The following is a 57,671-nucleotide window of genomic DNA, read 5'->3' as shown; positions in this document are numbered from 1 at the left end:
AAACAAACATTGGTGTAGATGTAGGTTTATTAAATAGTAGAATATCAATGTCTTTAGATTATTATAACATTGCAACTAAAGATGTTCTTATGTTTGATAATAGTATTCCTTGGTATTTTGGATATTTAAATGATCAAATTATTACAAACGTTGGAGAGATTAATAATAAAGGGTTTGAAATTTCTATAAACTCTAGAAATATTGTAAAAGATGATTTCAGTTGGTCTACAGACTTAGTATTCTCTAAGAATAAAAATACAGTAGAAACTTTAATTAATGGTGCTGATTATTTCGGTGATGGTGCGCCTAGTTATTTCAGTGTGGATAACAACTATTTATTGAGAGAAGGTGAAGAAGTAGGGTTATTTTATGGCTATGATTATGCTGGTGTTTATCAAGGTGGTGATTTGCCAGCTGGTACAGCTATGTTGCCAGATGGTGAAGCTGGTGATCCATTATTTTTAGATTTAGATGGTAATGGAGATATAAATAATGATGACAGAAAAGTAATTGGTAATCCTAATCCAGATTTTACCTGGGGTATTACAAATAGCTTTAAATACAAAAACTTTGATTTAAATATCTTCTTTCAAGGGTCTCAAGGTGGCGATATTTTTAACATGACTAACGTTCAGTTAAATAATGGAGATGCTAACACAACTTATGATTATTTTGATAATGCATGGACACCTTCAAACACCAATACAGATGAACCTCGTGTAGGAAATAATAGCTTTAGAGAAATTTCTTCTCGTTTTGTGGAAGATGGTAGTTATGTGAGATTAAAAAATCTTGCTGTAGGATATACGTTTCCAGCAGAGGTTATTGAAGATTTAGGTATAGAAAACTTAAGGTTATCTGTAAGTGCTCAGAACTTACTAACCTTTACAAGCTACTCTGGTTTAGATCCTGAGGTTAATTATTATGGAGCTTCTGGTAATAATAACACATCAAGCAACACTGTTAGAGGATTTGATTTTGGAAATTATCCAACTGTAAGATCATTTAGTTTTAGTCTTAGTGCGAAGTTTTAATCGTATGTCGAAGAAAAAGAACAGTTTAAATTAAAAAGAAAAAATTATGAATACTTATAAAATATTATTGTTATTGATGGGATTGTCAATAATGGGATGCTCTGATTTAGAAGAAGAGCCAGTTGGATTATTATCTCCAGATGGATTCTTTTCTACAACTCAAGATATCCAAACAGCAGTTGATGGTGCACTAACCCACGCCATTAATGAAGAGATTTGGGGAAGAAAATTGTCCATGTCATTACTATTGCGTTCAGATATGGCTGAGCTTATGTCAGGACAACCATACAGAGCAGAAATGGATATGCATAACGTTTCAGGAGATAATGAAATGGTATATGATCCTTGGATAAGAATGTGGTTAGGTATTAGTGCAGCGAATAATGCTATTGCAGGTGCTGAAAGCGTAGGAGTGAATGAAGAAGTTAAGAACCCAGTTGTGGCTCAAGCTTATTTTGCAAGAGCATTTTATTATTTTCACTTGGTAAGATTATTCGGAGATATCCCTTATTTTGATAGTCCAGCAGGTGATGAAGCTGATTTCAGTGTTGGTTTAACATCAGAATCAGAGGTGTATGATAATATCATTTCAGATTTACAATTTGCTAAAACTTGGTTGCCAACAACGGTGGCTTCTAGAGCTATTCCATCAAAAGCAGCAGCAAGTTCTTATTTGGCTTTAGTGTATTTAACTAGAGCAGGAACCAGTGATATGACTTATTTTCAATTAGCATTTGATGAAGCTAAAGAAGTGATTGATAATAAAGGTGAATACCAATTAGACTTAGATCCAGATTTTCAAACCTTATTTAATGCTAATAAAATTGATAATTCTCTTGAGCCAATTTTTGCTCTAGATTATAATAGTGTTGAAGCTGAAGATAACGCTTATGACCAAACAGCTCCAATGACTGGGATTAGAGGTGATTCTGGCTGGTCTGTTATTGTACCTTCAATGGCGGTTTATGATTCTTTTGAAGATGGTGATTATAGAAAAAACGTGAGTTTCCAAACAGAAGCTACTATTAACGAGACTTTAGTAGACTATACTCAGTTTGATATAAGCGGACATGAACATGCGGCAAATAGACCATATATTGCAAAATATACGCGTTACCCTGGAGAATTTGCTCGTGGTGATAAAAGAGCAACAAGTCATAATTATTCAATGTTGCGTTATGCAGAAGTATTATTAATAGCAGCTGAAGCCGGTGTAGAAATAGGAAGTCCTTTAGCTCTTGGTTATCTAAATGAAGTTAGAACTAGAGCAAGAAATGGTGGAGAATCTACATCTGGTGGTTATACTGAGGTTACAATTGCACCAAGTACTGTACCTGCAAATTTAGCGTCAATTACAGTTGCAGATGTATTAGAAGAGCGTAGGATAGAATTGGCTTTTGAATGTAAGAGATGGTACGATATAAAAAGAAGACAATTAGGTGACCAAGTATTTGGTTCTACCGGACTTGAGGGTAATAAATCTGATTGGAATTCTGGTGTCGACTACGATACTCCAATACCACAAGAAGAGATCGATAGAAATCCAAATCTTGGAGGATTATAAAAGTAAAGATTATTTGAGTTGGTTACTGTCCTTGTGTTTATAGTTGTTATAAATGCAAGGACAGTTTTTTATAACTGTGTTCACCTTATGAAATAAGCTCGGTGTTTCTAACAAGATGCAAGACTTAAGAGATTTTAGTAAATGCTAAATGGTAAATTTCAATACTTTGATGCTGCGCTTAGACTTTTTAAAGACAAGGTAATAGTCTCCAGAATTTAAACCTGAAATATCTAATTTGAATTTTTTAAGACGGTTTTCGATAGCAACAATATGGCCAAAAGTATCATATAGGTCTATGTGGTCATAGTCGTTTGCTCGGACATTTTTAAAGTTCAAAATACCTTTTGAAGCTTCTAAATTTAATTCGTTCTCTTCTAATTGTACTTCTAAGTCTGATAACGATAAGGGGCCAAGTTCTTCAATACTGAAATTAGCGAATCGAATAATTTCATCTTTTATATCATTGCTTTGTTTTAGGCTTCTATAAATTCCCCATTTTGGTCTAGAAAAGGTTGCACCATCTTGCCAAGTGTCTATAGCATCATTACTGTAACTAAATAGTGAAGCATTATTAGACACGCGGTTAATCGTCACGTCGTAACTGCCTTTATTAGAGAAGTGGATGGTTTCTGTAACTTCTACCCAATGGCCTCTTAGTAGATCCAGATCAACAGTTTTAATAGTTGCTTGGTTGTTGGTTGAAGTGTATCTTAATTCTAAACGATCTGGATTGCCTTTGCGTAGGGTGAAGGAAATCATTGGTATAGATTCGTAAGGACCACCTACAGCTTTGATTTGATGAATATGAGTAAAACTAGAAGACACCATAAAATCACGAGCTAACTTAAATTTCCATTTATACACAACGGTTTCTCCTTCTGTAGCTTTTAAATGATCTGGAGAAGAGGCGAAGGTTTTAATCTCTACACGCTGCCTATCGAATTTTTTACAGCGGTCATTATCTGGAGTTTTATGGGCTATAAACTGAAATACATAGGTGTTTAATTCCGTATCAAAAACTTCGTTAATATGTCTACCAAAATCAGCATGCGCACAGTCTGGGGTTTCTACAGCGTTATAACCAGGTGCTAAAACGGCATTAATGTCCTCGTAAGTATTACCTGGCTCATTGGCATTTAATAAGGTTTGCGAAAACCCCAATGTGATTCCTAAAAATGTAAAACCTAAATTCAATAAGGGTTTTCTCATAGTCTACTATTAAATAATTAATAACGAAATTTGTAGGAGGTCTCTAGGTAAATTCTAATATTTTTAGGGCTTTAGATGTTTCTAATTTATCCTATTTCTGAATAATACCTATTAACGCTTTTCCATTATTATCTTTTAGTAAAGGAGATTTTTTACTTGGAACATAGTTGTCTTTATCTTCCCATCTTGGGTTTTTAAAAATTAGGTCTATTTCTTTGGCACCTTTAGTTGTTTTTGGATAACCATTATCGTCAAATAAGCAATTTGATATCACATTTTTTAACCCTTTTAAACTAATAGGAGTTTGAGATTTATAGCTATTGATAAAGACTGAGTTTTTTATGGTTACATCATGAATACCATTGGTAATAATTGTTTTTCCTTTTTCTTCATTGGCAACCTTATCAAATACACTATTGGTAACGGTTAGTTTGCCTCCTTCAATGTTGACATCTGGGGTGCTTCTTATATAATTTACAGCAAATTCTTCAATATTTTTAAAAACAGAATTGTCTATGTTAAGTTCTAAAGCATTATATTTTCCAAAATTATCTTTATCGTAAGACAAGTTCAAACCTCTATAACTATCAGAAAATTCACAATTTTTAAATGTTAAACTACTCGCTAATGTCCCTTCATAAGCTTTAAAAACGCTTCCTCCATTCTGAGTAGTGAAATTTTTGAACGTGCAGTTTTCTACATTGAGTGTATACATGGTCGATTCCATTTTGTCAGGAGACACTATTGCATATTTAGGTGGACTACTATGAGCGGCATCAAAAATGATATTCTTTAGCGTTAATGATCCTCCTTCATTAATACGAATAAAATAAGTGAACGGTTTTTCAATACCATCTTGCATTTTGAATATAGTATTGCCATCATCTGCACCAATTACAGTGATGTTTTTCCCCGTTTTAAGGCCTTTGTTAAATTCATAAACACCAGCTTTTAATGTAATAATATCACCATCTTTAGCTTTACTAAATACCTTAGATAAGGTTCCAATGCCTGGTTCTACAATTAAATCTTCGGGTTTAGTGACAGGAGCCTCAATATTGGGTTGCCATCCCGGACCTGTTCTAGCGATTAAAGCTCTTGGAATCTTAGTGTTATTAAGGTTAAATGCGCCTGCGACATATGGTTCTCTTGCAGAATCTGTAATATCATTTATGGGACTTTTAGCTGTTTTTGTTACACTTTTTAGGGCATCATTATTGGCGGTTGGCATTGGTAGTGATTTTAAAAGCGTCCAATCTATGCTTGCTTTGGTAAAATATTGTGAATTTACCATGACGTCACTATCTACAATGTTTCCCGAAAATGTAATACCGTCAACACGGTCTACTGTTTCTAAAATATTAGTAGCATTAGTATTACTAATAATGTTGTTTGCAAAAACAGTATTAATTGGGGCAAGACTTAGTTCTTCGTTTTTACCTGCTCCAAAAGTCATAGGACCACAATTAATAATGGTATTATTTTGTATGTCAACATTCTTAACTTGGTTATAACGGTTTAGAGGAGAGTTGGGAACTCCATTCATTAAAACGATAGGGCCTCTGTAATCGTTTCCAGCTAAGCCTATTAATAAATTGTTTCTTACAATATGACCTTCATTTATTATTCTAATACCACCAGTTTGAGAAATGTTATTTCCTAAAAAGACATTGCCTTCTACAAGAGCGTTATTACCATGTCTTAGCGTTAAAGTCCCTTTACTTTCAATAAAAAGATTATTTCTAAAAATGTTATCTCCAGATTTGTTTGAAATAATTTCTATCTCACCATCACACTGTTTAAACGTGTTACTTTCAACAAGTGTTTTAGAAGATTTCATAGAATTAGCACTCGTTCCAATTCTAATCGTTTCTCCACCATTTTCGCCTAAATCTGGTCTAGGACCAAAATAGTTATAGTCTATTTTATGATTATTTTCAATATGGTCTTCACCTTTTAACCAAACGACAAGTGTTGTGCCTGCAGAAGTTTTACCCGTAAAGTTGTTATGATCTACTCTGTTATTTTTACCCCAAATATCAACCCAATGATTTTTTATATTATCGTCTGCAACATCATAATAGGAAATTGTAGAGTTGGTAAACCGACAGTTATTGGCAAATTCTTCTGAGTTTTTTCTGAACTGTACCACAAATTTCTCATCGGTTTTTCCATCTTTAAACCAAAGACCACTTACGATGACGTAATTGCCATAAATACTTAAGCTAGAATTATCTGAAAGAATAACCTGGCCAGGCGTTTCGGCTTTAATAATTATAGGATGTTCTTTCGTCCCATTTCCATAGGCCAAAAGTTTGGTGTCTTTCCATTCTCCGTTTTTTAAAATGATGGTACCACCAGTATTAACCTTAGAAATTGCGGCATTATATTCTTCGATATTTGAAACGGTGATGTCTTGTGCATGCAACGATGTTAAGAAGAAAACGGTGCTAAAAAGTAGTAAGAGATGTGATGTTTTCATGTTTAGATTAGTTCAATAGTTAATAATATAATGATAAGCAAAAACAGTTCCATTATTTAATCACTTAGCTCATAATCGGCAATACTTCACTGTTTTAGTAATTGTTTTATCGCGATGAATCCCTTATAATCAATTCGGCATCGAGAATAATTTTATTTAGTGTTTGTTTCAATTCAGGTTGTGCAATATGTTTTAAAAATGTTTCTGCTGCCAAACGACCAATCTCCTTACTGTGCTGTTCAATACTTGTAATTGAAGGTGTTACCAAGGAGGTAAATGGTTCGTTTCCAAAACCTACCAAACGAATATCATCCGGTACTTTTATGTCCTGTTCATTTAAAACTTGTAAAGCTCCTAAAGCGGCATAATCACTAGCAACATAGACAGCATCTGGTCTATGTTCTAACCTAAGAAGGTTTTCCATTTCTAGCCTTCCATCTTCAAGGGTAAGTGCACTTTCAACAATGAGGCTATCATCGATAGGAAGCTCATTTTTCTTTAGAGCATCAACGTATCCTTTAATTCTATTGTTGAAAATTCTAGTTCGTCTATACCCTCCGATATGCGCAATACGTTTACAGCCTTTTTCAACCAAATGTTCAACGATGACATGACTGCTATCGTAATCATTAATTCCAACGTAATCGACGTTAAGGTCGTTTTCACCACGATCAAATAGAATTAAAGGAATCCCATTAGATTTGACCTTTTCATAATGCGAAAGATCAACAGTTTCATTAGCCATAGATGCAATAATACCATCGACTTGTGTAAATAATAAGGTGTCAATATTTTTACACTCCTTCTCAAAAGATTCATTAGATTGTGTAATTATAATATTGTAGCTCGCTTTGTTAAGCACAGCTTCCATGTTTTCTAAGACTGAAGAAAAGAAATTACTATTTGTTCTAGGAACAATAACACCAACCAAATTACTTTTTCCATTTCTTAAAGCACTAGCTAAATGATTGGGTTGATAATCTAATTCTTTTGCAACACGTTTCACTGCTTTCTTTGTTTTATCACTAATTCGTGAATCATCATGCATAGCTTTAGAAACAGCAGCAGGTGAAATATTTAAGACATTTGCGATGTCTTTTAGCGTTGCTCTTTTTTTATTGGCCAAGTTTTTATATATTTGCTTAATCGATTAAGCAAATATAATCTTTTTAATAATAAAAATCAAAGCTAGTCCGTTTTGATTTATTTTTAATTGAATTGGTTAATCGATTAACCAAACCACAATTTTATAACTAAATAAACAAATATTCATAATGAAAAAAGTAGTCACTTTTGGAGAGATAATGCTAAGATTAGCACCTCAAGGTTTTTTAAGATTTTCACAAGCTAATAATTTTGATGCTATCTATGGTGGTGGAGAATCTAACGTTGCAGTATCATTGGCAAACTATGGTGTGCCCGTAGATTTCGTAACGCGTTTACCAAAAAATGATATTGGAGAATGTGCTATGATGGAAATGCGCAAAAGAGGAGTAGGAGTCGATAAAATCATTTATGGTGGAGACCGTTTAGGAATTTATTTCTTAGAGACAGGTGCTGTAAGTAGAGGTTCTAAAGTGGTATACGATAGAGCGCATTCTGCAATTTCTGAAATTAAACCAGGCATGGTAGATTGGAAAACTGTTTTTAAAGATGTGGCTTGGTTCCACTGGACAGGTATTACACCTGCCATTTCTCAAGGTGCGGCGGATGCATGTTTAGAAGCTGTAAAAATCGCAAGCGAAATGGGTGTTACGATTTCTACCGATTTAAATTACAGAGCTAAACTTTGGACATTCTGTGATGATGCACATAGAGAAAAAATAATGACTGAATTAACATCGTATTGTGATGTTGTTTTAGGAAATGAAGAAGATGCAGAAAAGCATTTTAATATTCATCCAGAAGGTTTAGACGTTCACAAACATGGACACGATGTTAAAGCCGAAGCATTTTTATCAGTTTGTAAGCAAATGATGGAAAAATTCCCTAGAGCTAAAAAAGTAATTACAACATTAAGAGGGTCAATTTCAGCATCTCATAATACTTGGGCTGGTGTATTATATGATGGTGAAAAAATGTACGAAACCCGTCAGTATCAAATTACAGATATCGTTGATCGTGTCGGTGGTGGTGATTCATTTATGGGAGGATTAATCTACGGTTTATTAAAGTATCCTGAAGATGATCAAAACGCATTAGACTTCGCTGTTGCTGCCTCATGTTTAAAACATACCATTAAAGGAGATGCAAACTTAGTTACGGTTTCTGAAGTAGAAAAATTAATGGGAGGTGATGCATCTGGTCGTGTTGCTAGATAAATTTACCTCATTTTGAACTAATGAAAAAATCAATAGCTATAATTTGCGGTGGAGGTCCTGCTCCAGGTATTAATACAGTAATAAGTACTTTAGCCAAAACGTTTATGAAAGATGGCTATGAGGTTATTGGTGTTCATCATGGCTATCAAGGATTATTATCTGATACTCCTGAAGTGAAAATTTTCGATTTTCATCATGCAGATCGTATTTTTAGTCGTGGTGGTTCTACGCTTATTATGAGTAGATTTAAGCCTAAAGACAGTGATTTTAAATCTGATTTTTTCAAAAATAATAATGTAAAATTATTGGTTACTATTGGTGGTGATGATACAGCATCTACTGCCAATAGGCTAACCAAATATCTTAATACTCAAGATTTATACGTTGCGCATATTCATGTGCCAAAAACTATAGATAACGATTTACCATTACCAGACCGGAATCCTACATTCGGGTTTCACACTGCTAAGGACGAGGGTGTTAGAATTGGGAATACAGTATACGAAGATGCGCGTACTAGCGAAAATTGGTTCGTAGTTTCTGCAATGGGGCGTTCTGCAGGTCATTTAGCATTTGGTATAGCTTCAGCTTGCCATTTTCAAATGATGATCATTCCCGAAATGTTTGATAAAACCAACATTACCTTCGAGAAGTTAATTAATATGATTATCTCTTCTATCGTAAAGTGTAAGATTGAAGGTGTAGACTATGGTGTTGCCTTAATAAGTGAAGGTGTTTTTCATTTTATGGAGGAAGAAGAAATTGTTAATTCGGGCATCAATTTTACATATGACGATCATGGACATCCTGAATTAGGAAATGTAAGTAAGTCGCACATATTTAATTATTTATTGCAACTTAAATTGAAGGAAATTGGCTTGGACGTAAAATCGAGACCTGTAGAATTAGGTTACGAATTACGATGTTGTAATCCAATAGCATTTGACTTAACCTTGTGTACTTTATTAGGAATTGGAGTTAAAAAGTTATTTGATCAAGGTATTACAGGTTGTATTGTTAGCGCAAACTCTAGTGGAGATATAAAGCCGTTGTTTTTAAAAGATTTTGAAGATAAAAACGGTAAAATTCCACCAAGATTAGTGGATATTAATTCGGATATGGCGCAATTATTTATTCATAATCTATTCTTTATCAAAGAAAAGGATTATGATAAAGCGAAAAAATATGTTTCAAATCCGGAGGCATATGATTTCAAAAAAATATTAAATTGGAACTAAATTCCTATGAGATTTTAAAACCCTGTAGGTATAAATATTAAACGATTCCCAACGTAATGGGAATGAAAAACAAGATTTATTATGGCAAATTATACAAGAATAGAAGTCGCAAATGTTATGAAAGAAACCGGAATGGTGCCTTTATTTTATAACTCAGATTTAGAAATAAGTAAAAAAGTAATCAAAGCTACTTATGATGGTGGTGCACGATTATTAGAATTCACAGCAAGAGGTGATTTTGCTCACGAAGTTTTTGGTGAATTAAATAAATGGGTTCTTAAAGAATTACCAGGCATGATTATGGGAGTTGGTTCTGTTACAGATGCAGCATCTGCCTCGCGTTTTATGGCTCTCGGTGCTAACTTTATTGTAACTCCAGTTTTGAGAGAAGATATTGCAATAGTATGTAATAGACGTAAAGTAGCATGGTCTCCAGGATGTGGTTCTTTAACCGAAATTTGTAGAGCAGAAGAGTTAGGTTGTGAAGTTGTAAAACTTTTTCCAGGAGGTATTTATGGTCCTGATTTTGTTAAGGCTATAAGAGGTCCTCAACCATGGACAAGCATTATGCCTACAGGTGGTGTGTCTCCAACTAAAGAAAATTTAGAAGGTTGGTTTAAAGCTGGTGTAACCTGTGTTGGTATGGGCTCTAAATTGATTGCAAAAGGTGCAGATGGTAATTATGATTTAGCAAAAATTGAATTAGATACCAGAAATGCTTTAAGTATAATTAGTGCTTTAAAATCATAACTATTGAAATCGTCAGCTGTAACTATAAAAGAACTTTCGTCTTTATCTGGATATTCTATATCTACGGTGTCTAAAGCTTTAAATGATAAGCTTGAGATTAGTAAGGCTACACGAGATACAATTAAAACTATAGCTAAACAGCATGACTATGTACCAAATAGTTATGCTGTTTCTCTTAGAATGCAAAAAACGGGTGCTATTGCGGTTATTGTACCACAGGTAACTGAGGCTTGCTATGGTCAGTCGCTTAGCCATTTGCAAAAGTCCGCTGAAATCTTAGGATATAGAATTCTATTTTACCAATCTTTTAATTCAGATACTAAAGAATTAAATTATATTAAAAGTCTTAGTGACGGCTCTATAGATGGAATCATTGTAGTTTCTGCAGAAAACAAACAAAGCTCTCAATATACCGGTTATTCATTTCCTGTTGAGTTATTGGTTATCGATTGTAATCAATCTACCGAAGACATCAAAAAACGTTCATACGCCAGTTTAATGAATGTTTTAAAAGGATAATTCCTTTTTTAAAGCATTACTCAATTATACATTTTAAAGTTGTAATAGGTCGATTTGATTTTAATACAGTTATGAAGTATAATCCCGAAGCCAAACCAGAAACTTCAAAAGTGTGGTTATGTAATCGGTTAGATCGTTGAATCTCTCTTCCAGAACTATCACATAATAGAATACTATCATAATCTATTGACTCCATGTTTTTCAGTGTAACACGATCTTTTGAGGGATTAGGAATTAATAGCACTTCATTGGCTTGGGATTCTAAATCTGAAATGGATAAAGGATCTATCTCTTCAATACTAAAGTTGTTGAATAATACAACTTCATCTTGTAAATCATCAATGTTGATTAGACTTCTGTAAATGCCCCATTTTGGTCGTGCAAAAGTTGCACCATCTTGCCACATATCTATGTCATCATTCGTGTAACTTAAAATAGTAGTGTTATCGGAAATTCGATTTATTATTATAGAATAACGACCTGAATTGCCATAAGTAATACGTTCTGTAACGTCTACCCAATGCCCTCTAAATAAATTTAAATTTGCGGTGAGTAAGGTGGTTTGATTAGTTGTTGGAGTTTGGCGTAATTCAATACGGTCGGGAGTTGCTTTTCTAGCTGTAAGTGTAATCATAGGTATAGAAGCATAAGCACCACCTACAGATTTAATTTGATGCAAATGTGTAAAGTTTGGAGAGACCTGAAAATCACTTGGTAATTTAAATTTCCATTGATATACTACCGTTTCTTCAGGTACTGCTTGTAAATTTTCTGGAGACTGATCATAAGTCTTAATTTCGGTACGTTGTCTGTCAAAATTTAGGCAACGGTCATTATCTGGAGTTTGATGTGCTATAAACCGAAACACATAGGTGTTTAATTCGGTATCAAAAACTTCATCAATATGTCGGCCAAATTCAGTATGGCCACAGTCGGGTACTTCTATAACATTGTATCCTGGTGCTAAAACCGCATTGATTTCTTCGTAAGTATCGCCAGGCCCATTTGAATTCAATATGACTTGCGCAATCGAGAGTTGTGCACACAGATAAAGCAATGTAAACGCAATTAATTTTAAGTTCATAATACAGAAGTTTAAACACGCTAAATTGGTTAACCAATATAAGTTTTATTTTGAGGAATCTTGTCACTTAGGTATGAATTTATATGTTAAATTTTTAGGCATTTCATATAAAAGACCCCTTTCAATTCCTTTAGTGGTCTAAAAAAGCTATTTTTTTTATGAATTTAATTGCGAAAACGTAATAGCTAGTGAATTTTTTATTATATTTGGTAAACCAGATTGGTAAACCAGTATAAAAATCTAAATATTAACTAATTAAATACAATAATTATGAAAACAAAATTACTTTCTACAAAAACATTATACATCTTATTGGTGTTCAGTTTGTGTTTCAATTTCGGTTGGAGTCAGAATCTTATGTTAAACGCGACGTGTGATGAGCATACAAGTAGTACTAGTGATAATGCAGATGCTTATGATATGACTCCTAATAGTACAATAGAAAATGAAAGTGGTATGGATATCGATAGCCCTTACAGAGCTATTTGGAATAATTCTGATTTAGAAGATGCTTTAGAAATTAAATACCTTGGAGAGGCAGGTTCTTTAGATGAACAACCAGGGTCTACAAGTAGTGGAAATAACGGCACACGAGGTGTTAAATTGTATGATGATGGAAGCCCATCAATAACGGGAAGTTCGCGTCGTCTATACCAAAAGGTAGTGGGACTTACAATTGGTACTAATTATATTTTTTCAGTTGAGTCACGTTCTGAGGCTGCAGGTACTGATTCAGAAGTATATATTTTAAATACTGAAATTACAGATGAGAATGGTATTGATGCTAATGGTGCTGCTGATGCAAGTGTTGATGCTTATATGGATATTGTAGCTGCTGATGAATGGGCGACGTTTACTACAGTTTCTTTTACAGCAACTAATACTTTTGCTGTGGTTTATGTGAGATCTCTTGGGTCTATTGATGATGATACTGAAGTGTTTTATGACAATTTTTCGTTTGTTGAAGATGGAACAGCTTCTGTAGATGATCTTTTAGCGTCTAAAATTAGTATATATCCTAATCCTGCAAAAAATTTCTTGTCAATTGAAGCTGGCAATGTTGACATCACTTCTATAAATGTGTTCAATATTTTAGGAGCAAAAGTTTTAGAGCAAAATGAATTAGTGGAAAATAAATTAAATATTTCTTCTTTAGAAAGTGGTGTTTATTTATTGAGAATTTCTGCTGATAACGCTGTGACAACAAAAAGGTTTATTGTTGAATAATTGGGATTAAAAACTGGTTATTCGCTTAAAGTAAAACCCTGTAAATTTAAAATTTACAGGGTTTTTTAATTTTTTTCCGAATAGATGAAATCAAATAGCATCTTATCTTTAGAATGATATAAGCTCTCAAGTGGTTATATTACTGTTTATTTGATTTAGACTTGTACTTCAAAACATATTTTATACGTAAATTGCCTCATTAAGAACAAGATGTTTTTGTTACATTTTTTCTAAAAATTTAAATTCTGAAAAAAGCCATTCAATACATGATAATTAGTGCGCTTGCATTTACATTCTTAAATGTATTTGTAAAGTCGCTTAGTAACTTTAGTGTTTATCAGATTGTGTTTTTTAGAGCACTAGGATCGTTATTTTTTACGTTTCCGTTTTTGATAAAAAATAAAATTTCAATTTTAGGAAATAAAAAAGGATTATTAATCTTACGAAGTGTCTTTGGGCTTATCTCAATGACTTTATTTTTTCTGTCCATAAAATATATCGCTATGGGAACTGCCGTTTCAATTCGGTATATAGCACCAATTTTTGCAGCTTTTTTTGCGTTGTTTTTTCTTAAAGAAAAAGTACGACCAATACAATGGTTGTTTTTTGGAATTGCCTTTTTAGGAGTCGTAATCCTTAAAGGATTTGATAGTGAAACACCACTTGAAGGTCTTATGTATGCTTTGATATCAGCCTTGTTTTCAGGTTTAGTTTTTATAACCATTAGAAAAATAGGAAATGATGATCATCCTGTGGTTGTGGTGAATTATTTTATGGTGATTTCTACTGTGATTGGTGGGATTTTAGCAATAAACAGTTGGATTATGCCAATTGGAGTGGAGTGGTTAATATTAATGAGTTTAGGTGTTTTTGGATATTTTGCACAGTTATATATGACAAAGGCTATGCAAATTGGAGAGACCAATCAGGTTGCTCCATTGAAATATCTTGAAGTTATTTTTACGATGATAATGGGTTTGGTTTGGTTTGGAGAGACCTATACAATGTTTAGTTTAGTTGGCATTTTGCTTATTATTTTTGGTTTAACTTTAAATGTCGTCACTAAGAAAAAATCTTAAGATTAAAACAACTCAGAAGCAATCGCTTTTATGTTATCGCTTTTTCCCATAGAATAGTAGTGCAGAACAGGTACACCTGCTTGCTGTAATTCCTTAGATTGTTGAATGGCCCATTCAACCCCAACTTGCCGCACTTGCTCATTGCTTTTACAGCCATCTACAGCTTCTATTAAATCTTCAGGCAAATCAATTTTAAATACCTGAGGTAATAATTGTAAATGACGTTTTACAGCAATAGGCTTAATCCCTGGAATAATAGGTACAGTAATGCCTTCGGCCTTGGCGGCTTCAACAAATTCAAAATATTTACTATTGTCAAAAAACATCTGCGTTACTACGTAATCTGCACCAGCATCAACCTTTTCTTTTAGTCGTTTTAAATCGGTTTTTAACGAGGGTGCTTCTAAGTGTTTTTCGGGGTAACCAGCGACTCCAATACAGAAATCAGATTTACCATCAGCTTCCATAACATCATGTAAATATTGGCCTTTATTTAAATTTTGAATTTGACTCACCAAACCTTTTGCAAATTGATGACCACCATCACAAGCTTTAAAATATTGTTCGTGTTTCATGGCATCACCACGTAAAGCCATTACATTATTGATGCCTAAATAATGACAATCTACGAGTAAATATTCTGTTTCCTCTTTGGTAAAGCCACCACAGAGTACGTGTGGAACCGTATCTACATCATACTTATGTTTTATCGCAGCACAAATACCAACAGTTCCTGGTCGCATACGTGTAATTTTACGATCCAAAAGTCCTTCTTTTTCAATGTAAAGGTATTCTTCTCTAGAGGTCGTCACATCTATAAATGGTGGATTGAATTCCATTAATGGGTCAATGTTATTATAGAGTTGTTGTATGCTATTTCCTTTTTTTGGTGGAATGATTTCAAAAGAAAATAAGGTTTTTCCGTTAGCGTTTTTTATGTGGTCTGTTACTTTCATAATATTGCCCACGAAAGTGGGTATCTTTTTAATGTAATATCTTTTATTTTGGCGTTACTTTTTACTCATACCTGTCAGGTTTCATAAACCTTACAGGATCGCAAAAAAGTCAGGCTCTGATACCTATAAGGTTTATGAAACCTTGCAGGAACACAATGTTGTAAAAGACCTGCTAGGTTTTTAAAACCTGCAAGGTCTTTTGTCTCTATTCAATTAATCCGCAATATTAGGACTTAACCATTTCGTTGCTTCTTCATTTGAAATTCCTCTACGTTTACTATAATCTTCAATTTGGTCTTCTTTTATTTTTCCTAAACCAAAATATTTAGCTTCAGGATTACCAAAATAGTAACCGCTGACACTTGCTGCTGGCCACATGGCTAGGCTTTCCGTTAGTTTTACACCAATGTTTTCTTCAACCTTTAAAATATCCCAAATAGTTTTCTTTTCTAAATGGTCTGGACAAGCAGGATAACCTGGTGCTGGTCTAATACCTTTATAATTTTCTTTAATTAATTCGTCGTTAGACAGGTTTTCATTATTGGCATAACTCCAATGTTTTGTTCTTACTTCCTTGTGTAAATACTCAGCAAAAGCTTCGGCTAGTCTATCTGCTAAAGCTTTAATCATAATGGAATTATAATCGTCGTGCTCTGCTTCAAATTGCGCCGCTAATTCTGCGATTCCAAAACCTGTAGACACACAAAAACAGCCCATATAATCTTGTTTGTTGGTTGCTTTTGGTGCAATAAAATCGGCTAAAGCAATATTTGGTTTGCCTTCTGATTTTTTAGATTGTTGACGAAGGGTTAAGAATGTATCTATGGTTTTGCCAGTAGCATCTTTAATTTCAATATCATCGTCATTTAAAGTATTGGCTTCAAACAGTCCAAAGATGGCTTTTGCTTTCAAAAGTTTTTCATCAAAAATACGTTTCAATAACACTTGTGCATCGGCAAATAATTCTGTGGCTTGTTCGCCAACGATATTATCCGTTAAAATGGCTGGATATTTTCCATGTAAATCCCAACTTCTAAAAAATGGCGACCAATCTATAAAATCTTCAAGTTTAGTAATGTCAAAATTGTCTATAATTTGAATGCCTAATTGTTCTGGTTTTACAATTTCAGAGGTCTTCCAATTAATTTTAAATTTATTTTTTCGAGCATCAGCAATAGTCAAATATTCCTTTTTCTTGGTACGTTTTAAGAATTGCTCTCGGAAGGCATCATACTCTTCTCTAATTTGGTTTTTATAGATTTTATTGTCTTCCTTAAGTAAATCTCCAACAACGGTTACAGCTCTTGAAGCATCATTAATATGAACCACCGTATTGTTATAATGTGGTGCGATTTTTACAGCGGAATGTGCTCTAGACGTTGTGGCGCCACCAATAATTAATGGGATTTTTACATTCTGTTTTTCTAAGGATTTTGAAACGTAAACCATTTCGTCTAACGATGGGGTTATTAAACCACTCAATCCAATGATATCAACCTTTTCCTTAATAGCAGTTTCAATAATTTTTTCTGGCGGAACCATCACACCAAGGTCAATGATTTCATAATTATTGCAACCTAAAACTACGCTGACAATATTCTTTCCTATATCGTGCACATCACCTTTTACAGTAGCCATTAAAATCCTTCCCGAGAACTCTTGTTTGCCATCTTTTTCTGCTTCAATAAAAGGTTGTAAATAAGCAACGGCTTTTTTCATTACTCGTGCTGATTTTACAACCTGTGGTAAAAACATTTTACCACTACCGAATAAATCACCGACGACATTCATACCAGTCATTAAATGACCTTCTATGACTTCAATAGGTTTGGCAGCTGCTAAACGTGCTTCTTCAACATCTTCAAGAATAAAAGCATCAATTCCTTTTACTAAGGCGTGTGTAATTCTATTTTGTAATGGGTCACTTCTCCATTCTTGTACTTTATCCGCTTGCTCTTTTTTCTGTCCTTTTACAGAATCGGCATAATCTAATAAACGTTCTGTGGCATCATCGCGTCTATCGAACAAAACATCTTCAACACGTTCTAATAAATCTTTATCAATTTCATCATAGACCTCAAGCATTGTTGGGTTGACGATTCCCATGTTCATCCCGTTTTTAATCGCGTGATATAAAAATGCCGAATGCATGGCTTCTCTCACAATATTATTTCCTCTAAATGAAAATGACACATTACTCACACCTCCAGAAACATTGGCATGAGGTAAGTTTTCACGAATCCATTTAGTAGCTTCAAAAAAGTCGAGCGCATTTCTGCGATGCTCGTCCATTCCAGTAGCAACGGGAAAAATATTGGGGTCAAAAATGATATCTTGAGCAGGAAATTTAAGTTCGTTGACTAAAATATGATACGAACGTTTACAAATTTCGATGCGTCTATCGTAATTATCGGCTTGGCCTTCTTCATCAAAAGCCATCACCACAACAGCAGCACCATAACGTTTTATCAGTTTAGCATGATGTTTAAATTGTGCTTCACCTTCCTTTAAACTTATAGAATTAACGACACATTTTCCTTGCGCGACTTGCAATCCCGCTTCTATAATTTCCCATTTAGAACTATCAATCATCAACGGAATTCTAGAAATATCGGGTTCTGATGCAATTAAATTTAAAAAGGTGGTCATGGCATAAACACCATCTAACATGCCTTCGTCCATGTTAACATCAAGGATTTGCGCGCCTCCATCAACTTGGTCTCGTGCTACTTCTAAGGCTTCATCGTATTTTTCTTCTTTAATTAGTCGAAGAAATTTACGAGAGCCAGTGACGTTGGTGCGTTCTCCAACGTTGATGAAGTTGCTTTCTGGTGTTATTACTAAGGGTTCTAATCCAGATAACGTGAGGTATTTTTTATTTTGAGTCATGTGAGTCTTTTCAAAGTGGATTCCTGCCTACGCAGGAATGACAATTTTTCTTGGTTTGTATTTTTGAGCGACTTCCGCAATAGCTTTAATATGTTCAGGACTTGTGCCACAACAGCCACCAATTATATTGATGAGGTTGTCTTTAAGATAGGCTTCAATATAACCTTGCATTTGTTCTGGTGTTTCATCGTATTCTCCAAAGGCATTTGGTAAACCTGCATTTGGATGTGCTGAGGTAAAAAATTCTGTTTCGTCAGATAAGCGTTGTAAATAGGGTTGTAGTTGTTGCGCTCCAAGGGCACAATTAAAACCAACGCTTAACAATGGAATATGAGATACTGAGGTTAAAAACGCTTCAACGGTTTGTCCAGATAGTGTTCTTCCTGATGCATCGGTTATGGTTCCTGAAACCATAATTGGAATATCAATATGACGTTCTTCTTTTACTTCTTCAATAGCAAATAAAGCCGCTTTTGCATTTAGAGTATCAAAAATAGTTTCCACCAAAAGCATATCTACACCACCATCAATTAAGGCTTCTACTTGTTGTTTGTAGGCTACACGTAACTCGTTAAACGTAATGGCTCTATATTCTGGTCGGTTGACATCTGGTGATAAACTCGCAGTTCGGTTTGTTGGTCCAATACTTCCGGCTACAAAGCGAGGCTTTTCAGGATTGTCTTTGGCAAATTTATCAGCAACTTCTTTAGCGATTTTAGCGGATTCATAATTCAGCTCATACACCAAATCTTCCATGTCGTAATCTGCCATGGCAATGGTGGTACCAGAAAATGTATTGGTTTCTACAATATCTGCACCAGCTTCAAAATACTTAGCATGAATTTCTGCTATGGCTTTCGGTTGCGTTATGGATAATAAATCGTTATTTCCTTTTAATGGCGATGGATAATCTTTAAAACGTTCGCCTCTAAAATCTTCTTCTGAGAAATTATATTGCTGAAGCATGGTTCCCATGGCACCATCGAGAACTAAGATTCGTTTTTGTAATTCTTGTTTTATTTTGCTCATAGTCTTTTTTGTTTGAGACACCCCTAAGAGCTTCGCTCGGTAGTTTCAAAACAAAAAAATATTTTGTTTCTCACTAATCCTCAAGGGGACAATCCAATCAGTTAAAATTTTTGTTCAATTTCAAAATCTAGTTTTCTAGTGCTTGTTTTAAATCGTTAATAATATCTTCAGGATGTTCTAGACCAACCGAAATTCTAATTAAACCCGCTGTGATTCCTGTTTCTAAACGAATATCTTCTGGTATTTTGGCATGCGTTGTTGATGCAGGATGCGTTACAATAGTTCTTGTATCTCCTAAATTTGCAGAGAGTGATAATAGCTTAATTGAATTAAGGAATTGTCTTCCGGCTTCAATGCCTCCTTTGATTTCAAAAGCAACAATGCTGCCACCTAATTTCATCTGTTTTTTTGCTAATTCGTATTGTGGGTGCGATTTTAGGAATGGATATTTGACGAATTTCACGTTATCATGACTCTCTAAAAATGTTGCTACTTTTAAGGCGTTATCACAATGTCTGTCTACTCTAACCGGCAGTGTTTCTAAACTTTTAGATAATACCCAAGCGTTAAATGGTGATAATGCTGGTCCACTAATTCTTGAGAATAAATATATTTTTTGAATTAAGTCTGCATTTCCAACGGTTACGCCACCAAGAACTCTACCTTGTCCATCCATTAATTTTGTAGCAGAATGAATAACGATATCTGCACCAAACTTAATAGGTTGTTGTAAATATGGTGTGGCAAAACAATTATCTATTATAAATAAGAGATTGTGTTTTTTAGCTATATCACCTAAGCGTTGTAAGTCTAAAATATCTACGGCAGGATTGGTTGGGCTCTCTGCGTAAATTACTTTAGTATTGGGTTGAATTAAGCTTTCAATATCATCTAATTCATCAATTTTAAAATAGCTTGTTGAAATCTTCCACTTTGGTAAAATGTTATTGAATAAGGTTTGAGTTGAACCAAAAATGCTTCGTGATGAAATAATATGGTCATCCGAATCTAATAACGCAGCAAACGTAGAAAACACAGCAGACATACCAGAGGCAAAGGCATAACCACGTTCTGCACCTTCCATTTTACAAACTTTTTCTATAAATTCTGACGAGTTTGGATTAGAATATCGACTGTAAATATTGCGTTCTTTTTCATCTGCAAACGACGCACGCATATCTTCAGCATCTTCAAAAACGTAGCTCGATGTTAAATACATCGGACTAGAATGTTCTAGATATTGTGAACGTTCTATTTGTGTTCTTATAGCTTCAGTTTCTATGTGTTTTGAACTCATTTTGTGTTACATAATTTAATAGTAAGCCAAAAATCAAATGCGTCAAAAATTGACGTGTAAATAGAAAAATGTTATAAGAATTTAAATTACCATGATGAGGTAACAATGTTGGGTTATCTATCCAATTGTGCGATAAATGAATCGACAATTACGTAGAAGTTAGCACCTTCTTAATAAGTTTAAGGGTTGCTAAGGTTTCAAAGGGTCTAATCCCTCCACCTTTCTTGATAACATTTCAATACGTGATTTGAACTTTATAAGTTACAATATTCCGAAAGAAAATACGATTATACAAATATTATTCACTTTATTTTAGTAAGTGCATATTGCATTTTAATTGTAACTTTGGTTAACCCAAATAAATATAATTATGTTAGAAAATTTCTGGTTTAATGTGCAATATGGCATGAACCATGTTTTAGATATCAACGGTTACGATCATATTTTGTTTTTAATGGTGCTCTCGGTACCTTATGTTTTTAATGATTGGAAACGTGTATTGATTTTAGTGACAACATTTACTGTTGGTCATACGTTATCGTTAGTGCTGGCAGCTTATGGTGTTGTTAGTATTAATGGTAAGTTAGTAGAATTCCTTATCCCATTGACCATTTTAATTATGGCACTTTACAATGTATTTACGGCCGGAAAAAAATCTAAAAACTCTAAATTAGGCTTACTGTTTTTTACAACTTTATTTTTTGGGCTTATACACGGCTTAGGTTTTGCACGAGAATTTAAAATGTTTGCAGGTCAGTCTGAAGGTAAATTAGAACTTCTAATAGAATTCGCATTAGGGATAGAACTTGCGCAAGTAATTATTGTCTTTGTCGTTTTATTTATAGGATATTTGTGCCAAACTATATTTAGATTTTCGCGTCGCGACTGGGTAATGGTATTATCTGCTGTGGTTGTAGGTTTAGTAATTCCTATGATAATGGCTAGCGATTACATCAATTAAGAAAAAATATTGGTAAAACTTTAACGACAAGTAAATGGGTTATAAAATACTATACATTTATCTTCGTTCTCACATGCTACGTTTGCAAAACACTAATTATTAATGCCAAAGACAAAACAATTACGCTACGATAAAGCTTATTTACGCATTGCAAAGGAATGGGGAAAATTATCGCATTGCAAACGCAAACAAGTTGGCGCGCTTATTGTAAAAGATAGAATGATAATTTCTGATGGTTACAATGGTACACCAACAGGTTTTGAAAACTATTGTGAAGATGACGAAGGTTACACAAAATGGTATGTGCTACATGCTGAAGCTAATGCTATTCTTAAAGTAGCATCGTCTACACAATCTTGTCAAGGAGCAACGTTATACATAACGCTTTCCCCTTGTAAAGAATGTAGTAAATTAATTCACCAAGCAGGCATTGTAAGAGTGGTTTATCATCAAGGTTATAAAGATGATTCCGGAATTAAATTTCTTAAAAAGGCAGGTATCGCGTTGGAACTTATAGAAGATCTAAATGAAGATTCTCATAGGCTCGAGAAATAATATGACTACAAAAAATAAATACATACCACTTATTATCGGTGTTGCAATTGCGGCAGGAGTCATTATAGGAGGAAAATTAAATTTTTCGGATACATCAGATAATCTCTTTTCTACCAATAGTAAAAAAGATAAGCTCAACCGATTAATTGATTACATCGATTACGAGTACGTAGAAGACGTCAATACAGATAGTATTGTAGATGTTACTGTCAATGGTATTTTACATAATTTAGATCCACATTCTACGTATATTCCTAAAGAAGATTTAGAGCGAATCACTGAAAACATGAAAGGTGATTTTGTAGGTATTGGTATTAATTTTTACCCCTACAACGATAGTATTACAGTGATTAGACCTACGGAAAATGGTCCAAGTGAGCGGGCAGGTATTATGAGTGGAGACCGTATTCTTTTAGCCGATGGAGATACGCTTTATGGCCCTAATGTTTCAAGTGACTTTATAAGTGAGAAGCTAAAAGGTGATAAAAATACTAATGTTAAACTTACAGTATTTCGTAAAGGAGAGGATGAATTGTTAGAGTTTGATGTTAAACGTAAAGCTATTCCTATTAAAAGTATAGAGGCTGCATATATGCTTACTGAGGATTTAGGATATATGAAAATGAATCGTTTTGCAGAATCTACGTTTAAGGAATTTAAATTTGCACTCAGTGAATTGAAAGACCTTGGTGCTACTAAATTGGCTTTAGATTTAAGGGATAATCCAGGCGGGTTTTTAGGTGTCGCTGAGCAGATTGCGGATGAATTTTTAGAAGATGGTAAGCTCATTTTGTTTACAAAAGATAAGAGAGGAAAGGAAGAACATATTTATGCCACAAAAAGAGGAGATTTTGAAGAAGGTGAGCTTTATATTCTTATCAATGAAAATTCGGCATCAGCAAGTGAAGTCATTGCAGGTGCGTTACAAGATAATGATAAAGGTATTATTGTCGGACGACGCTCTTACGGCAAAGGTTTAGTGCAACGCGAAATGGCATTAGGGGATGGTAGTGCTGTGCGTTTAACCGTATCTAGATATTATACTCCAACTGGTCGTTCTATTCAAAAACCATATACAAATGGTGATACTGATACTTATTACAATGATTATTATAAGCGTTTAAGGACAGGAGAACTAGCCCATGAAGAGAATATAGAAGTTGATGACTCTTTAAAATTTACCACACCAAAAGGTAAAGTAGTTTATGGAGGTGGAGGTATTATTCCAGATATATTTGTACCTATAGATCGTTCATTTGATAATGAAACCATAAATTATTTAAGACGAAGAGGGCATTTTGGTTATTTTGTTTTTGAAGAATTGGATAAAGATCGTACCGTATATCAAAGTGTTTCTAAGTACGATTTTATTAATAATTTTGAAGTTAGTGATGATATTGTGGTGCGTTTTCAAAATTATGTGAATCAAAGAGAGCGTACCAATATTTCTTTTGTAGCCTACAATGCAGAAATTAGACGACTTATAAAAGCAACTTTAGCACGTCAATTATTTGATGATAATGCATTTGAGGAAATCATAAATAAAGAAGATATTATGGTGCAAGAAGTGATACTTTTAAGTACTGATTATCCTAATATTAGGGAGCAGCAATAAGCCATTAAATTTTATCGTGAACCTTAGTTTGTTTCCCATCATTCCAAAGCGTTAAAATATCCGTCGCTACATGTGCTCCACTACCACTAGCTATAGAGAATTGACTACGCCAACCTGCTAAAGTACCAGCTACGTACAAGTTTTCTTCAATAAGATGATCTGTGTTTTTTAACCAAATTCTATCTTTTTCTACAGCAGCTCTTGGGTGTGGTTCAATATAATTTTCTAAACCATTTATAGTCATTAAATTGGTATAGCCAACGGCTATTACTACAATTTTAGAGTGGTAATTATTTTTATTCGTTTTAATTGAAAACCCATTGGAATCCTTTGTTATTGAAACAACTTTTTCATTATCGATTTGATTAACATGAGGATATAAATCGCTCAGTTGTTGTAAGCCATCGTTTAGGATGTCTGCACCTAAGGTTCCAGGTTTTAAGCCAAGTACATTATTAAATAAAGCATTTTGAAGATGCGATGTTTTTTGGTGTGCAATAATGCCAATAGTTTTGTTCTTCGCAAAAGGTTTGTTTTTAGCAGAACCTAAAACCAAAGCGCAAGATAAACCTGCGGCACCAGCTCCTATAATTAATGTATCGAACATGTTTTTTCTTTATTCTATAAATCAAAAATATACGTTATATTTAATGTTTCATACATTATAATATTTTTTTATTTAGAATTTATGAGGTTTTTATCACAATTGTTATTAATGCTTTCAATGTTAATCTTTTTAATTTCTTGTACAAGAAAGAATAAAGCTGATAACTTAAGTATTAATGAAGTTCAAAATAAATCAGAAATTGCTCTTCAAGATAGTGTAATAGTAATGAAAGCCAGATCCTTACTTTCAAAAGCAATTAATAACATTAAGAACGAACAATTCAATGATAAAACGGAGGAACTTTTGGATAGTGCTAGATTTAATTATACAACGTTAAAGCACATGCCAATTAATGATTTAAATAACTTATATAGTTATTATGATGTTTTTACTTACAGAACGAACCAGCTCGATAAAAACATTAAATACAACAAAGAGTTTATAAGTCTATATAAGAATTACAATAATAAGAATTATCAAAAATTATTAATGGCAACCACAAATCTAGGGTACTCTTTGGGTGATGTTGGTAAGCCATTAGATGCTCTGCAAGAAAGTGTTTTTCCTATTAAACATACTATAGATTCTTTATTAAAAGAAACGATACCTGATTCTCTTAAGCTTCAGCTACAAGTAGCAAAAACAGTAAATTATAGGCAGCTTATGATTTATGCCCAGCAGTTAGAAAACGGGGAGATATTAAGAGCGTCGGTAGATGATTTTGAAGCGTATTTGCTAGAAGGTAATATACCAAAGCAAGCTGAAGAATTTTTACCTTATGCTCTTAGTAATTTAGCAGATGTCTGTATAGATTTAGGTGAGTTAGAAAAAGCTAAAAATCATATCTCACATTGGAAGTCACTTATACCTCCAAATAAATATATAGATCAGTTGATGACTATAGACTTGGAATGCAAAATTCAGGAATTAAATGAAGAATATGATCAATTAATAAAGAGTTTCGAAAAGGCGAAGGACGTATATAATTTAATTGTAGATAACAATAGGTATAAGAATATGTTTTATTCTTCAATAATTTATCGAGCGGCTAAAATAGAACTCAAGAACAAAAATTTTGACCACGAACTTTTAGACGATAGAATTAAACAGCTCATGGAAATGAGTATCTCAGATGTAAGAAAAGACCAGATATTTGCTTTATATGCTTATGATTTAGAGGTTAAAAAAAGATTCTTAACTAATAATTTAGATTCTATACCTTACTATTTAGATATTCATCTTGAGCTCGCTAATAAATTTCAACGAAGTGATTTTTTAAATAAGTATGCTTTAAGTAGTGTGAAATATGCTTTATTACGAAATGATAGTAGAGATTTAGATATTACAATCAATAATTATTTGGAACGTATTAAAATAAAGAGCTTAGATGAAATAGGTGTTTCTGATATTGTAAATAATCACTTATATGGTAGTTTGCATACAGCTCAAACATTAATAGAATTAAGTAATTTGATTTTAGAGAATGCTAAACTATCCAATAATCAGAGTTTGTATCATAAATCATTTAAATTGGCGTTGTTGTCTGGATTGTTAGTGAATGAGAATAATAGTCAATTCAACTATAATGTATTTGAAAAAAATCTCATTGATAATATAAATACTAATTTATTACTATGTAGATTATTATTAAAAGTGGATAATGTTGAAAATAAGATGCTAAATGACAATATTGTCAATGTTGTAGAGCAAAACACTAACTCACAACTTACTATAAAAAACAGAATTAATAATATTAAGTATAGTTACCATGAGAGCGTAAAAAAAGTTTTAGATAATCTCAATTTATTAGATGTAAGAATTGCTCAGTTAAAATCGCAACTGATAGAAAATGATGATAAAGATAAGAATCTCACTGAAGAGCTCGATAGCTTAAAACTAAACAAATCAAATCTATTATTGAGTCTAAAAAAGCAATCATATGGTAGTAAAATTAATGAGGCTTTGGATTTTAATCTTTTTGAATTGAAATCTAATCTATCTAAACAAGAAGTTATTGTACGTTTTTATGATTATGATAACTTGTATGTTTTTTTAATTTCAAAAAATGACACACAGTTTTTTAATTTGGGAAGCAGTGAAGATTTATCTCAAAAGGTTTTTAATTTTTTAAGTGATGTTAAACAGCTTGAAAATTACGAAAACAGTTATAATGAAATAAGCTCTAACTTAAAGTTTTTAAATAAGAATCTAAGTTTTGAAAAAGTAACTGTAGTGCCAGAGGGTAGTGTTTCGTTACTGCCATTTGAACTATTTTTGGACAAAAATTTAGAGAGTGATAGAGTTGTAAACTACAATACGTCTTTAAAATTAATAGGTAATATCAATAAAGATAGCAATGAACTTTTAGCTTCTTATTCTCCTGCTTATTTGGATAAATCAGATAGTAGAAATGAATTTCAAAGATCTATAGAGCGTAATAATAATGCATATCAATTGCCTTTTGCTCAAGAAGAAGCAGCTTATGTAGCATCTCTATTTGATGGTGATTTGTATAACGATACTACAGCCAATAAAGGTAATTTTATAAGTACGGTATCTAATTATGGGGTGCTTCACTTAGCAATGCATGCTTATGTAGATGAAGACAATGAATATAACTCTATGTTATTATTCTCTAGTAGCGAAAATGAAGATCATCTAGATTTAAATACAATTTACAATCTTAAGTTAAACGCTGATTTGACCACATTGAGTGCTTGTAATACAGGTTTTGGACGTGTAGATTCGGAGGAGGGTGTTCTTAGTTTCTCAAGAGCTTTTCAATACGCTGGTAGTGATGCCACTTTAACAAGTTTATGGCGTGTGCCAGATAAAGAAACTTCAATTATAATGAAACGTTTTTATGACTATTTAAAAGAAGGTCTATCAAAAAGCGAAGCCTTAAAAAATGCTAAACAAGATTACTTAAAAAACATAGATGATCCTAACCTAAAACATCCTTATTATTGGGCAGGTTTTGTACTAACTGGAGATACATCTGCTATAGTCTCTTCGACTAATTATTGGCTTTATGGGGTTGTATTTTTTGTATTAATTTTAATTGTTTTTATAATTGCAAAAAGGCGATTAATACCGAAGTCATAATCGCCATAACTGAAATTTTATAAGTTGGATTTTTACTGTTTTAAAAACTTTAAAGTATTGTGTTTTCCATCATTCAGTTTTATAGATGCCAAATAAGTGCCAGCAGATAGGTCTTTTACGGAAATAGCTTGAAAATTAGAAGTAATGGTTTTAACTTTTCTGCCTTCAAGAGAGAATATGGCTATTTCGTTAATTGTATTATTTAAATCTTTTATGGCGATAGTATCTGAACTTGGATTTGGGTATAATAAAAAGTTGGTTAGAGATGGTTCATTTTCTTCTATAGACAACAGGTTAGCATTTGTAATCCATAAGTCAATACCTTGATTTGAATTGCTCGCACCACTACCATCTCCGTTGGCCTGAAAAATGAGCTTGCCATTTGTATTGAAAAATTTGTCTGGTTGTCCTCGTCCACTTGAAGGGTTTATTGTTGTATTAAGCAGTGTGCCAGTTTCTGTGCCATTAGATGACCACAACTCTCCACTTAAATCGGCTTCTATATTGGGATCATCATCATAAAAAGTAGCTTCAAAAAACAATAAATTTCCGCCGTTGCCTAATGAGGGTTCGCCGACCAAACTGTCTTCTGGTCCTGGATTTATATCTCTAGTTAACAGCGTGCCTCCGGGTGTGCCATTTGTTCTCCAAAGCTCATAGCCGTTTGCGTCTGTATTTGCAGCAAAAAACAAGTAATTATTTGTTCTTTGAAATACATCAGCATAGTTTAGTTCGCTGGTTAAAATTGTGCTTCCAGCAACTGTTCCGTCGGTTTTCCAAAGGTCTACAAAATTGAATGAGGTGTCGTAAGCTGTAAAATAAAGTTCGTTATTATATTCATAAAACGGGTATTCAGAATTGCTATCCATTCTAAGATTTAAAAATATTTCAGTTCCTGCTTCGGTACCATCAGTTTCCCAGATATCATTCCCTAAACTAAAATAGGCTTTGCCATTAAAACTGGTTAGTCCATTTATAAAAGAATTCCCTGAAGTATTAATATCTTTTACTAACAGTGTACCAGCGTTTGTGCCATCCGTAACCCAAAGTTCTATGCCGTTGGTGCCATCATTAGCTGTAAATACCACTTTGTCGTCACCAATTTTTGTGAAATAATTGGGTTGACTAGATGAAGTGCCTGGTCTTATGTCTTTTAAAAGTATTGGGCTGTTGGGTGTACCATCACTAATATATAGTTCATAGCCCGTAGTTATTGTTCCATGTCTAAATACAAAGTTGGTGTCTAAAATGGCAACGCTTCTGTTATCAAAACCAACGACTGGAGATTCTGTGTCTTCTTGAAGAAACGGAGTTTTGATAGCTCCATTTGTTTTATAAACTACGGTTTCTCCTAGTTGAAAGGCATTATAGTATAATTCATTGTTGAAAACAAATATTGGACTAGCACTAGTAATGTCATTAGAGTTTATAAAATCGGATGTGCCAATTTCAGTTCCATTTGTTTTCCAAATAGTGCTTTCGGTAAAGTTTTTAGTAGCACTGAAATATCTGTAACCATTAAATTCAATACCTGTGTCTATAGTTAAATTGGTTGCGCTTGTAGTATTAATTGTTAAAAAATAATCTGCAGTTTGTGCTTTTGTATTTTGCATACTTAGCACAGAGAAAGTAATAATGATGTATAAATATTTCATATTTAATTAATTTTATTTGTTTAATGTAGGACCACTTCAAAAACACCTAATGGATCTGTTAAGTTAGGATTGCTATACAAATTACCTGTGTACTTAGCAGTTGTGTCAATGGTTAAAGTGCCTGAAAATGATGCTTGTACCCCGTTTTCCGGATTGGTGAGGTTTGCAATTATGGTTGTATTATTTTTAGTCCATGTGCCATATGCCGTTGGTGGACTGCCAGAGTCTTCTAATTTAACTATTATTGTACCGTCTGAGAAAAATTCCATTTCTAAGTACTCACTATTGCCATTAATAATAAAACCCGTGAAAACACCTTGAAGTGGATTACTCAAAGTGATATTCTTTACGGTTTGACCTGCACTATTTGTTATTATAACCTGTAGATTGTGAATGCCAATCGGTAGCGTTTTGTCCCAGCTCAATATACCGTTGATGCTATCAATATTTAATCCTGCTAGTGGTGCTGATAGAGAAAATGTACCTTGGTCTCCATTCCAATCTATAATAGGTGCGGTTGAGTTACCTGTTTGAAAAAATGTAGCATCAAAGTTAGTCGCAGTATAATTTACCGTAGGTATATCAACCGTTGAGGATTCATCATCTTTACTGCACGATGCGAAAATTAAAAAAGCTATAAATAAGCGTATTAATTTTGATTTAAATAAAATTGTTTTCATTGTTGGTTGTATTGATTAATAAAAAAAAGAGTTGGCTTCAATCTGTAGTATATTCCCAAAGGATCTCAGCTGAATAAGAAAAAAAACCGCCAGATATATTGACTTCTGAAGAGCTAGGGTAATCATCTATTAAATTGTAAGAATAATTTTCACTCAACGTTTCGTTAAACGGCGAAGAAACAATGGTACTTAAAATATTGTTTTGAGGTACGTAATTGATTTTAAAGCCATCGTAGTGACCAAAAGCAGTATTAGACAAAAACGATGGTGCTAGTTCTTTTAGAGTAATCATGGAAATAGAATTATTTAAATCCAGATTGTTATAAATTGGTACTAAGGGATTTCTTGAAGAATCATAGGTGATTTCTACTTCTTCAATTAATTCTAAAGGTGTGTTACTTTGTTCAGAAATAAAAATTTCATAATTGGTTAACTGTTCATCATTGTTGTATTCTAATACATATTTGTCTATTCTATAATTATTAGTTTCAGTCTCTAATATTTCAGTAATTTGATTATTATCATCATACAATAAGTCTCTAGTAATATGTAATTCTTCTGTGCTACCTATTGAGTTAGGTGCAACAATCTCTTGCCTTATTAATAGATTTTGACTATTGTAATGAAGTGTGCAAATACCATAATCTAAATTGGTTATCGTTTTTAAACGATTCTCGGTATCAAAAGTGTAGGTGTTATTTGCAAACTTGAAAAGTTTGTCACCTTCATAAATAACAGAGAGTACATTACCATAAGGATCTAATATGGCTTGAGGCTTTCCATTGTTTAAATAATATATTTCACTTGTTTCTGAAGTATTAATAAAACCACTGATAGTGCTAGTGAATTTTTTTAGCTTAACGTTGGATTCAGATTCTTCTAATTTACCGTCATCATCGCTACTACAATTAAAAGCTACTAGAATAATTGAAAGGTATAAAATAGTTTTCTTTAAAATAAATTGTTCCATAATAGAATTTGTTTTCCTATTAATGTCAACTTTATAAAAAGGTAAACCTGTTTATTTTATTTTTTTAAGAATGGCATCTGCAGCCTTGTATTTATAGGACTTTTTGGTTGTAATAGCCTGTAGTAAAACTTTAGCGTCTTTGATATTGTCGCTTTTTAAATACGCTAAAGCCAAATACCAATTGCGATGAGTTGCTAATTTATCCTCGTAGCCTTTATGTTGTTCAAATAAATTAATAGCATTTTGTGTGTTGCCTAATTGCAATTCACATATAGCCTCATAAAATAGATAATAAGAGGTGTTCGTTGTATTAAATAAGGTATGAAACTTCTCTGCTGCTACTTTATAATTATGCGCATCGTAATAAACAAAAGCCTCTGTTTTTGTATCTGTGTTTTCATTGCCACGAGATGTAGGAGTTATGACATTAGCATAAGGTTGAAAATATTCTGCAAATAATTGTTCATTTGAAAAATTCTCTCTTGGTTGAAGTAGGCTAAAGATGCCTAGGGCTATAATTAATGAGGCTGCAATGGCTATTGCATAATAATTAAAACGTTTTTTGGGAGCTTCTAGTTGTTGAAGCTTTCGTTTTAGATCATCTTTTTTTATTGAAATAATAGCTGTTTTTGTTTGTTTTTCAAATTCAACCTGTGCTCTGAATTCAGCATCTGTTGACATTAATTTATCAAACAAGGTTTTTTGATTGGCATTGAGTTTACCATCAAAATAAAGTGCTATTAATTCTTCGTTTTTCATACTATGCATTTACGAGATGTTTTAGTTTTTTTAAACATCTCGATTTTAGGCTTTTTACAACATCTGTTTTATCATAGTTCTCAATCTCTTTTATGTCTTTTAAGGTATTCCCTTTAAAATAAAAAAGTTCTAAAATGCGCTGGCATTGTTTGCCTAGTTTTTTAAAATTTGCTTTTACGAGCTGTTCTCGCTCAGATAATACTTCATTTTCTAAAGTTAAATCCTCAAGAGTAATTTCTTCATTAATGGGTGCATCAATAATATTTAATTTAGAATGTGCTCTGAGGTGCTCATAAATCTTAAACTTGCCAATACTAAATAAGTAGGTTTTTATACTACTTGTAAATGCTGTTATTTTTCCATTCAATAAATTTTCATAAAGACTTAAAAAACTGTCTTGGTAAATATCTACGATTTCATTGTCCTTTAATGAGAACTTTCTACCAAAAGCTACAAAATCACCTTTATAGTTTTTATAAAGAAGTTCAAAGGCATTATCCTTATCCTTTAAAAGATCTTCTAGTGTAGGTTCTTTATTCATTAATGCGTTAGAGACTAAAAAGTAAACTCAAAGTTAGAAAAAACAATTGTAATGAAAATATTTTTAAATAATTGTGCTTTATGATGTTTACCTTTTTAATTACATGTCATAAATGGAAGAACTATTAATTTAAAACCTATTTTAAAAATGAAAGTATTACAAACAATTTTATTTATGGCATTTGCGTTCTTAGCAACATCATGCGGTGGAGATGACGATTCTCCTTCGGAACCTTCTAATAATAATTTGTTTTCTGTGAAAATCAATGGAACAGATTATAATCCGCAGTTTGTTAACGGATTAATTACAGTAATAGGCTCTACTATTACAATAAGTGGTAGTGAGTCTAATGGTGATAATGTGGTTATTAATTTTCCTATTAGTGCAGAAGCGGGAGATACGTTTGCCGTTGCAGACACACAGTTTGTGGCTAGCTACGATGCTAGTAATGGTGATAGTGCTCTGTCGAGTAGCGGTAGCATTACAATTACAGCTCATAATACAGAGACTCAAAAAGTATCTGGTACTTTTAACTTTGTTGGAGATCCAATACTCACAGGAGGTACAACTTATAGTTTTACTGAGGGGACTTTTGAAGTGACTTACAGTTTAAATTAAGTAAAGCTATTTTAAGCGTAATGAGCCTAATTACCACTATTTTGAGTTAGCTGGATTAGGCTCTATTTTTTTTAGAAAGCTTTTCAATCTTCTTAGAAATTCTAAGGATTTGCAACAGGACTAATGCACAAAGAGCCGCTGCAATTGTAATTAAGGCTGTTTGACTTTCCCCTTCTAGGAGGGCATTAAAATTTAGCTTTGTTGCATTAAAAATAATGAGTGCTATTGCAATAATCGATAGAATAAGTGTGAGTACCTTCATATTTAAAATTTTACATCAATAATGCTTTAATGTTATGAGCAAATAGCTTTACGGCTATGGCTAACAAAATTACACCAAATATTTTTCTTATTATGTTAATTCCGTTGGCTCCGATAAGACGCTCAATTTTTGATGATGTTTTAAGTACAATATAAATAACGACGACATTACTGATTACAGCTACGATTATGTTTTCAATGGCAAATTCTGCACGTAAGGATAATAAGGTAGTTAATGTTCCTGGTCCTGCCATAAGCGGAAATGCCAATGGGAAAACTGAGGCTGTGACTGCACTGTGTTCATCATCTTTATAAAGCGTGATGCCCAAAACCATTTCTAAGGCAATAAAGAAGATGACAAATGCACCAGCAACAGCAAATGAATTAACGTCAATACCAATAAGACTTAATAGGCTTTTTCCTACAAACAGAAAAATGACCATAATAACACCAGCTATTATAGAAGCCTTTCCACTTTGTATATGACCAACTTTTTTACGCAAATCTATGACAATTGGAATGTTTCCAATGATATCAATTACCGCAAAAAGAATCATGAAAGCTGTAAATATTTCTTTAAAATTAAGTTGCATTTTTTTCGTGTTTTAAAACTATTGTAAATTTAAAAAATAATAGTAATGAATTGATTGTTAAAGATTTAATAGTTGTTTTGTGTTGGGGTTTTGAAATTTTTTGCAAAGGTGCGATATTATTACAGATTTTCAATACATAATTGCAGTTAAGTTTAAGTATTTTTGTCGCATGTTTCAACTCGGAAAAACTATAGTCTCAGAAGACATTATTGAAAAGGATTTTGTTTGTAATCTTTCAGCGTGTAAAGGTGCATGCTGTATTGATGGAGATGCAGGTGCTCCTTTAGATAAAGAGGAGGTTAAAATACTAGAAGATATTTATCCTAAAGTTAAACCATTTCTTAGAAAAGAAGGTATTGCAGCTATTGATGCGCAAGGGACTTCAATAACTACAGATTTTGGGGATTTTGAAACACCATTAATCAATGGTGCAGATTGTGCTTATGTCATTTTTGATGAGAAAAAAACAGCACTTTGCGCTATAGAAGAAGCGTATAACCAAGGAGAAATTTCTTGGAAGAAACCGGTCTCTTGTCATTTATACCCAATACGAGTTAAAGAATACACGGAATTCTCTGGGGTTAATTATGATAAGTGGGAAATTTGTGATGATGCCTGTGCTTTAGGCAAAGAATTACAAGTGCCAATTTATAAGTTTGTAAAAGAAGCATTGATTAGAAAGTTTGGTGAAGATTGGTACGCTGAATTGGAAAAGGTTGCAGAGACTTATAATCGATAATGTAGGATCCCAAAACAAAGGTTAATCAAAACGAGATTAGTTTTTGTTAAGCCATTATTTGATTTTTCAGTTTTATAGGAATTTGTAAAATTATTTTCGTTCCGGAAGGGGTTTTGTCGTCGTATAAATCTACAATTTCTAAGGTGTAAGAATCTTCGAAAGCTTCTGAGAAATTAGCTAATCGTGCTTTGGTGATATCGATTCCAACTGAGTTTCGTTCTAACCGTTTTTTATCATTAATTTCTTTCGATGCTAATCGACCAATGCCGTTGTCGGTAATTTCTACAGTTATAAATTTTGATGATTTCTTAGTAACCTTTAAGTCTATTTTTTTATTATTCGATTTTGAAGATAAACCGTGCCATAACGAATTTTCTAAAAAGGGTTGAAGGACTAAAGATGGAAGTTTGATGATTTCGGTGTTGATAGATGGATCTACATTGATGTTAAAATCTATTTCATTTGAAAATCGAATATTTTCAATATTCATATATAATTTCATAGTTTCAAGCTCATCATGGAGGGATGTTTCTTTTTCTTTTGAAGCCATTAAAATCTTTCGAATTAATTTCGAAAACTTATTGAGATAATAAACCGCATTGGTTTTATCATTATTAATAATGTAAAGTTTAATGGAATTCAGCGAATTAAAAATAAAATGCGGATTCATTTGGCTTCGTAACATATCTTGTTCCAATGTTAAGATGTGCTTGTCGCGTTTTAAAGCTTTTGTTCTATGTATAATAAAAAGGGCAATGCCAATAGCGCCAAGGAGTAATGATGTGTATAATAAGATTTGTTTATTCCGCTCTAATCGTAATCGTACGGCTTCATTCTCTATGGCTAAAGCTTTTATTTGATTGTTTTTATTTTCATTTTCATATTCCATCGCAATATCATTAACATACTGCAGGTTTTGTTCCGTTAGAAAGGTGTTTTCTATTTCAACAGCATCTTGGTAATACTTTAAGGCGTTTTCAAAATTTCCATTCTTTTGGTTAATTTCAGATAATAATTTACTGGATTCAGCAATAGATGATTTTAAATTATAGGAATTAGCAATGTTTAGGGCTTTTTTTAGGTGTTTTTCAGCAATGTCAAGTTGATTGGTTTCTTTTTCTAGTTGTCCAAGGTTGAGGTATGAAGCTGTTATATAATATTGGTCGTCTAACTTTAATGCCTTTTCTAAGGCTTCTAAAATAATTGGTTTGGCATCTGTATAGTTACTTTGTTTTAGATAAACACGACCTATGCTGTTAAAACAAATCACACGACCAATTTCAGAATCAATAATATTATTATAATCTAGTGAAAGCTGATAGTTCGTTAGGGCCTTATTTAATAATCCCTTAGCTTCTTCTGCATAACCAATGTTATGATAGTTAATCGCTAATCCTAATTTGTTGTCTGCTTCTTTTTCAAGTGCAAGCGACTTGTTAAATTGACTTAAGGCGAGATCATATTGTTTTAAGGCCAAATAAATATTCCCAATACTATTTTGAGATATGGCAATACTTTGAGATATGGATTTGGATGGGGTAATAACAGAATAGGCAATCTTTAAGGCTTCTGTATGATAGTCCAGTGCTAGCTTAACAATGTCCATGCGTCGGTAAACGACACCTATCATGTTCAAACTTATAATCTTCAACTCGTCACTTTTTGCTTCATTTGCATAGATTTCAGCTTCCTGATGAAGCCTTAAAGATTCGTCGTAATTAGAGATGTCTCTTTGTATAACACCTAAAGCGTTAAGTGCATAACTAGCTCCCTCATACCAAGAAGCTTCTTTAGATAGATCTAATAAGCGTGTCATTTTTGCACTATCGCGATCAAATGGTTTTAGAAGAGAATCTATGATAGTGTGCTGTGAAGGCTTATTTTCTTGAACATAATTAAGGGCATTTTCAAAATTCTCTGATTGAGCAGAGCCATAAGAACTAAATAGGAATATTAAGATGCAAAGGCTTATCAGCTTATGCGAAAAAAAATGTGTCATAAACTATAGCTTTTCTAAAAAATCTGATTTTCGCTGTCTTGCCACAGGGATTTTATGATCACTATCCATAATAACATAGCCTTCATTTTTTATAAACGCTTTTATCTTATTGAGGTTTATAATGTAAGAGTTATGAATCCTAAAAAAATAGTGCTCTGGCAAAATTGCATCAACTTCTTTTAGTTTTTTAGTGATGACAATTTTTTTTTGATTTTGTAAATATAGTGTGCTGTAATTACCATCAGACGCTATATATATAATATCGTCAATATCTAAAAAGAGTAATTTACCATCGGTATTAATAGTGATTTTCTTTTTATCAAATTGTGTATTAAAATTATCGAGCATACGCTCTAACTTAAAAGAGTTAATTGTGCGTTCACTATGTTTTTTAATTTTTGAAATACAATCTTTTAAATCGTCTGAGTCTATTGGTTTTAATAAGTAGTCCGTTGCTTCATGTTTTAAAGCTTTTATAGCATATTCATCGTAAGCTGTGGTAATTACAACAGCAAAGTTAATGGCATTGAGTTGCTCTAAAAACTGAAAACCCCCAATGGTTGGCATTTGTACATCTAAAAACAAACAATCTGGTGTGTTAGTATTTAAAAACTTTAAGGCTTTATCTGGATTAGTAAAAGAAGCCATGACTTCAATTTCATCACTAAAATTGCTGATTTCCCAAATTAAACTCTGGATAGCTTTTGGTTCATCATCTACAATTACTGCTTTCAACATAGTTATAAATTATTAAATCTAAATATAATAATATATTGAGTATCTAGAATGTAAATATGTGTGCAATGCATAGTTTTGTGTGTAGAATGCTAAAAAAGGGCATAACCATTTATACACTATTTTTTACCATTGATACATTACACTAAGTTTAAGTCGAGAATTAAAATGATATTTGCGCAATGAAACTAACCAAAAAAGTTACGGCAAATTAGGGGTTTGCTTTTTTTGGTTTTAAGCTATTAATTAGTAGGAATTAGAATTGTAATAATTCTAAAATTTCATTACTGTGTTAATTATAATAAGTAAATTTTTAAATTTCTTATTATTAGTTTTAGTTAGTTATTAGGGAAAAAAGAGCGTTGTGTAAGCGCTCTTTTTTGTTGCCTATTTTTAACATGGCTTAATGCTTCAACCATCAATAAACGCGCTTGCTAACCCTAATTTTAACACGATTAAACTTACATTTTTAGTTAGGTCTTATTTGGTTTAAAGCGTTATATTACAGTCTATTGTGTTATATTTTAACATTTCTGCTTTTCTTCAGGATTACACTAATTTGTTAAGAACTTGTTGACAATGTTTATAAAATTGCCTTTTATTTTTAATGACAATTGTCAATCTTTGTTGGGAGCAAAATAAAATAGATTTTTTGATTTTTTTGGGATTAAAAAAAAGTTGAAAAATCATTTTTTTATCAAATTCGCCCCTTTATTTCTATAGAGGAAAAAATATAAAAACGTTTAACGGATTCACCCATATTATTAGAATGATATCACACCATTCTAATGACTTTATGGTTATTAAATTAAAAAAAAAAACATGGAGATTACTCAGATTATTAAAAGAGATTACGAAACAAGTCCGTTTGTTTTAAATAAAATTTCTAACGCTATTGAAAAAGCAATGCTTTCTGTTGGAAATGGCTCTAAAGAAGATGCTAATACAATTTCTGTAAAAGTGTTACAAACATTATTAGAGAGAAAGGCGATAGATCATAATTATTTACCTACCGTAGAAGAAGTACAAGATCTTGTTGAAGAGAAATTAATGGAAAGTTCGTTTCATGGTGTTGCAAAAGCCTACATATTATATAGAGACGAACAAGCTAGACTTAGAAAAACAAATATTTTTGAAAAGCGTATTAACTTAAAACCTTATGAATATCCAGATCTTAATGAGTATGTAGATGCCATTAGACATTCGTACTGGATTCATTCGGAATTTAACTTTACAAGTGATATTCAAGATTTTAAAACAAGATTGACCGTTGTAGAGCAAAATGCGATTAAAAATACTATGCTTGCGATTTCGCAGATTGAAGTTGCTGTAAAATCATTTTGGGGAGATATTTACCATAAAATGCCGAAGCCAGAAATCGGATCTGTAGGAGCAACATTTGCAGAAAGTGAAGTGCGTCATCACGATGCGTATTCACATTTATTAGAAATTTTAGGACTTAATAACGAATTTAAAAACCTAAAGAAAAAGCCGGTAATAATGAGACGTGTTCATTATTTAGAAACCGCTTTAAAAAATGCAAAAAGTGAGGATAATAAAGAATATGCAGAATCAATTTTATTGTTTTCTCTTTTTATAGAACATGTCTCTTTATTTTCTCAGTTTTTAATAATAATGGCTTTCAACAAACATAAGAACATGCTTAAAGGTGTTTCTAATGTGGTGGAAGCAACGTCTAAAGAAGAACAAATTCACGGTGACTTCGGAATTGACATTATTAAAATTATCAAAAAAGAAAACCCAACATGGTTTGATGAAGAACACAGTTCTTTAGTTAGAGACTTATGTAAAGAGGCTTTTGATTCTGAAAGTAAATTGGTGGATTGGATTTTTGAAGCAGGAGAATTAGATTTCTTGCCTAAAAATGTGATTAACGAATTCATAAAAAACAGATTCAACAACTCATTAGAAAGTATTGGCATCGAAAAAGTATTTGATGTTGATGAAAAATTATTAGAACAAACCGATTGGTTTGATGACGAAATTATTGGAACTAAGCATGGAGATTTCTTTGTGAAACGTTCCATTAACTATGCAAAAAGACAAAAAAGTGTAACCGGCGACGACCTATTTTAATCCATTAACGACCCTATGAACCAAGACATCAAAAACAAAGTGAACCACGAAACAGTAAAAACATCTAGCCACGATGAATTAATTAAAGCTAGAAAAGAAGCTATTAAAGAAGCTAAATCAGAACCAGAAATAAAATGGTTAACAGAGCATAGTCGTCAATTTTTAGCCTCTGGTTACCTTACCGGAGATACAACACCTGAAGAACGTATTAGAGAAATTGCTAATAATGCAGAAAAAATATTAGGCATCGATGGATTTGCCGATAAGTTTTATGGATATATGGCAGAAGGCTATTACTCATTAGCATCTCCAGTATGGTCTAACTTTGGAAAAAGACGTGGCTTACCAATTAGTTGTTTTGGATCACATATTTCTGATGATATGGGAGATATCTTGTATACACAATCTGAAGTAGGAATGATGTCTAAATTAGGAGGTGGTACTTCTGGTTATTTTGGTAAACTTCGTCATAGAGGTGCACCTGTAAAAAACAATGGAGAATCTTCGGGAGCTGTACATATTATGCAGTTGTTTGAAAAAATGGTTGATGTGGTGAGTCAAGGTTCAGTGAGAAGAGGTCGTTTTTCTCCGTACTTACCAATAGATCACAAAGATATTCATGAGTTTTTAGAAATAGGAACTGAAGGAAATCCAATTCAAGAATTAACCCATGGTGTTACTGTTGGTAATGATTGGATGCAAGAAATGATTGATGGTGATGCCGATAAAAGAGCCATTTGGGCAAAAGTTTTACAACGTAGAGGAGAAATAGGATATCCTTATATTTTCTTTAGAGATAATGCCAACAATACGGCACCAGATGTCTATCGCGATAAAAAGCATGAAATCTACGCAAGTAACTTGTGTTCAGAAATTATGTTACCAACAAATGATAAATGGTCGTTTGTATGTGTATTATCATCTATAAACTTATTACACTATGACAAGTGGAAAGATACCGATGCTGTTGAAACTATGGTGTATTTCTTAGATGCTGTTTTAGAAGAATTCATCACTAAATTAGAAGTGTATAGAGATTCTGAAGACAGAGATAATAGACAAACCTTCATGTTTATGGAGAAAGCCTATAATTTCGCAAAAGAAAACAGAGCTTTAGGTTTAGGAGCTTTAGGATGGCATTCGTTATTACAATCTAAAATGGTCGCTTTTGATAGTAAAGAAGCTTTTGATTTAAATAGTGAAATCTTTAAAACTATAAAAGACAAGTCGGTTAAGGCTTCTGAAGAGTTAGCGAAGTTATTTGGTGAGCCAGAAGTATTAAAAGGCTACGGAAGACGTAATACCACGTTAAATGCTGTGGCACCAACAACGTCATCTGCTTTTATATTAGGACAAGTATCACAAGGTATTGAGCCAATTTGGTCTAATAGCTATGTTAAGGATATCGCGAAAATCAAAACAACCATTAAGAATCCGTATTTAGTAGCACTTTTAGAAGAAAAAGGCATGAATACGAATGAGATCTGGAGAAGTATCCGTGATTATGATGGTTCTGTTCAACATTTAGAAGGATTGACTGACCATGAAAAGGATGTGTTTAAAACTTATTCTGAAATTGATCAAATGACCATCATTTATCAAGCAGCGAATAGACAAAACCACATAGATCAGGCACAATCTTTAAACATTATGGTGCATCCAGATATGCCAGTAAAAGACATTAATAAGATTTATGTTACAGCTTGGCAATTAGGGGTAAAATCATTGTACTACCAACACAGTATGAATGCGGCACAGAAGTTTAAGCAAAAGAAAGAATGTGCTAGTTGTGAAGGGTAATTAGACAAATTCCTGCGAAGGCAGGAATCTTATCAAATTAAATATCAAAAAGCATCTCAGTTCTGAGGTGCTTTTTTTATGTTTGAATAGTTTAAATCATTCATCAGCCATGCAAGAAAACATATTTGAAATTACCGATGATTTATTAGCTAGCAAAAGTCAGCGTTTTGTTCATTATATTGTTGATGCAATTCCCCAATATTTATTTTTCTATATCTTAACTTATTTGTTTTATTATTTAGGAGAGTTTACGGGTATTTATGTTTTTTATGACTACTGGAACGGGATCTCTGAAATTGAAGATCTAATTATAACTTATTTATTTATAGTTCTTTATTACTTTGTAATGGAGAAATACACTTTTAAAACATTTGGGAAGCTTTTTACTAAAACAATCGTGGTTTCTATTGATGGTAGTGAGCCTACCTCGAAACAAATACTTCAAAGAAGCTTAAGTAGGTGTATACCATTTGATGCTTTTTCCTTTTTAGGTACAATTGGTAAAGGTTGGCATGATTCTTTATCAAATACTTGTGTAGTTAAAGAGGATAAATTTTATGCAAGAAAAAATGCCTTGCTCGCATTAGAAAAAATTGGACAAATTGGTAACGATTATTAATCTTCAACTAAAGTATCAGTCCCCAAATACGTATCATCTTTATTATAATACCAAGCTCTAGCTTTAGGCATTTTAATGCCATTTACAACGGCTTCTTCAGTGAGCACTATATATTCACCTGTTTCTGGTTTTTCTATGCCATGGTCATCTGTTTTAAAGAACTGGTAGATTTCCATAGCGTATGTCTTCGGATTAAAATAAAAATACCAAACATCACTACCTACAGTTTCATCATAAGTGACTTTTAAAACTAAATACGTTTTGCCTTTAAATGTTTTCTTTTCAACCTTGTCGTTAAGGTTAGTGCCAGGATCCTTTAGTTTCATGGGCAAGCCATATAAATAAGAGTAATAGTTTTTATAAAGAGTGGCTCTGTCGCAAGTCATCTTCTTTGCTTTAGCCGAAATACTATCTAAAGCTTTACCATTGTAGCTCATTTGACACTTACCTTTATCTAAAGTATACGTGGTAGTTGTGCTATCTTTTGTGGCGCTGACATTAAAATAGTCGTCAGGCAAATTAATAGAAATAACGCTCGTGCGTTTTGGAGCACTTGGAGTGGTCATTACAACAGTGAAGGTATCATTAAAGCTTGTCCAATTACCATTGGGATCGTGGTAATCTATGGCATTTTTTAATAACGCTTTTGAAGTTATATCTTGACTAAAACCAGCGATGGATATCAAAAAGACTACGAATGCGACATATAATTTCATAAAACTAATTTTTCTACAAAATACAACATAACCATCAAAAAAAGCATCCAATGCCGAATTGTTCGGGAGGATGCTTTTTTAAATTGACCCATAAATAGGTTAATGGATTTATTCTGCTTCCATCATAGCAAAGAACTTATCAATGTTTGGCATTAAAATAATGCGCGTTCTACGATTTTTAGCTCTGTTAGCGTTATTGTCGTTTTCTACCAAAGGTTGGTAGCTGCTACGTCCAGATGCAATTAATTGTTCTGGTGCTACATTAAACTGTTTTTGTAATTTACGTACTACAGAAGTGGCGCGTAATACACTTAAATCCCAGTTGTCAGCAATTTTGTCGGTGTTAATACTTCTAGAATCGGTATGACCTTCAACCATAACATCTAAGCTTGGTTCAGAGTTGATCACATCTGCTAATTTTTGTAATATTTTATCTGCTTTGTTTCCAACTCTATAACTTGCTGTGTTAAAAAGCATATCATCAGCGATAGAAATCATGACTACAGTTTCGTTAATATCTACAGCGATATCTGCATCTTCATTAAGATCACTAGTATCCATAGCTTTACTTAAATTGTACTGAACCGCTAAGTTCATAGAATCTTTTAACGTTTTAGCTCCGGCTAATTTTTCTGCACTTACGTTTTTAAGCGTTTCACGCATTTTTTCTTTACTCGCGCCAGAAGCTACTGTACCATCTTCAGATACTTGAAATTTTGCTTTGTTATCAATTGTTAAGCCTTCAACATCTTCGTTTAAAGATTGAATTTTAGCATTGTATTGATTAACGCGTGCTTCAATGGCAGAGAACTTGTTTTCTAAATCTTCTTTTTCTACTCTGGTTTTAGTAAGTTCACTTACGGTTTCACCATGTTGTTGTTCTAATTCTAAGTATTTTTTCTTAGACACACAAGAACTTAATATTACAGCAGTTACTAAAAGGATTGAAATTTTCTTCATATTATGATTTTTGGTTATTATAGTTTTAAAGTTATATATACGATAAAAGGTGCGCTTTGGATGTTGAAAGTTCAAATTATTTAACATTTATAGCAATTTAATGGTCTCATGTTAAACTTGTAGATTTTAAATGGTAACGTAAAATATTGAATGGGTTGTTGTTGCGTATGTTTCTTAAGGGGGTCACATAAAAAAGCTTCAAGTCTATAAAGATTTGAAGCTTTTTAATATCTATATAAATAGTGATTGACTATTCTTCTTCTGTTTCTGTAGTTGTAGATTCTGTATGTATGGTTGCAGGTTCTACAGAGCTATCATGTGAATTGTAATACTCTTCTAATAAATTCATCATAGCCGTTAATAAGTCTTTTGTTTCTAAAAGTAAACTAAAATATAACGTTGTGTTTTTCGGACTTGATTCTTCATTTCGTGTACGTTCTACTTGCTTTTGAATTTTATCTCGCACCAAGGTATACACTCCTGTTTTTTCTGTTAATACCGCTCCGATTTGTTCAAATGAACGCGATTCAAAAGCGACTTGTGTTGTAGAAAACAAGGTTTCCATACGTGTATCTAAGTCTTTAAGCTCTTTAATCTGGCTAAACTTTAATTTCTTATGATTATTATTAACATGCTTATGGCTGACTTTAGAAATGTATTCTAAAGATTGGGCCATATCTTGTAAATAGCCTAATATATTAATGTAAAAGTTACTTGCTGAAAGGCTAGGCTCTTCTAAGTTTTTAATGAAATAGAAAATGTTATCCCTTAAGTCATCAATTTCACTAGACAGTTTATCTATTTGTTTTTTATTCCTCTTTAATTTTTTTAAATCCTGTACGGCCAAACCATTAATAGCTGAAGTGTAGATCTTATTACCACGTTTAATTACACTAGCAATGTTAGAAGCACTCTCATGAATAACTCCTTGTGTTGAGCTACTTTCAGCTTTTTCTAGCTGGTCTTCTTCTTTCATTAGTTTTGTGCTCTTACGATGAGCTAAAAAGCTTCTTAATAATAAAAGCACTGCTAAAACCAATAAACCAACTAAGGCATAACCTTGTCCATGGTATAAGATGTAGGCCATAATAGCTGCAGCAACAAAAGCACTAAACGCTGTGAAAAACCATCCACCGATAACGTTAAGTACACCAGCAACTCTGTAGACAGCACTTTCACTTCCCCAAGCTCTATCGGCTAAAGAGGTACCCATAGCTACCATAAAGGTGACGTAAGTTGTAGATAGTGGTAACTTCATTGATGTGGCAATAGAGATTAAGACACTGGCTACCATTAAATTTACAGCTGCTCTAACCAAATCAAACGCAGGCATATCATGTGATTTTGCTACAATTTTTGGTTTTATAAATTGTTTATCCGACCAATTTATAAAGGATTTAGGAAGAACAGTATTTAAGCTGTCAGATAAAACAATGGTTCCTCTTACGATACTTCTAGATAGAAAATTAGGCTCAAAGCGTTCTTTTATATCATCTTGTCTGGATAAATCTACTGAGGTTTTTACAACGGCTTTAGCTTTACTCGAAAACCAAAGTGTTAATACCATTATAAGTCCAGCAATTAAAAGAAGTATAGGTTGTGTCTGCACAGGTTCGCTCAATGCAGTCATAACATATTCTGTAGGTAAAGAACCGCTTCCTGACCATGCCTCATACGAGTTGTATGCTGCGATAGGCACTCCAATGAAGTTTACCAAATCATTACCTGCAAAGGCTACAGCAAGGGCAAACGTTCCAATTACGATAATAACCGTATAAATATTAGTTTTAAAAAAGTGTATTACGGCATAAGATAGTAACGTTAATATTACAAAGCTAATGCCAATTAAAGCAATCGGATTTGAAGCTATTAAAGTGGTAAGATCAGCACTCATGAAGCTTGCGTTTTTCACCCCTTTTATTAGAATAAAATACAGAATAGAGGTATTGGCAACACCACTAAAAAGCGCACCATACCAAGATGGTTTTTCTTGAAATTTAAATGATAATAGTAATCGGGAAGCATACTGAATAATAGCTCCAATAGAAAAGGCAACAACGACAGATAGAAGTATGCCCAATATTATTTCAATGGCTTTAGAATTATTGATATAAATTGACAAGTCGGTAATTGATTGTGAGCTGTCTGCATAAATCTTAATTAAAGCTACGGCAACAGAGGCGCCTAATAATTCAAAAACAATAGAAACTGTTGTTGATGTGGGCATGCCGAGTGTATTGAAGAAATCGAGAAGTAGAATATCAGTCAACATTACAGCCATGAAAATGACCATAATTTCATCAAACATAAATTCACCAGGATTAAAGATGCCTTTTCGAGCGACTTCCATCATTCCACTAGAAGTTAAGGCTCCAACGGCTACACCAATACTCGCAACTATCATTATGGTTTTAAATGATACAGCTTTAGATCCTATGGCGGAATTTAAAAAGTTAACAGCGTCATTACTTACACCAACTACTAAGTCTGCTACAGCTAAAAAAGCCAATGCAGCTAGCATATAGACATAAAGATTTTCCATTAAAAAGTATTAATAAAATTGAATGCAAAGTACCTTTTTTATTTCCAAGAGAATGTTATCTAAATGTTATTATTAGACCTTGTAAATGCAATATATAGTTAGTGTCATTGGCGTTATAGGGCCTTCTGAAAACCATGGCAATAGACGGTAAAATAATTATTTGATATTCATAAAAAATGCGGACGTCAAAACGGTTAGCGTATTAAAACTGATGTTTTGGCTTTGTGGGTATTATGACGTGTAGAATGTTAAACTTCTGAGGTTAAAACGAGTTGAACCTCATATTTTAATAATGTAAATTGCGCTTATTGTGTTAAGTGGCTGATTTTTAATTTAATATCGCTCTAATGTTAACTTAATGTTACGTAAATATTGTTTAAATGTAAAATTAATGTTATATTCGTAATGTAAATATTAATTATATACCCAAATAGATATGAAAAAGATAGTCATAATATTAGTAATGTTGAGTGTAGGTTTTACATATGCTCAAAATAATAAGCCACAATTAGAAAAGAAAGGTGATTTGTTAATCGCTACCTATTTTCACGATAATGGTGAAATACAACAAACAGGTGCTTTTGATGCTAATGGTAAATTGCAAGGTAAATGGACGAGTTTTGATGTAGAAGGAAATAAATTAGCGGTTGCGACATACGATGCTGGTAAAAAAGTTGGAAAATGGTTCTTTTGGGAAGGTGATTCGCTCAAAGAAGTAGATTATAGAGACAATACTATTGTAAGTGTTGTGGAATGGTCTAATGATAGAACATTAGTGTCTTTAGATTAACGATTATAAATAAAATTAAAAAAACCGTCTCATAAATTTATGAGACGGTTTTTTATTTTAATGAACTTTTGTTTTTTACTCAGATTCGTTTTGATCTAAATTAGAATTTTACTGCATAGCTTAAAGAGAATTCTACTCCTGGGCTATAATTGCTGAAAATTTGATCTTCGGCATTATAAGATTGATAGTTAGATCTTATTTCATCATTCAAAATGTTGTCAACCTTCAAAGTGATCGTTCTGTTTTCCTTTTCTCCAAATGATTTTGAAAAGTTAAAGTTTAAACTATGGAAAGGATCTGTATATACGTCTGATACCTGACCAATACCAACAATCTGAAGGGTTTCTCCTTGTACATTATAATAAATACCAGACTGAATACCGTTTTTTGAGTAGCTTAATCCTGCATTAATTAAATAAGGCGACTGACCTTGAAGCTGTCTTTTATCATCAATTTCTTCTCCATCACGCGCTGCAGAAAGTCTACCTTCATATTCAGCTTCGTTCATAGTTTGCTCAGACTCAATAACAGAAATGTTAGTGTTAAATGATAAGCTATTAAGGTTTTCGTAGATGAATCCAAGATTTCTTCTAAATTCTAATTCTATTCCGTACACTTTCGCATCTCCAATGTTTCTAGGGATAACATCATTAATGGCTTCCAATCCAAAAATAGTTAACTCAATAGGGTTATCAAATGACTTGTAGAATCCACTTAATGCAAGTAGACCAGCATCTTCACTAAAAATTTCATAACGTAAATCAAAATTATCTACATACGTTGTTTTTAGGTCAATATTACCATTGAATGTAATATTTGAAATAGGATCAAAAATTTGAGCTACAGAAGCTTCTTTAAAAGATGGTCTAGCTGTAGATTTGGCATAAGATAATCTTAAATTCGTATTATCGTTTAAGCTATAGATTAAGTTTAAAGATGGGAATAAATCCGCTTCGTCAATAATACGTTCATCGTCATAGTTTATATCTCCAATAGTGTTACTACCTGTATAGTAACTATCATATTTTTCGAATCTTAAACCTAAAACACTTTTTAACTTATCTGTAATTTTAAATTCTTCTGAAACATAAGCAGCGTAAGTTGTTGCATAAGCGTTAAATGTGTTAGCAGGTTCAAAATTACTTACAACGTATGTCCCACCTGAATTATCGGTAGTCCAGATATTCTCAGGAATTAATAAATTATCTGGGTTACCACTAAAAGCTGCGGCTGGTGTACCATCAATTCTTAAGCTATATTGGTTGATATCAAAATCACGTTCCTTGTAAACTTGAGCTAAACCGGCTTTGAATTTAGCATCTTTATTAAATAATTGATGTTTCTTAGTAAAGTTCAGTTTAGATGATAGGTTGTTTTCTTCTAAGCTTCTCCATATTCTTCTTGGTTCTCCAATACTTGGTCTAATAATATACTGGCCATCATCATATTCAAATAACGTAGAACGTACATCTTTATCATTAACTTTAACATTGGTTCCAGAAACACTCCAATCGAGCTCATTTGAGCTTTCTGCGTTAAAAGCATGTGTACCTGATAATAATAAGTTGTTTACCGTTTTCTCAGTGTATTCTAAGTTGTCACTGTAGAAAAGAGCCGCATTGGTAATGAAACTTTCTTGTTCAAATTTACCCGTCTTAGCAGTTCCATTCTGTACTTTCGTAAACACAACCTTGTACTTAGAAAAATCACGTTTGTAAGTTAATCCTGCTAAACCACTGATAAGTACATTTTCTTCAGATAAAAAACCTTTCTGTAATCTATTTGGTACCAATTCTGTCTCACTTAAACTTTGTGGCTTAAATAAAAAGTTTTGGGTATAATCATCATATAAGGTAGTTTCTGCGTTGTAACTAATAGCAGCAATGTATCCTAATTTATGGTCTCCAATATCAATTTGGTTAGAGGTACTGAATCCAAAGTTGTAGTTCATAAAACTTGTACCAGTCTGTGCAGCCATTTCAGGTTCAAAACGTCTTGTCAATTCTGTTAATCTTGAGTTGTTATCAGCTAAGGCAGGAATTGATGCTCCTAAAGCAATAGGATCGTCACGTAAACCATTGTCAAAACCTAAGAAATCAGTACCACTTTTACTTTGTGTAATAAAATCTGAATTAAAATGCATGCTTGGATTATAACCAACACCTACACTTAAATTGTATTCTTCACGACTAGAAAAATCTTTGGTAACAATATCTACAACACCACCTGTAAAATCAGCAGGTAAATCGGCAGTTAAAGTTTTATATACTATAATATTTTCAATAAGATTAGATGGGAAAATATCTAATTGTACCGTATTTCTATCAGGATCTAAACCAGGAATATCCATACCGTTTAGAATTGATTTTGTGTAACGATCTCCTAAACCTCTGACGTATACAAATTTTCCATCCTGCAATGACACTCCAGGTACGGACTTTACAGCACTAGCAACGTTAGAAGCGCCTGCTTTTTTCATGCTTTCTATTGATAACCCATCAAAAAGATTAACAGATTTACGTTGTAAGTTTAACACGGCTTCTTCCGAATTTCTTCGGATTGATGTAGAAATCACAACCTCATCTAAACTTTCTGAAGATGGGTTTAAGGTGACGTTTATGGTAACTTCTGCGTTCTCTTCCACAACAACATCGGTTATTTCTTTTGGTTGGTAGCCCACAAAAGAATATACGATAACATAGGTTCCCGGATCGAGCTCTAATTCATAATTTCCGTCGAAATCAGAAGTGGTACCAATAGTAGTGTTTTTTACCACAATATTGGCGAAGGGTAGAAGGTCATTAAATTCTGCGTCATAGATCTTTCCGGTTACTACACCTGTTTGAGAGAATCCAACTAAAGAAAATAGACTAAAAACTAATAACGTAAATAAATGTTTCATCTTAATATTTTAAAGTATAGAAAAAACTCATCTCTTTGACAGAGATGAGTTTGAAATTATTTTAATAGTATACCTGTTGTGTATTCAAATAAAATTATATTTCTTAGTGGATTATTCAACTGTTGTATCATTCCACATTACTGAGTTGTCATCTCCAGAAGGGTAAACAACTTGCCAGTTAGAAAAACTGATGTTATCAGCAGCATAATTTTCAGCAGACGTAGCGTCATCTAATTCAACATCAGAACCAGCTCTGAATCCGTATGCATATACGTTGTTGATTGTAGCTAAAGCACCATCTCTTAAATCAGAATACTCTCTGTTTCCACTTACACCATCAATTGTAGCAGAAGTATCACCAATCATTGTTAAACCGTTGATTGTAAATCCGGCTTGGAAAGTACCAGCAGGACCATCAATTTCCATAGCGTGATCTGTTACGTTTGTAGAAATTGTAAGGGCATTACTAATAGTACCAGAGAAAGCTTCATCTATATCTAATAAATCATCAGCACAACCCCAAACGATTGGGTTAGATACGTTAACAGCACCTGCAAACCATTCGATACCATCATCTAAGTTAGCAACAACTTCAATGTTAGAAATTGTAGTACCGTTACCAACACCACCAAGTGTTAAACCGTTAATTTCGTTATCTGATCCAATTACAGCACCACCATGTCTGATAGAGATGTAGTTTAATACACCAGAGTCATCAGCGTCATTTGTACCACCGTAAGAACCTGGCTCAGTTGCAGGTAAACCTTCTATTTGTATAGATTCTGCATCACCAGAAAAAGAACCTTGTGCTTTACCTAAAACTAAAACTCCACCCCATAAAGCTCTATCATCGATAGAAAGGTTTGATCCTGCGTTAGTTCCTAAAGCGATATTATCACTTTCTGCAGTAAAGATAATTGGCGCACTAGCTGTTCCGTTTGCGTTAATCATACCCCCTTGAGCAACAATTAAAGCAGATGCGTTAGATCCTGTAGATTCAGCACCTTTAATAATTGTTCCTGGCTCAATAGTTAATGTTACACCTTCTTGAACATAAACTTTACCACTTAAGATGTGAAATCTGTCATTAGTCCAAGTTTCATCAGCTGTAATAAAACCAGAATGCGTTTCGTCTGCTTGTGGGCTGTCAACAGTCCAAGTTGGGTTGTCGTAAGATAAACCATCAATGGCAGCTGCTATTTGGCTAGCTGTGTACGTCCATCCAAATACAGATAAATCAGCACCTGTTGTTTGTGCACCTTGTGCCACTTCAGATGACCAATCATCTGCATCATCAGAAAAACTAACAGTTGGTGATACATCATCGCCGTCGTCACCACCTCCAGTGCTATCATCATCACTACTACAGTTGAATGCTAAGAGTGAAAATGTAAGTAAGAAAAATAAGTTTTTAATTGTTTTCATTTCGTTTTTGTTCATTAAATGTTATGCTGCAAAGAAACTCTGATTAGCTATCTTATAGGTTATTTGAAAATTAAAGATTCGTGACTAAAAGGTTAGGTGATTGTTAGCTTAGTATTAAGCGATTTTATATTTAGGAGACAATTACATAACATTGAAATTTCTACCATCTATATAAGCTTTATGTAATCAATTGTATAGCAATTTATATATCTTGCATCTTCTAAGAATTAAACTATGAACTGGGAACAACTACTCTCCTTAAAGCGCTTTGGAGACACCAATAAAAGATTAAGAAAAGAACAAGATGAAACCCGTTTGGGATTTGAGGTTGATTATGACCGTATTATATTCTCCTCAGAATTTAGAGGCCTTCAAGATAAAACCCAAGTGGTGCCGTTATCTAAAACTGATTTTGTACACACACGTTTAACGCATAGTTTAGAAGTGAGTGTTGTTGGTCGTTCTTTAGGTCGTAGAGTTGGACAGTTGTTATTAAAAAAACATCCTCAATTAGAAAATGTTCATGGTTATAAGATGAATGATTTTGGTGCCATTGTCGCAGCAGCGGCTTTAGCGCATGATATAGGTAATCCACCTTTTGGTCATTCAGGTGAAAAAGCCATTGGTTCTTATTTTAAAGATGGCAATGGTGCTAAATTTAAAAAGCACTTAACAGACAAAGAATATCAAGATTTATGTGATTTTGAAGGTAATGCCAACGGGTTTAAAATATTAACAGAAAGTCGAGAGGGTAGAGAAGGTGGTTTAAGATTAAGTTATGCGACTCTAGGAGCATTTACGAAATACCCGAAAGAATCATTACCTAAAAAGCCAACGAATCATATCGTAGATAAGAAGTACGGGTTCTTTCAAAGTGAAAAATTAATGTTTGAAACCATCGCTACTGAATTAGGTTTAACCAAACGGAGTGATCATTCGTTAAGTTACCAAAGGCATCCTTTAGCTTTTTTGGTTGAAGCTGCTGATGATATCTGCTACACAATTATTGATTTTGAAGATGGCATTAATTTAGGATTAATTGATGAAGAATACGCCTTAGAATATTTAATTAATTTGGTGAGAGGTAGTATAAAAACCGAGAATTACCATGCTCTAAAAACAACTGAAGACCGTGTAAGCTATTTACGAGCCTTGGCAATCGGACGGTTAATAGACGAAGCTGCGTCTTTATTTATGAAACATGAAGAAGACATTCTAGCGGGTAAATTTGAAACGGCCTTGTTAGATGTGAGCCAGTATAAAGCACAGATTAAGGATATTATTAATATTAGTATCAAAAATGTTTACCGTTCTAAAGACGTCATAAACAAAGAAATTGCTGGCTATAAAATTTTGAATCAATTATTGGAGTCGTTTGGGGAAATGGCGCATCATTATTTTGAGGATAACATGTCTAATTATGATACATTGTTGCTAAGTATTTTACCTGAGACTGTAAAACTTAATAATGAATCGTTATACAACAACTTGTTGGCTGTATGTCTTTATATATCAAAGTTATCGGATACAAATGCGATGTTATTGCACAAAAAACTTCAAGGGCAAATATTATAAAAATGCATTTCATCGAATAAATTTGTTTTTCAGCGGTTTTTTATTTTAATTTACTTCATTATCAACCCATTAAGATACCTACTTATGAAAAATAATATACTTGGAGGGCTTGTCATTTTCTTAGTTGTAGTGACTTGTTTATTGATGTTAGACGATATTTCAAGCAAAAGTTTAGAGCAAACATCTTATGAAACAATGAAGACTGAGAAGGTTGAAACTAAAACAGACCTAGCCGTTGTTGAGAACGAACAATAAATCTTCAATTTCTTTTTTAATTGAAGCGGCATCCAATTTCTGTAAATGCATTAATTGGTCTGTAGTGCCATGCTCAATAAACTGATCTTCAATACCTAAAGTTACAATGGTTTGGTTGTAACGATGTCTGTTCGCAAATGCTAGAATAGCACTCCCGAAACCCCCTACGATGGTGCCATTTTCAATGGTAATTATAGCGTCATAATTTTTAAATACAGAATGCAATAAAGTTTCATCTAGAGGTTTTATAAATTTCATATCAAAGTGACCAATAGCCGCTTGAGGTTCTAATGTTAAAATAACCTCTTCAATGGTTTTAGCAATAGTGCCAACGGAGAGAATCGCAATTTGGTGGCCTTCTTTTAGACATACTCCTTTTCCTATGTCGATGATTTCAAAGGGAAGTTTCCAATCTAACACATGACCACGACCTCTTGGGTAACGAATCGCAATAGGGAAATCAATACCTAATTGAACGGTGTACATTATGTTTCTAAGTGCTATGGCATCTCGTGGTGCAAAAATGACCAAATTAGGAATGCAGTTGAGATAAGCCAAATCAAAAACACCATGGTGTGTAGCACCATCTTCACCAACTAATCCAGCACGATCCAAACAAAAAATCACGGGTAGATTTTGTAAAGCGACATCATGTATAATTTGGTCGTATGCACGTTGTAAAAACGTAGAGTAAATATTACAAAACGGGATAAGGCCTTGTGTCGCCATACCTGCAGCCAACGTTACCGCATGTTGTTCTGCAATACCAACATCAAAAGCACGATCTGGAATCGTTTCCATCATATATTTTAAGGAACTTCCCGTTGGCATCGCCGGAGTAATACCTACAATTTTATCGTTTTGAAGTGCTAATTCAACAATGGTTTCACCAAAAACATCTTGATATTTCGGTGGTAGCTTCAATTCAGATTTTACAGGAAGATCACCCGTTTTGGCGTCAAATTTTCCTGGAGCATGATATTTTACTTGGTCTAGTTCTGCTTGTTTTAAACCTTTTCCTTTGGTAGTGATAATATGTAAGAACTTAGGGCCTTTTACGGTTTTAAGTCGTTTTAATTCTGAAAGTAATACAGTTAAATTATGACCATCAATAGGACCTGAATAATTAAAGTTTAAGGCTTCAAAAATATTATCTTGTTTTTCAGTGCCTTTTTTGACATTGGTTAAATATTGTTTTAAGGCACCAACACTTGGATCTATTCCAATAGCATTATCGTTTAAGATGACGAGTAAATTAGCATCGGTTACTCCAGCATGATTTAAACCTTCAAAAGCCATGCCGCTAGCAATAGAAGCATCACCAATCACGGCAATATGGTGTTTGTCTTCACCTTTTAATTGTGAGGCAATTGCCATTCCTAATGCAGCGGAAATTGAGGTAGATGAATGTCCAACACCAAAAGCATCATACGCGCTTTCACTTCGTTTTGGGAAACCACTAATACCTCCGAGTTGTCTATTGGTATCAAAAACAGCTTTTCTACCTGTAAGAATTTTGTGTCCATACGCTTGGTGACCAACATCCCAAATAAGTTGATCTTCTGGAGTGTTAAATACATAATGCAAAGCAATAGTTAATTCTACCACTCCCAAACTAGCTCCTAAATGCCCTTCTTTGGTAGCGACGATATTAATAATAAAGTGTCGCAACTCTTGGGCAAGTTGAGGTAAGTCTTCGGGTTGGAGATGGCGTAAATCTTTTGGTAGATTGATATGTTTTAAAAACTCATTTTTCACGTCGTAAAAATACGAGATTTTATTAGTCTTCAATTAAAAAGACTATCGGTATAGCGTAAATAGCGGCTACATTTTTATTGCGTTGTTTTGCCGGTTTAAATTTTGGCAGGAGATTAAGCACTCTGATGGCTTCATTTTCTAATTCCGGATGGAGTGATTTTCTTACTTTGACATCTTTTACATCTCCATTTTTATCTATTTTAAATTGAGTGAAGATTCTTTGTTTGCCTTTTAAACCAAGATTTTTAGCAATTTCGATATTAAAATTATTGGTAATGATTTTTGAAATGTTTTTAGAGAGGTATTCTCTTTTTTCTAATTTAGATAAAGAGTCAGGCGTATGTTTAAATTCTGCAACGTCTTCTGTTATACGTCCAAAAACGATATCCTCATTGGGTTCTGGAGGTTCAATAAGTCCAACAACATCAATCACTTCAACAACATCTCCCATAATTTGAGGAATTGGCGGTTGATTAACCGTTGTCGGAGTTTTTGGTTTAGGAATGCTTATCGTTTTAGAAGAATCAATGATAATTTTAGAGGTTGTAACCTTTGGAGTTTGTATTGCTTTAGCTTCAAGCTTAGAAATAACTTCCACAGCATCAATCTTTTTAGTATTTCCATTTTGATCAGAACAATTTAATAGCGACGTTCCCATGGTAATCAATAAGGCTAGAAGAAATAATTTATGAAAATTTGTTTGTTGTTGAATAACCTGCTGTGGGATTTCAATGCGAATCTGCTCTAGTTGCGAGACCTTAAACCGACCGCATATTTTTGATTGGTTATGCGTAGCTAAATAAGCCTCAATGGATTTTTGTGGCATTTGTGTAAAATCGATTACTGATTTTGAACACGATTGGCAAAACCGACCTTTGTCATTTGGAGTCATTTTAGACCAATCTTCGTGGCACGGTTTTGGAATAGATATAGCGTAGTTAGTTTTCATAAGGAGTAGCTTTACTTTTAGACATCAAATTTCTTGCCGCAATGATTTATAATAATTTTGAAATTGTATTTTTACCACTATGATAAACCCATTTGACGATACTTACTTTATGAAACGCGCTCTGCAGGAAGCTGAGGTGGCTTTTGAAAAAGGTGAAATTCCGGTTGGAGCAGTAGTTGTAGTAGAGGATAGAATCATTGCGCGAACGCATAACCTCACCGAATTACTAAACGATGTAACCGCACATGCCGAAATGCAAGCCATTACTTCTGCTGCTAATTTTTTAGGTGGAAAATATTTAAACAAGTGTACACTGTACGTTACTTTAGAACCTTGCCAAATGTGTGCAGGAGCTTTGTATTGGAGTCAGATTTCTAAAATAGTTTATGGAGCTTCAGACGAACAAAGAGGTTTTAGGACCATGGGCACGCAATTGCATCCTAAGACGGAAGTGGTTGGAGGCATTTTAGCTGAGGAAGCTTCAGCACTAATGAAACGCTTTTTTATTGAAAAGCGTAATTTGAATTAATAAAATTTAACTCGTTATGAAAATACATATCTTAATTATATTAGCCTTAGTTGTTGTAAGTTGTAAAAGCAATACAATGACCCAAAATAACGCAAAAATGGCAACTGTAGAATCTGTTTTAATTTCAAAAGGTAATTTATATGGTGCAGGATCTGAGGGGATCACTAAACAAAATACGGTTATAGATAACAATTCCGATTGGATGGATTTGATAACTCAAATGGATACCGTTAATAAGGTCTCTGATAATTTTTCTGAGACAGAGATAGATTTTTCAAAATATACTATTATCGCGGTATTTAATGATGTGAGAGGTAGTGGTGGAAATAGTATTGCTTTGGATATTTATAATACTTCAGAGAATACAATTGTTAAGGTGGAGTACATTAGTCCAACAGGAAATGCCACCAGTGTAATGACGCAACCTTATTATATTTCTAAAATTCCAAAGCAAAACTTGCCCGTAGTGTTTGAATACTAACTCAGATTTTAGAGTTATAAAATTAGTGCGTTAATTGGATATTAAAATTTAAGCAAAAAAAAACGCCCAACCATAGGTTGAGCGTTGAAACTTGTAAGATATATACTTATAATACCTGCACGTTAGCAGCTACTAAACCTTTTCTTCCTTCTTCTTCATCGTACTCTACATTGTCACCTTCGCGTAATTCTACGCCATTAAGGTTTGATACATGTACAAAGATGTCTTTTCCTGTTTCTTCGTTGGTAATAAATCCAAATCCTTTTGAATCATTAAAAAATTTAACTGTTCCAGTCATTATAATATAAATAAAAATTAAAGTACAAAGATAAAATAAAAACAGAGCCCAATGTTAAGAAATCGTTTTTTTTTGTTTTAATGTTTTATTATGATGATGTTTTTCAGGGATTTATCGCTATAAATCGCGTTGGTTTTCACGCATTTTGTCAAGATTTTCTTTAGTAAGCATATAATCTTTAACATCTTTATCTTTCCACCTGTAGTAAGAGAACAATGGGAAAACAACGAAGAATAATCCAAGAACTCCAAAGCCAATGAGTTTTTCTGAATAGTCCACATCTAATACTAAACCGCAAACAATGCTAATAAATGAAGCTAAAAAGACAATAAACGTTATAATTTTTATGGGTTTCATTTGAATAAATTTATATAGACGACCAATTGAGACTTAAGATGTAAAATTAATTAATTCGTTGCGATAAGCCGTTAATAATTTGGATTTAGACACAAAACCGTAATAACAATCATCTTTTATAACTGGTAGATTCCAAGCTCCACTATTTTGAAATTTCTTCATGACAGCTTTCATTGTATCTTTTTCGTAATATATAAAATCGGGTGGATTGTGCATAAAGGTTTCAACAGACGTAGACTCGTATAATGATTGGTCAAACATTACCGTTCTTATATCGTCTAAAAGAATAATACCAACTAAGCGGTTATAACCATCTACAACAGGAAATAAATTCCGACTCGATTTAGACACTCCTTTTTTTAGCATGTCTCCTAAAGACATTTCTGGGTGAAGCGGAATAAAATCTTTTTCTACAACATTGTCAATATGCATCATGGTAAGGACACTTTGATCTTTATCATGGGTTAATAGGTCTCCTCGTTCAGCTAATTCACGTGTAAAAATAGTATGTTCCATATAATTTTTTGTAATCATATATGAAATCGCA

Annotated in this window: 50 protein-coding genes and 1 riboswitch (2 of these 51 cut by a window edge); of the genes, 22 read left to right on the top strand and 28 right to left on the bottom strand. The window is 33.1% G+C overall.

Features of this window, described 5'->3' with window-relative positions:
• Positions 1 to 1,034: the final stretch of a SusC/RagA family TonB-linked outer membrane protein gene (locus tag KO515_RS06965; RefSeq protein WP_215935662.1), read on the top strand. Its footprint begins 2,005 nt before the window's first position; the window shows 1,034 of its 3,039 coding nt (coding positions 2,006-3,039); its start codon lies off the left edge, out of view; its stop codon occupies positions 1,032 to 1,034.
• 46 nt (positions 1,035 to 1,080) lie between these two features.
• Positions 1,081 to 2,598 (top strand): RagB/SusD family nutrient uptake outer membrane protein, encoded by a 1,518-nt coding sequence (locus tag KO515_RS06960; protein ID WP_215935661.1) that lies wholly within the window; start codon positions 1,081 to 1,083, stop codon positions 2,596 to 2,598.
• A gap of 144 nt (positions 2,599 to 2,742) precedes the next feature.
• Here the strand turns inward: KO515_RS06960 and KO515_RS06955 are convergent, their stop codons facing one another.
• The 3 genes from KO515_RS06955 to KO515_RS06945 form a co-directional block, all read right to left on the bottom strand.
• A complete protein-coding gene (locus KO515_RS06955) occupies positions 2,743 to 3,807 on the bottom strand; it encodes a heparin lyase I family protein (protein WP_215935660.1) in 1,065 nt (354 codons plus the stop codon).
• Between the two features lie 91 nt (positions 3,808 to 3,898).
• Positions 3,899 to 6,289: a chondroitinase-B domain-containing protein gene (locus tag KO515_RS06950; protein ID WP_215935659.1), complete on the bottom strand. Its 2,391-nt coding sequence runs from the start codon at positions 6,287 to 6,289 to the stop codon at positions 3,899 to 3,901.
• Between the two features lie 106 nt (positions 6,290 to 6,395).
• Positions 6,396 to 7,415, bottom strand: coding sequence for a LacI family DNA-binding transcriptional regulator (locus KO515_RS06945; RefSeq protein WP_215935658.1), 1,020 nt, complete (start codon positions 7,413 to 7,415; stop codon positions 6,396 to 6,398).
• 148 nt (positions 7,416 to 7,563) lie between these two features.
• On the opposite strand from KO515_RS06945, the gene KO515_RS06940 reads away from it, so the two are divergent.
• From KO515_RS06940 to KO515_RS06925, 4 genes are all read left to right on the top strand, one after another.
• Positions 7,564 to 8,610, top strand: coding sequence for a sugar kinase (locus KO515_RS06940; RefSeq protein ID WP_215935657.1), 1,047 nt, complete (start codon positions 7,564 to 7,566; stop codon positions 8,608 to 8,610).
• A gap of 20 nt (positions 8,611 to 8,630) precedes the next feature.
• A complete protein-coding gene (locus KO515_RS06935; RefSeq protein ID WP_215935656.1) occupies positions 8,631 to 9,848 on the top strand; it encodes a 6-phosphofructokinase in 1,218 nt (405 codons plus the stop codon).
• 81 nt (positions 9,849 to 9,929) lie between these two features.
• Positions 9,930 to 10,598 (top strand): bifunctional 4-hydroxy-2-oxoglutarate aldolase/2-dehydro-3-deoxy-phosphogluconate aldolase, encoded by a 669-nt coding sequence (locus KO515_RS06930; protein ID WP_215935655.1) that lies wholly within the window; start codon positions 9,930 to 9,932, stop codon positions 10,596 to 10,598.
• Positions 10,599 to 10,601: 3 nt separating this feature from the next.
• Complete coding sequence (locus KO515_RS06925) at positions 10,602 to 11,117, top strand: LacI family DNA-binding transcriptional regulator (protein WP_215935654.1); 516 nt, start codon at positions 10,602 to 10,604, stop codon at positions 11,115 to 11,117.
• A 16-nt stretch (positions 11,118 to 11,133) separates the two neighbouring features.
• Here the strand turns inward: KO515_RS06925 and KO515_RS06920 are convergent, their stop codons facing one another.
• Positions 11,134 to 12,201, bottom strand: a complete 1,068-nt coding sequence (locus KO515_RS06920) for a T9SS type A sorting domain-containing protein (RefSeq protein WP_215935653.1) — start codon at positions 12,199 to 12,201, stop codon at positions 11,134 to 11,136.
• Positions 12,202 to 12,471: 270 nt separating this feature from the next.
• On the opposite strand from KO515_RS06920, the gene KO515_RS06915 reads away from it, so the two are divergent.
• Both KO515_RS06915 and KO515_RS06910 read left to right on the top strand, forming a co-directional pair.
• Positions 12,472 to 13,428 carry a T9SS type A sorting domain-containing protein gene (locus KO515_RS06915; RefSeq protein WP_215935652.1) on the top strand — a complete coding sequence of 319 codons (957 nt, stop codon included), beginning with the start codon at positions 12,472 to 12,474 and terminating at the stop codon, positions 13,426 to 13,428.
• Positions 13,429 to 13,670: 242 nt separating this feature from the next.
• Positions 13,671 to 14,507 (top strand): DMT family transporter, encoded by an 837-nt coding sequence (locus tag KO515_RS06910; protein WP_354668272.1) that lies wholly within the window; start codon positions 13,671 to 13,673, stop codon positions 14,505 to 14,507.
• A gap of 2 nt (positions 14,508 to 14,509) precedes the next feature.
• On the opposite strand, the gene metF is transcribed toward KO515_RS06910, so the two are convergent.
• The 4 genes from metF to KO515_RS06890 form a co-directional block, all read right to left on the bottom strand.
• The gene (gene metF / locus KO515_RS06905; protein WP_215935650.1) at positions 14,510 to 15,463 is read right to left on the bottom strand and encodes a methylenetetrahydrofolate reductase [NAD(P)H]; all 954 of its coding nucleotides are present in this window, start codon (positions 15,461 to 15,463) and stop codon (positions 14,510 to 14,512) included.
• Between the two features lie 213 nt (positions 15,464 to 15,676).
• Positions 15,677 to 18,352 carry a methionine synthase gene (metH, locus tag KO515_RS06900; RefSeq protein WP_215935649.1) on the bottom strand — a complete coding sequence of 892 codons (2,676 nt, stop codon included), beginning with the start codon at positions 18,350 to 18,352 and terminating at the stop codon, positions 15,677 to 15,679.
• Positions 18,353 to 18,379: 27 nt separating this feature from the next.
• On the bottom strand, positions 18,380 to 19,381 hold the full coding sequence (locus tag KO515_RS06895; RefSeq protein WP_215935648.1) for a homocysteine S-methyltransferase family protein: 1,002 nt from the start codon (positions 19,379 to 19,381) through the stop codon (positions 18,380 to 18,382).
• 127 nt (positions 19,382 to 19,508) lie between these two features.
• A complete protein-coding gene (locus tag KO515_RS06890; RefSeq protein ID WP_215935647.1) occupies positions 19,509 to 20,678 on the bottom strand; it encodes a trans-sulfuration enzyme family protein in 1,170 nt (389 codons plus the stop codon).
• Between the two features lie 110 nt (positions 20,679 to 20,788).
• A riboswitch (SAM riboswitch) is annotated at positions 20,789 to 20,912 on the bottom strand.
• Positions 20,913 to 21,048: 136 nt separating this feature from the next.
• Here KO515_RS06890 and KO515_RS06885 point away from each other — a divergent pair.
• The 3 genes from KO515_RS06885 to KO515_RS06875 all read left to right on the top strand — a co-directional run bounded on the left by KO515_RS06885 (position 21,049) and on the right by KO515_RS06875 (position 23,809).
• Positions 21,049 to 21,639 (top strand): HupE/UreJ family protein, encoded by a 591-nt coding sequence (locus KO515_RS06885; RefSeq protein WP_215935646.1) that lies wholly within the window; start codon positions 21,049 to 21,051, stop codon positions 21,637 to 21,639.
• A 102-nt stretch (positions 21,640 to 21,741) separates the two neighbouring features.
• Entirely contained in the window at positions 21,742 to 22,194 is a 453-nt protein-coding gene (locus KO515_RS06880) for a deoxycytidylate deaminase (protein WP_215935645.1), read from the top strand.
• Between the two features lies 1 nt (position 22,195).
• On the top strand, positions 22,196 to 23,809 hold the full coding sequence (locus tag KO515_RS06875; protein WP_215935644.1) for a S41 family peptidase: 1,614 nt from the start codon (positions 22,196 to 22,198) through the stop codon (positions 23,807 to 23,809).
• Positions 23,810 to 23,813: 4 nt separating this feature from the next.
• On the opposite strand, the gene KO515_RS06870 is transcribed toward KO515_RS06875, so the two are convergent.
• Positions 23,814 to 24,416: an FAD-dependent oxidoreductase gene (locus KO515_RS06870; RefSeq protein WP_215935643.1), complete on the bottom strand. Its 603-nt coding sequence runs from the start codon at positions 24,414 to 24,416 to the stop codon at positions 23,814 to 23,816.
• An 81-nt stretch (positions 24,417 to 24,497) separates the two neighbouring features.
• On the opposite strand from KO515_RS06870, the gene KO515_RS06865 reads away from it, so the two are divergent.
• Positions 24,498 to 27,521, top strand: a complete 3,024-nt coding sequence (locus KO515_RS06865; protein WP_215935642.1) for a CHAT domain-containing protein — start codon at positions 24,498 to 24,500, stop codon at positions 27,519 to 27,521.
• A gap of 32 nt (positions 27,522 to 27,553) precedes the next feature.
• Here KO515_RS06865 and KO515_RS06860 read toward each other — a convergent pair whose 3' ends face one another.
• The 5 genes from KO515_RS06860 to KO515_RS06840 are packed head-to-tail and all read right to left on the bottom strand — an operon-like array spanning position 27,554 to position 32,126.
• Positions 27,554 to 29,176 carry a T9SS type A sorting domain-containing protein gene (locus KO515_RS06860; protein ID WP_215935641.1) on the bottom strand — a complete coding sequence of 541 codons (1,623 nt, stop codon included), beginning with the start codon at positions 29,174 to 29,176 and terminating at the stop codon, positions 27,554 to 27,556.
• 20 nt (positions 29,177 to 29,196) lie between these two features.
• On the bottom strand, positions 29,197 to 29,856 hold the full coding sequence (locus KO515_RS06855) for a hypothetical protein (protein ID WP_215935640.1): 660 nt from the start codon (positions 29,854 to 29,856) through the stop codon (positions 29,197 to 29,199).
• Between the two features lie 37 nt (positions 29,857 to 29,893).
• On the bottom strand, positions 29,894 to 30,826 hold the full coding sequence (locus KO515_RS06850; RefSeq protein WP_215935639.1) for a hypothetical protein: 933 nt from the start codon (positions 30,824 to 30,826) through the stop codon (positions 29,894 to 29,896).
• A 51-nt stretch (positions 30,827 to 30,877) separates the two neighbouring features.
• On the bottom strand, positions 30,878 to 31,594 hold the full coding sequence (locus KO515_RS06845; RefSeq protein ID WP_215935638.1) for a hypothetical protein: 717 nt from the start codon (positions 31,592 to 31,594) through the stop codon (positions 30,878 to 30,880).
• On the bottom strand, positions 31,587 to 32,126 hold the full coding sequence (locus KO515_RS06840; RefSeq protein WP_215935637.1) for an RNA polymerase sigma factor: 540 nt from the start codon (positions 32,124 to 32,126) through the stop codon (positions 31,587 to 31,589). Before KO515_RS06840 ends, KO515_RS06845 begins: the two co-directional genes overlap by 8 nt.
• Positions 32,127 to 32,273: 147 nt before the next feature.
• On the opposite strand from KO515_RS06840, the gene KO515_RS06835 reads away from it, so the two are divergent.
• Positions 32,274 to 32,744, top strand: a complete 471-nt coding sequence (locus tag KO515_RS06835; protein ID WP_215935636.1) for a DUF6252 family protein — start codon at positions 32,274 to 32,276, stop codon at positions 32,742 to 32,744.
• A 55-nt stretch (positions 32,745 to 32,799) separates the two neighbouring features.
• On the opposite strand, the gene KO515_RS06830 is transcribed toward KO515_RS06835, so the two are convergent.
• Together KO515_RS06830 and KO515_RS06825 are read right to left on the bottom strand one after the other, a co-directional pair.
• Positions 32,800 to 33,006, bottom strand: coding sequence for a hypothetical protein (locus KO515_RS06830; protein ID WP_215935635.1), 207 nt, complete (start codon positions 33,004 to 33,006; stop codon positions 32,800 to 32,802).
• Between the two features lie 10 nt (positions 33,007 to 33,016).
• The gene (locus KO515_RS06825) at positions 33,017 to 33,598 is read right to left on the bottom strand and encodes a MarC family protein (protein WP_215935634.1); all 582 of its coding nucleotides are present in this window, start codon (positions 33,596 to 33,598) and stop codon (positions 33,017 to 33,019) included.
• A gap of 169 nt (positions 33,599 to 33,767) precedes the next feature.
• On the opposite strand from KO515_RS06825, the gene KO515_RS06820 reads away from it, so the two are divergent.
• Complete coding sequence (locus tag KO515_RS06820) at positions 33,768 to 34,337, top strand: DUF3109 family protein (protein ID WP_215935633.1); 570 nt, start codon at positions 33,768 to 33,770, stop codon at positions 34,335 to 34,337.
• 46 nt (positions 34,338 to 34,383) lie between these two features.
• Here KO515_RS06820 and KO515_RS06815 read toward each other — a convergent pair whose 3' ends face one another.
• Complete coding sequence (locus KO515_RS06815) at positions 34,384 to 36,336, bottom strand: tetratricopeptide repeat protein (protein ID WP_215935632.1); 1,953 nt, start codon at positions 36,334 to 36,336, stop codon at positions 34,384 to 34,386.
• A 3-nt stretch (positions 36,337 to 36,339) separates the two neighbouring features.
• Positions 36,340 to 37,074, bottom strand: coding sequence for a LytR/AlgR family response regulator transcription factor (locus tag KO515_RS06810; RefSeq protein WP_215935631.1), 735 nt, complete (start codon positions 37,072 to 37,074; stop codon positions 36,340 to 36,342).
• Positions 37,075 to 37,893: 819 nt separating this feature from the next.
• Between KO515_RS06810 and KO515_RS06805 the strand changes: the two genes are divergently transcribed.
• From KO515_RS06805 to KO515_RS06795, 3 genes are all read left to right on the top strand, one after another.
• Positions 37,894 to 39,168: a ribonucleotide-diphosphate reductase subunit beta gene (locus KO515_RS06805; RefSeq protein ID WP_215935630.1), complete on the top strand. Its 1,275-nt coding sequence runs from the start codon at positions 37,894 to 37,896 to the stop codon at positions 39,166 to 39,168.
• Positions 39,169 to 39,183: 15 nt separating this feature from the next.
• Positions 39,184 to 40,968, top strand: coding sequence for a ribonucleoside-diphosphate reductase subunit alpha (locus KO515_RS06800; protein WP_215935629.1), 1,785 nt, complete (start codon positions 39,184 to 39,186; stop codon positions 40,966 to 40,968).
• 109 nt (positions 40,969 to 41,077) lie between these two features.
• A complete protein-coding gene (locus KO515_RS06795; RefSeq protein ID WP_215935628.1) occupies positions 41,078 to 41,587 on the top strand; it encodes an RDD family protein in 510 nt (169 codons plus the stop codon).
• Here KO515_RS06795 and KO515_RS06790 read toward each other — a convergent pair.
• The 3 genes from KO515_RS06790 to KO515_RS06780 form a co-directional block, all read right to left on the bottom strand.
• The gene (locus KO515_RS06790) at positions 41,584 to 42,303 is read right to left on the bottom strand and encodes a DUF6503 family protein (protein WP_215935627.1); all 720 of its coding nucleotides are present in this window, start codon (positions 42,301 to 42,303) and stop codon (positions 41,584 to 41,586) included. The genes KO515_RS06795 and KO515_RS06790 overlap by 4 nt on opposite strands.
• Positions 42,304 to 42,411: 108 nt before the next feature.
• Positions 42,412 to 43,263 carry an OmpA/MotB family protein gene (locus KO515_RS06785; RefSeq protein ID WP_215935626.1) on the bottom strand — a complete coding sequence of 284 codons (852 nt, stop codon included), beginning with the start codon at positions 43,261 to 43,263 and terminating at the stop codon, positions 42,412 to 42,414.
• Positions 43,264 to 43,513: 250 nt separating this feature from the next.
• Positions 43,514 to 45,805, bottom strand: coding sequence for an inorganic phosphate transporter (locus KO515_RS06780; protein ID WP_215935625.1), 2,292 nt, complete (start codon positions 45,803 to 45,805; stop codon positions 43,514 to 43,516).
• A 436-nt stretch (positions 45,806 to 46,241) separates the two neighbouring features.
• On the opposite strand from KO515_RS06780, the gene KO515_RS06775 reads away from it, so the two are divergent.
• Complete coding sequence (locus KO515_RS06775; protein WP_215935624.1) at positions 46,242 to 46,595, top strand: toxin-antitoxin system YwqK family antitoxin; 354 nt, start codon at positions 46,242 to 46,244, stop codon at positions 46,593 to 46,595.
• Positions 46,596 to 46,695: 100 nt separating this feature from the next.
• Here KO515_RS06775 and KO515_RS06770 read toward each other — a convergent pair whose 3' ends face one another.
• Both KO515_RS06770 and KO515_RS06765 read right to left on the bottom strand, forming a co-directional pair.
• Positions 46,696 to 49,497, bottom strand: coding sequence for a TonB-dependent receptor (locus KO515_RS06770; protein ID WP_215935623.1), 2,802 nt, complete (start codon positions 49,495 to 49,497; stop codon positions 46,696 to 46,698).
• 111 nt (positions 49,498 to 49,608) lie between these two features.
• On the bottom strand, positions 49,609 to 50,922 hold the full coding sequence (locus KO515_RS06765; protein WP_215935622.1) for a hypothetical protein: 1,314 nt from the start codon (positions 50,920 to 50,922) through the stop codon (positions 49,609 to 49,611).
• 234 nt (positions 50,923 to 51,156) lie between these two features.
• Here KO515_RS06765 and KO515_RS06760 point away from each other — a divergent pair, with 234 nt between their 5' ends.
• Together KO515_RS06760 and KO515_RS06755 are read left to right on the top strand one after the other, a co-directional pair.
• Positions 51,157 to 52,497: a deoxyguanosinetriphosphate triphosphohydrolase gene (locus KO515_RS06760; protein WP_215935621.1), complete on the top strand. Its 1,341-nt coding sequence runs from the start codon at positions 51,157 to 51,159 to the stop codon at positions 52,495 to 52,497.
• Between the two features lie 84 nt (positions 52,498 to 52,581).
• Complete coding sequence (locus KO515_RS06755; protein WP_215935620.1) at positions 52,582 to 52,752, top strand: hypothetical protein; 171 nt, start codon at positions 52,582 to 52,584, stop codon at positions 52,750 to 52,752.
• Here KO515_RS06755 and KO515_RS06750 read toward each other — a convergent pair.
• Entirely contained in the window at positions 52,726 to 54,510 is a 1,785-nt protein-coding gene (locus KO515_RS06750; RefSeq protein WP_215935713.1) for a 1-deoxy-D-xylulose-5-phosphate synthase, read from the bottom strand. The genes KO515_RS06755 and KO515_RS06750 overlap by 27 nt on opposite strands.
• A 22-nt stretch (positions 54,511 to 54,532) precedes the next feature.
• Complete coding sequence (locus KO515_RS06745; RefSeq protein ID WP_215935619.1) at positions 54,533 to 55,459, bottom strand: energy transducer TonB; 927 nt, start codon at positions 55,457 to 55,459, stop codon at positions 54,533 to 54,535.
• Between the two features lie 79 nt (positions 55,460 to 55,538).
• On the opposite strand from KO515_RS06745, the gene KO515_RS06740 reads away from it, so the two are divergent.
• Complete coding sequence (locus KO515_RS06740) at positions 55,539 to 55,988, top strand: nucleoside deaminase (RefSeq protein WP_215935618.1); 450 nt, start codon at positions 55,539 to 55,541, stop codon at positions 55,986 to 55,988.
• Positions 55,989 to 56,004: 16 nt separating this feature from the next.
• Entirely contained in the window at positions 56,005 to 56,469 is a 465-nt protein-coding gene (locus KO515_RS06735) for a hypothetical protein (RefSeq protein WP_215935617.1), read from the top strand.
• 106 nt (positions 56,470 to 56,575) lie between these two features.
• On the opposite strand, the gene KO515_RS06730 is transcribed toward KO515_RS06735, so the two are convergent.
• From KO515_RS06730 to KO515_RS06720, 3 genes are all read right to left on the bottom strand, one after another.
• On the bottom strand, positions 56,576 to 56,767 hold the full coding sequence (locus KO515_RS06730) for a cold-shock protein (protein WP_092446448.1): 192 nt from the start codon (positions 56,765 to 56,767) through the stop codon (positions 56,576 to 56,578).
• A 117-nt stretch (positions 56,768 to 56,884) separates the two neighbouring features.
• Positions 56,885 to 57,124, bottom strand: coding sequence for a hypothetical protein (locus KO515_RS06725; RefSeq protein WP_215935616.1), 240 nt, complete (start codon positions 57,122 to 57,124; stop codon positions 56,885 to 56,887).
• Between the two features lie 33 nt (positions 57,125 to 57,157).
• On the bottom strand, positions 57,158 to 57,671 hold the end of the coding sequence (locus KO515_RS06720; protein WP_215935615.1) for a chloride channel protein. It continues 1,289 nt past the right edge of the window; the window shows 514 of its 1,803 coding nt (coding positions 1,290-1,803); its start codon lies off the right edge, out of view; it ends in the stop codon at positions 57,158 to 57,160.

It is taken from the genome of Winogradskyella psychrotolerans (genome assembly GCF_018860545.1).
GTDB lineage: Bacteria > Bacteroidota > Bacteroidia > Flavobacteriales > Flavobacteriaceae > Winogradskyella > Winogradskyella psychrotolerans_A.
The sequence above is the reverse complement of the archived record's forward strand: the minus strand, read 5'-3'. Positions and strand labels throughout refer to the sequence as shown.

What these genes read in the sequence shown, in the direction of transcription:
- KO515_RS06830 (WP_215935635.1), bottom strand. Translation starts at nt 33,006, where the DNA reads ATGAAGGTACTCACACTTATTCTATCGATTATTGCAATAGCACTCATT.
- KO515_RS06890 (WP_215935647.1), bottom strand. Translation starts at nt 20,678, where the DNA reads ATGAGTTCAAAACACATAGAAACTGAAGCTATAAGAACACAAATAGAA.
- KO515_RS06880 (WP_215935645.1), top strand. Translation starts at nt 21,742, where the DNA reads ATGCCAAAGACAAAACAATTACGCTACGATAAAGCTTATTTACGCATT.
- KO515_RS06835 (WP_215935636.1), top strand. Translation starts at nt 32,274, where the DNA reads ATGAAAGTATTACAAACAATTTTATTTATGGCATTTGCGTTCTTAGCA.
- KO515_RS06935 (WP_215935656.1), top strand. Translation starts at nt 8,631, where the DNA reads ATGAAAAAATCAATAGCTATAATTTGCGGTGGAGGTCCTGCTCCAGGT.
- KO515_RS06950 (WP_215935659.1), bottom strand. Translation starts at nt 6,289, where the DNA reads ATGAAAACATCACATCTCTTACTACTTTTTAGCACCGTTTTCTTCTTA.
- KO515_RS06805 (WP_215935630.1), top strand. Translation starts at nt 37,894, where the DNA reads ATGGAGATTACTCAGATTATTAAAAGAGATTACGAAACAAGTCCGTTT.
- metH (WP_215935649.1), bottom strand. Translation starts at nt 18,352, where the DNA reads ATGACTCAAAATAAAAAATACCTCACGTTATCTGGATTAGAACCCTTA.
- KO515_RS06825 (WP_215935634.1), bottom strand. Translation starts at nt 33,598, where the DNA reads ATGCAACTTAATTTTAAAGAAATATTTACAGCTTTCATGATTCTTTTT.
- KO515_RS06815 (WP_215935632.1), bottom strand. Translation starts at nt 36,336, where the DNA reads ATGACACATTTTTTTTCGCATAAGCTGATAAGCCTTTGCATCTTAATA.
- KO515_RS06855 (WP_215935640.1), bottom strand. Translation starts at nt 29,856, where the DNA reads ATGAAAACAATTTTATTTAAATCAAAATTAATACGCTTATTTATAGCT.
- KO515_RS06895 (WP_215935648.1), bottom strand. Translation starts at nt 19,381, where the DNA reads ATGAGCAAAATAAAACAAGAATTACAAAAACGAATCTTAGTTCTCGAT.
- KO515_RS06845 (WP_215935638.1), bottom strand. Translation starts at nt 31,594, where the DNA reads ATGCATAGTATGAAAAACGAAGAATTAATAGCACTTTATTTTGATGGT.
- metF (WP_215935650.1), bottom strand. Translation starts at nt 15,463, where the DNA reads ATGAAAGTAACAGACCACATAAAAAACGCTAACGGAAAAACCTTATTT.
- KO515_RS06725 (WP_215935616.1), bottom strand. Translation starts at nt 57,124, where the DNA reads ATGAAACCCATAAAAATTATAACGTTTATTGTCTTTTTAGCTTCATTT.
- KO515_RS06955 (WP_215935660.1), bottom strand. Translation starts at nt 3,807, where the DNA reads ATGAGAAAACCCTTATTGAATTTAGGTTTTACATTTTTAGGAATCACA.
- KO515_RS06740 (WP_215935618.1), top strand. Translation starts at nt 55,539, where the DNA reads ATGATAAACCCATTTGACGATACTTACTTTATGAAACGCGCTCTGCAG.
- KO515_RS06960 (WP_215935661.1), top strand. Translation starts at nt 1,081, where the DNA reads ATGAATACTTATAAAATATTATTGTTATTGATGGGATTGTCAATAATG.
- KO515_RS06745 (WP_215935619.1), bottom strand. Translation starts at nt 55,459, where the DNA reads ATGAAAACTAACTACGCTATATCTATTCCAAAACCGTGCCACGAAGAT.
- KO515_RS06800 (WP_215935629.1), top strand. Translation starts at nt 39,184, where the DNA reads ATGAACCAAGACATCAAAAACAAAGTGAACCACGAAACAGTAAAAACA.
- KO515_RS06730 (WP_092446448.1), bottom strand. Translation starts at nt 56,767, where the DNA reads ATGACTGGAACAGTTAAATTTTTTAATGATTCAAAAGGATTTGGATTT.
- KO515_RS06820 (WP_215935633.1), top strand. Translation starts at nt 33,768, where the DNA reads ATGTTTCAACTCGGAAAAACTATAGTCTCAGAAGACATTATTGAAAAG.
- KO515_RS06860 (WP_215935641.1), bottom strand. Translation starts at nt 29,176, where the DNA reads ATGAAATATTTATACATCATTATTACTTTCTCTGTGCTAAGTATGCAA.
- KO515_RS06915 (WP_215935652.1), top strand. Translation starts at nt 12,472, where the DNA reads ATGAAAACAAAATTACTTTCTACAAAAACATTATACATCTTATTGGTG.
- KO515_RS06865 (WP_215935642.1), top strand. Translation starts at nt 24,498, where the DNA reads ATGAGGTTTTTATCACAATTGTTATTAATGCTTTCAATGTTAATCTTT.
- KO515_RS06780 (WP_215935625.1), bottom strand. Translation starts at nt 45,805, where the DNA reads ATGGAAAATCTTTATGTCTATATGCTAGCTGCATTGGCTTTTTTAGCT.
- KO515_RS06755 (WP_215935620.1), top strand. Translation starts at nt 52,582, where the DNA reads ATGAAAAATAATATACTTGGAGGGCTTGTCATTTTCTTAGTTGTAGTG.
- KO515_RS06885 (WP_215935646.1), top strand. Translation starts at nt 21,049, where the DNA reads ATGTTAGAAAATTTCTGGTTTAATGTGCAATATGGCATGAACCATGTT.
- KO515_RS06930 (WP_215935655.1), top strand. Translation starts at nt 9,930, where the DNA reads ATGGCAAATTATACAAGAATAGAAGTCGCAAATGTTATGAAAGAAACC.
- KO515_RS06850 (WP_215935639.1), bottom strand. Translation starts at nt 30,826, where the DNA reads ATGGAACAATTTATTTTAAAGAAAACTATTTTATACCTTTCAATTATT.
- KO515_RS06760 (WP_215935621.1), top strand. Translation starts at nt 51,157, where the DNA reads ATGAACTGGGAACAACTACTCTCCTTAAAGCGCTTTGGAGACACCAAT.
- KO515_RS06840 (WP_215935637.1), bottom strand. Translation starts at nt 32,126, where the DNA reads ATGAATAAAGAACCTACACTAGAAGATCTTTTAAAGGATAAGGATAAT.
- KO515_RS06770 (WP_215935623.1), bottom strand. Translation starts at nt 49,497, where the DNA reads ATGAAACATTTATTTACGTTATTAGTTTTTAGTCTATTTTCTTTAGTT.
- KO515_RS06920 (WP_215935653.1), bottom strand. Translation starts at nt 12,201, where the DNA reads ATGAACTTAAAATTAATTGCGTTTACATTGCTTTATCTGTGTGCACAA.
- KO515_RS06775 (WP_215935624.1), top strand. Translation starts at nt 46,242, where the DNA reads ATGAAAAAGATAGTCATAATATTAGTAATGTTGAGTGTAGGTTTTACA.
- KO515_RS06795 (WP_215935628.1), top strand. Translation starts at nt 41,078, where the DNA reads ATGCAAGAAAACATATTTGAAATTACCGATGATTTATTAGCTAGCAAA.
- KO515_RS06875 (WP_215935644.1), top strand. Translation starts at nt 22,196, where the DNA reads ATGACTACAAAAAATAAATACATACCACTTATTATCGGTGTTGCAATT.
- KO515_RS06735 (WP_215935617.1), top strand. Translation starts at nt 56,005, where the DNA reads ATGAAAATACATATCTTAATTATATTAGCCTTAGTTGTTGTAAGTTGT.
- KO515_RS06870 (WP_215935643.1), bottom strand. Translation starts at nt 24,416, where the DNA reads ATGTTCGATACATTAATTATAGGAGCTGGTGCCGCAGGTTTATCTTGC.
- KO515_RS06765 (WP_215935622.1), bottom strand. Translation starts at nt 50,922, where the DNA reads ATGAAAACAATTAAAAACTTATTTTTCTTACTTACATTTTCACTCTTA.
- KO515_RS06790 (WP_215935627.1), bottom strand. Translation starts at nt 42,303, where the DNA reads ATGAAATTATATGTCGCATTCGTAGTCTTTTTGATATCCATCGCTGGT.
- KO515_RS06785 (WP_215935626.1), bottom strand. Translation starts at nt 43,263, where the DNA reads ATGAAGAAAATTTCAATCCTTTTAGTAACTGCTGTAATATTAAGTTCT.
- KO515_RS06940 (WP_215935657.1), top strand. Translation starts at nt 7,564, where the DNA reads ATGAAAAAAGTAGTCACTTTTGGAGAGATAATGCTAAGATTAGCACCT.
- KO515_RS06810 (WP_215935631.1), bottom strand. Translation starts at nt 37,074, where the DNA reads ATGTTGAAAGCAGTAATTGTAGATGATGAACCAAAAGCTATCCAGAGT.